Source organism: Streptomyces vastus (assembly GCF_039532825.1).
GTDB lineage: Bacteria > Actinomycetota > Actinomycetes > Streptomycetales > Streptomycetaceae > Streptomyces > Streptomyces vastus.
Genome location: NZ_BAAASJ010000004.1, coordinates 57,672 through 109,649, shown reverse-complemented (window position 1 = coordinate 109,649; position 51,978 = coordinate 57,672). Strand labels below are relative to the sequence as shown.

Sequence of the window (51,978 nt, the reverse complement as noted above, 5' to 3'; positions counted from 1 at the left end):
GCGCGCAATCCCGAGGGGGGCCAGGGGGCGACCAGCGCCGCCCGAGTCGGGGGCTTTGCCCCTCATCGGGGTCCAGGGGCAGAGCCCCTGGCGGGGGTTCGGGCCGGCCCGGGGATGGGATGGGTAGGGGCGGCGGGGGCGAAAGCCCACAACCCGAACCACCATTTTGCGCAGATGTAACGCTTTTGCGGGACTGCGCTCCGGCCTCCGCAGTGTTTACGTGGTGTTGGACTTTCGGGATCCATCGTCACGGAGGTGTGCGCCATGCAGGACGCCGCACTGCGGCTCAAGACTCTCCTCGAACAGCTGCTGGGGGTCCCGCTCCCGGTGCGTCTGCGCGCCTGGGACGGTTCGGAAGCGGGTCCGCCGGGTGCCCCCGCCCTCGTCGTACGCAATCGCCGTGCAATCCGCCGACTGCTGTGGAAGCCGGGGGAACTGGGGCTGGCCCGGGCCTGGGTCGCCGGTGATCTGACCGTGGACGGTGACCTCTACACCGCCCTCGACCTGATGTCGGGGCTCGTCTGGGAGCGCGGAGAGGACGCCAGAAGCCTGGGCGAGACTCTGCGCGATCCCGAGGCACGGGCCGCCGTGCGCGGGCTCATGAGGATGGCGTGGCCCCCGCTGCCGCCCGCCCCGCCCCGCGAGGAGGTGCGCCGCCGCTCCCATCTGCACACCAAGCGCACCGACAGACGCGCCATCAGCCACCACTACGACGTCGGCAACGACTTCTACGAAATCGTCCTCGGGCCGTCCATGGTCTACTCGTGCGCGTACTGGCCCGCCCCGGACGCCACCCTCGAGGACGCCCAGCGCGACAAGCTCGAACTCATCGCCCGCAAGCTGGACTTGAAGCCGGGCGGGCGGCTGCTCGACGTCGGCTGCGGCTGGGGTTCGATGGCCATCCACGCCGCCCGCGAGCACGGCGCGAGCGTCGTCGGCGTCACGTTGTCGCACGAGCAGGCCGCGTACGCCCGTAAGCGCGTCGCCGACGAAGGGCTCACCGACCGCGTCGAGATCCGCGTCCAGGACTACCGTGACGTCGCGGACGGTCCGTACGACGCGATCTCCTCCATCGGCATGGCCGAACACGTCGGCAGCGAACGGTACTTGGAGTACGCGCGAACCCTGTTCGCCCTGCTCAAGCCGGGCGGGCGGCTCCTGAACCACCAGATCGGCCGTCGTCCGCATCGCGACGAATCGGCGTACGAGGTCGACGAGTTCATCGACGCGTATGTCTTCCCGGACGGCGAGCTCGCGCCCATCGGCAGCACCGTCACGCAACTGGAGCGCGCCGGCTTCGAGGTGCGCGACGTCGAATCGATCCGCGAGCACTACGCGCTCACCCTGCGCCACTGGGTCGCCAACCTGGAGGCCGGCTGGCCGCTCGCGGTCCGCCTCACCAGCCCCGGCCGCGCCCGCGTCTGGCGCCTCTACATGGCCGCTTCCGCCGTCGCCTTCGAACGCAACCGCATCGGCGTGAACCAGGTCCTCGCCGTGCGGACCCCCGAATCCGGAGCGTCCGGGATGCCGCTCCGGGCGCGCACCTGGGGCTGAAACGCTGAGGGCCCCGTTCCCTCCCGGCCTCCCGGGAACGGGGCCCTTGTGCGCGTACGGCTATTCCGCCTTGATCGCGTTCAGCATGTTCAGCTTCGCGGCGTTGCGGGCCGGCCACAGCGCGGCCAGGACGCCCACCAGACCGGCCAGCACCAGGAAGATCCCGATCCGGTCCCAGGGCAGGACCAGCGCGTAGCCCGGGATCTCTTCCGCGATGGTCTCGCCGATCGCCCAGCCGAGGAACGAGCCGAGACCGATGCCGATGACCGCGCCGAATACCGAGATGACCACGGCCTCCAGCCGGACCATCCGCTTCACCCGGCGCCGGTCGAGACCGATCGCACGCAGCATGCCGATCTCCTGCTGCCGTTCGAAGACCGACATCGCGAGCGTGTTGACGACGCCCAGCACCGCGATGATCAGGGCCATCGCCAGCAGGCCGTACATGATGTTCAGCATCGTGTTGATGACGCCGCCGAACTCGTCGCGGATGTCCTGCTTGTCCATGACCGTGATCGCGGGGTTGTCGCCCAGCGCGTCGATGAGGACCTTCTCGTTCGCCGCGGACTGGCCGCCCTCCACCTTCACGAAGATCTGCGGGATGTACGGCTTCACCTCGTGCTGGTTCACGATCTTGGTGTCGACGAGGACGGGAGAGAGGAACTCGCTGTCCTTGTAGACCGCGCCGACCGTCAGTGTGGCCTTCTTGTCGTCGGCGAAGGTGACGGAGAGGCTGTCGCCGGGCTTCCAGCCCTTGCTCTTGGCCGTCTTCTCCGCGACCGCGACCTGGCCCTTCGCGAGCGCGTCGACGTTGCCGTCGACGACGTCGACGTTCAGGACCTGCTCGATGTCGCCCGGCGTGACCGCCGAAGCGGACACGTAGTCGTCATCGACCTGGAAGTAGGCGTCCTGCTGCGGCGATACCGCGGACACGCCCTTGGCCTTCTCCAGCGCCGTCAGCGCGGACTGGTCGAGGTCCCCGCCGTTGGCCATCGAGACCATGTAGTCGGCCTTGATGTTGTCCGTGGTCATCTTGTCGATGGCCGTGCCGACCGTGGCACCGAGCACCGACAGGCCGGTCACCAGCGTCAGTCCGATCGCCAGCGCCGAGGCGGTGGCGCCGGTACGGCGCGGATTGCGGACCGCGTTCTGGCCGGCCAGCTTGCCGGACACCCCGAAGGGGCCGACCAGCAGCGGACGGACGAGCGCGATCACAGGCCGGGACAGCAGCGGGATCAGGATGATCACACCGACCAGCGCGAAGAACGCGCCCGCCGCGATGTACATCCGGCCGTCGTCGCCGCCGGCCGAGGCACCCGCCACGATCCCGGCCGCGCCGATCGCGGTGATGGCGGCACCGATGGAGTTGCGCACCACCAGCGACTTGGTCGTGGCCACCGCGTGGAGACTGCTCATGGCCGCCACCGGCGGGATCTTCGCGGCCCGGCGGCCGGGCAGCCAGGCGGCGAACATCGTGATCAGCACACCGACGCCGATCGCTGCGATCACCGGCGTGACGGACAGGATCAGCGGGCCGTCCGGCATCTTCATGCCGAACGCGGCCATCCCGGACCGCAGACCGATCGCGAGCCCGATGCCGAGGACGAAACCGATCAGCGAGGCGACCAGGCCCACCACCGCCGCCTCGGCGAGCACCGAGCGGGTGATCTGCTTGCGCGACGCACCGACGGCCCGCATCAGGGCGATCTCCTTCGTGCGCTGGGCGACCAGCATCGTGAAGGTGTTGGAGATCAGGAAGATCCCGACGAACAGCGCGATGCCCGCGAAGCCGAGCAGGACCTGCTTGAGGCTGCCCAGTCCCTGTTCGATCTGCTTGGCCTGCTCGTCCGCGAGCGCCTGGCCGGTCTGGACCTCGGCCGTCTCGGGCAGCAGCGGCTTGACCGCGTCCAGGATCTTCGCGTCGGACGTGCCGGGGGCGGCGGTGACGGTGACGCTCTCGAAGTAGCCCGGCTTGAGGTACTGCTTCTGGGCGACCGCGGTGTCGAAGAGGACGAGGCTGCCCCCGGCGTTCACGGCGCCGTCCTCGGTGGTGAACACACCGCTGAGGGTGTACTCCTTCACCGGTCCGTTGGTCGAGACCCGCACCCGGTCGCCGACCTGGTACTCGCCCTTGGTCGCGGATTCCTTGTCCAGGGCGATCTGATCGTCCTTCACCGGGCCCGAGCCGTCGGTGAACGTGTAGGCCGTGTCCTTGCCGCCCTTGCCGGGGGCGAAGTTGGAGCCCTTGTTGGACCAGCCGACGCCGATCAGCTTCCCGTCGGGGTCGGCGACTCCGGCGAAGCCCTCGACTCGGCCGTACACGCCGGCGACGCCGTCCACGGCGGAGATCTTGTCGAGAGTCTTCCGGGAGAGGCCGGGTTCTTCCTTGGGGTCGTCCGGGTCGGCGTACGAGGTGACGGCGACCGCGACGTTGTCGTAGCTCTTCGCCGACTGGTTGCGGAAGGCATTGGAGAGGGTGTCGGCGAAGACCAGGGTGCCGGACACGAACGCCACGCCGAGCATCACGGCGAGCACGGTCATCAACAACCTGGCCTTGTGCGCGAGCACGTTGCGCAGGGCGGTACGGAACATTGTGTCTTCTCAGTCCAGGAGGGGGGAGGGGAGAACAGGCCGGTGGGCGGGTCTGGCCCGTATGCCGGTGGCCGACTGCGGGCTCCAGTGAGGCGCGCCCCCTCAGGGGCGCGTGCTGTATCGATTTGAGGCTCTGCCGCGCGGGCGACCCCTTCTAGCGCGCGCCAGGGAACGCGCGCCCCTTTGGGTGCGCGGGGCTGTGCCAATTTGCGGCTCCGCCGCGCGGGCGCGACCAGCCCCCACCGGGGCCAAGCCCGAGATACGGCCTGGGGGCTTGGGGCGCAGCCCCAGTTGCCGCACAACCACCAGCGTCAGCTGGTGCGACCCTTGGCATCGAACTGCTTCATCCGGTCCAGCACGGCATCCGCCGTCGGCCCGTACACCTCATCGACGATGCGCCCGTCGGCGAGGAACACGACGCGGTCGGCGTAGGCAGCCGCGACGGGGTCGTGGGTGACCATCACCACGGTCTGCCCCAACTCCCGTACGGAGTTGCGGAGAAAGCCGAGCACCTCGGCACCGGAACGCGAGTCGAGGTTCCCGGTCGGTTCGTCACCGAAGATGATGTCCGGCTTCGAGGCGAGCGCCCGCGCCACCGCGACGCGCTGCTGCTGGCCGCCGGAGAGCTGGGCGGGCCGGTGGGAGAGACGGTCGCCCAGACCCACCATCCCGATCACCGAGTTCAGCCACTGCTTGTCGGCCTTGCGGCCCGCGATGTCCATCGGAAGGGTGATGTTCTCCAGGGCCGTCAACGTCGGCAGCAGATTGAACGCCTGGAAGATGAACCCGATCTTGTCCCGCCGAAGCTTCGTCAGCTGCTTGTCCTTGAGGGAGCCGAGCTCGGTGTCACCGATCCGCACGGAGCCGGACGAGAACGTGTCCAGGCCCGCCACACAGTGCATCAGCGTGGACTTGCCGGACCCCGAAGGACCCATGATCGCGGTGAACTCGGCCTGCCGGAAGTCGATGGAGACCCGGTCCAGGGCGACCACCTGGGTCTCGCCCTGTCCGTAGACCTTCGACAGATCCGAGGCACGCGCGGCCACGGCGGTGGCGCGGCCGGCGATGGGAGTAGTGGTGGTCACGGGGCAGTGCTCCTGTCGGTACGACGAGTGGGGAACGTGGCTTCCATAGTCGTCGCCGATCACTGCCGTGTAGTCACCCCCTGTTCCAGTTCTGAAGGGCGACTTCGGTCGGACCGTACGGCCCTGAGTCATACCTGGGGATGACACGTACCGCTGACAGGGTCATCGGTGACGGTTCGTCGGACGACCCTCGTTCGAGCGGTGAATTCACGTCATTCCGCATGTGTCGAGACGGCTCTGTGGAAGGGCTCGTGGCAAGTGCCGATGGCCCGTACGGTGGTCTGATGCACCCTCAGGCGTCAATAAAATAAGACAACATCGAGCCGACGGTCCGCTGTTCGAGGGATGTGTCCCGTTAGGCTCGGAACCTCAAAATGCGGAGCCCATGGCCTGCCCGGATGGTGGAATGCAGACACGGCGAGCTTAAACCTCGCTGCCCCAACGCGGGCGTGCCGGTTCAAGTCCGGTTCCGGGCACCACGCGAGAGACGGCGTCTGACCTGCCGAAATGGCGGGTAGACGCCATTCTTCTTTTGTGTGACGGGAACACGACGGGAACACCGGCGTACTCTGCCCGCCATGGCGAGCGTGCACGAGCGGAAGAACAAGGCTGGACAGGTCGTCAGCTATCAAGTGAAGTGGCGGCTCGGGGGATCCCGGTCGGCACCGTGGCAGACGGAGCGGTTCGACGACTCCGACTCGGCGGGTGTTCTGCAAAGCCGTCAATGACAACGGCCAGCAGTGGCCGCCCGGCTGGGTAAAAGGCCAGGGGTACATCGACCCGTCGGCGGGGGCTGAGGAACGGTACATCTTCAAGCATTTCGCCGCCGAGTGCATCAAGAACCGCACCGGGATCGAGGAGCGGTACCGGCAGGACTGCGTTCGAGAGTTGGAGACATACCTCAACCCGACGTTCGGCAACTGCGACATCCGCAGCACCGAGCATTTCAGCAAGGCGACCGTCGGGGCGTGGGTCAACGCCATGGCGAAGACGCACGTGTTCCGCGGCTCCAAGCGGAAGCTGATGAGCCCCAAGACACTCAAGAACCTTCACGGCCTGCTGTCGTCCATCCTCAACGAGGCCGTCGTCGCCGAGCCCCCGCTCCGCGACCGCAACCCCTGCCACCTCACCCGGCTCCCTCGCACCGATGAGGCCGGCATCGAGGACGACGAGGCGTCGGACGAGATGGAGTTCCTGACCCCGGAAGAGGTCGCCGGTCTCGTCGAGTGCCTGAAGCGCCCGGAGGACAAGGTGTTCGTCCGGGTCGCGTACGGCACGGGCATGCGGTGGGGCGAGATAACGGCGCTCGCCAAGCGGCACGCGACCAACCCGGCCCCGGGCGAGTTCCTGCTCAAGGTGACCCGGGCGTGGAAGCGGAAGCCGGAGGAGGGGTTCGTCCTCGGCAAGCCGAAGTCGAAGCAGTCGCGGCGCGCGGTCGACATCAGCGCCGGTCTGTGGCGCGAACTGCTGGACTACGGGCTCGCGGGCATGGCCAGCAATCACCTGATCTTCCACAACGGCAAGGGCGAGCGGCTGGTCTACTCGACGTTCTACGACCGGTGGATTGCGGCCGTCGCCGAGGCCAAGGAACGCGGGCTCCTGCCCGACTACAAGTTCCCGACGTTCCACGACTTGCGGCACTCGCACGCCGCGGCGGTGCTGTCGGACCGGCACAGCCTGACGTACCTTCAGCGGCGTCTGGGCCACGAGTCCATCAAGACGACGTCGGACCGGTACGGGCACCTGCTCAAGACCGCGCACGAGGGCGCCCTCGTCACGATCGACCGGGCGCTGGGCATCACGAGCACGGACCCGGCCGTCGCGGAGGAGGACATCGCCGAGAACGTCCCCGTGAGGGATCCGGGGCAGTCGCTGTACGTCGCGCATGTCGGCTCCAAGGTGCTGGGCTTCTGGAACGTCGACCACGCCGAGGAGACCGCGGCGCGGTGGGCGAGGGAGCACCGCGGCGCGGTGCGCGTCGAGAAGTGGTCGTGTGACTGGTGGATCCGCATGACGGGCGGCCACGTCGGTAGCGACTGCGGGCTCAGGAACGTCCGCGACGAGGTGCCGCACCGTGCGTGGATCTGGACCATGGGGCCGGCTGTGTACGCGGCTGACGGCACAGACGTCACCTTCACCTGGCCGGCCGGAGCCTTCACCGCGCCGCCGGTCGTCACCCTCGCCGTCCAGGCCGGGGACGGGTTCCGCTCAGCCCGGATCTCCGCGGATAGCGCGACGTCGACCACCGTCAACGTGCTGGCCGCCGCGGGGGTGACGCTTCTCGGGATCGGCGTCCCGGCCGCCGGAGCACCGGCGGCCGGGGGTCACCGTCCACGCCCACGCCATCGCCGCCTAGGTGTGCGCTCTGGGTCAGTTCGCGAGCGCCACCGAGTACCCGGCCGACAGGGTGCGGCGCTGGCCGACGCGGAGGAAGAAGTCACCATCCATGAGCTCTCTGCAATACGGGTCTCCGAAGAGGAAGCCGACGCTGTCCGTCCTGTTGTAGAAGGTGACGTCCCCCTTCGTGGGGTCGCTGGCGTGACAAGTCCTCGCGGGCGGGTTGATGTGCGCCGACACCTGGCCGAGCTGCACGACGAACAGCGCGCCCGTGGCCGCGTGCGCGGGCGTGGTCAACCCGATGGTGAGCAGGCAGGCGGCGGCCATCGCACCGGCCGTCGTGAGGATCTTGCGCATATGGGTTCTCCTCGATCGTGGGCGTCCCGTGAGTCAGCGCCTCGGATTGACGGTGTCATCTGCCGTCTGCCGCGGCATGTTGAGCGGCGGCGGCTTGCTGCATCCAGGTCACGGCACTGGCGCACCGTGCACGCTCACGTCGTCGCCACGTAGCGACACCCGTTCACGCCTAGACTCGATACGACGCGGCTGGTTGTGGGCCGGGCGACTCCACCTCTTCACGAGACATAGCCCCCTCATGGCCAACTGCTGCGGCGCTGCGCGCTGCACCTGCCGCGTCACCGCCGGCCCCGGCATCACCGTCGAGGGCAACGGCTCGGCCGGCGCCCCGTACGTCATCAGCGGCGGGGGAGGCACCACCGCACTCCAGGCAGCCGACACCCCCACCGTCGATGCCACCGTGACCGGCACCGGCGCGGCTGGCGATCCGTACGAGGTGAGCGCGGCCGTCATCCTCGACCCCGCCCCGCCCGGCGGCGGAACCAACCTGCTGGAGGCCGGTCCTGACGGCCTGTACGTCGAGTGTGCGGACGTGCGGACGTGCTTCTCAGCCGGGGACGGCGCGACCTACGACCAGACCACCGGCGAGATCAGCGCGCGGCTGTCGGCCGCAAGCGCGGGCGCTTCCAGTTCAGCATGCGCCAGTTGCGGGCCGACGTCGCGGAGCGCCTGGCGCACCCGGCGAGCTGGAGCCCGGAGCAGGCGAGCACCCCCCAGGAGGTCACCGTGGAGGGACCCGCGTACGTCAACCTCGGCCTGGAGCACAGCTACCAGTTTGCGCCCGGCCTGTGGGACGAGGTCGGTTTCACTGAGGAGTGGAACGACGAGCTCGGCCAACACCCGGCCGCCGGAGAGGTGTTCGTGGTCGGCCCGGGCCCGCTTCACCGGATCTCTGTCACTGCGGTGCGAGCACCTGCTGGCGGGCGACGTCGTCCAGGTCCGTATGAGCGAGTGGGAGGGCGCCAACCTCAAGAGGGTGCACCCGATCCACGAGGTGATGGGCACTGCGGGCGGCACCTACGCCGTGGTGCCCCTGGTCAAGCGGCTCGGTCCGGGCCGCTCCATGCGCGTCCGGCTGCTCAACCAGAGCGCCGGCGGGATCGAGGTAGCCAGCGCCGTCCTGAAGGCCCTGGTGTGGAAGGAGTCCTGACCTCATGAGCCTCAACGGTTTCCAACTCCCGGACGGCGGCGCGATCCTGCGCACCGCCGAGACCTACGCGCGCGACCTGTTCGAGCGGGTCATCACCAGCGCCGCCTACGGGTTCGTGGCCGCGTTCGTCCCGGCCCAGGCCGCCGACGCCTCCATGTGGTACGCCGCCGGTGGCGCCGCGGTCGGCGCGGTGGGCGCCCTCATCAAGGGCATGGTGGCCCGTGCGTTCGGTGACCCCAACTCCGCAAGCCTGTCCCGGAAGGTGTAGCAGGCATGACGACACCGGAGGCGGCAACGGAGCTGGAGGCCCTGAAGGCGAGACGCTGGCCGCTGGGCGTGCTCGGCGTCGTCGCTGGCGTGATCGGCACCCTCACGGCGGTGGTGTCCCTGTTCGTGCGCTGACCGCCTCCGGCGGCCCGAGACGGACGCCCGTCCCTGCTCGTCCAGCAGGGGCGGGCGCCTTTGCGTCGACTCTTGACCGATTTCCCTCGTGTGTAGGAGGTGCCGGTAAGAGAGGGTGTTACACAAGGGCATGATGGGTGGTGAACTGCGGCCCGCACAAAGGAGTGTGACCCTCAGTCATGTGCCCAGGAGGCCGCTGGCCCGGGTGGCGCAACTGGCAGACGCAACCGCCTTAAACGCGGAAAAGTGTGGGTTCGACTCCCACCCCGGGCACCAACCTGCCTCGGCCCGCCTCTTGGAAGGCGGGCCGCCCTGTTTATGGCATTCTGTGCGCTCCTTGTTCCCGGAGGGCGTTGTGGCTGCCGGCACCGATCTTGACGCCCTGCTCTCCAGGCTGCCGCAGCCGTCGCCGAGGCCGTGGGCGTACGACTGGTCAACCGGGCGACTGCCGTTCCCCTCCGCGAGTGACACGCCATCCGGCCACCTTGACCAATGGCCGAAAAGTAGTCCTCCTGCAAGAACGGCGAGCATATGACAGATAAACGATCTGTTCCGGACATTCAAACTAATAGCACTTTTTAGTGGACTTAAGCGGAAGGATCCAGCCGGGCAGCTCTTCAGGGACCCGATCCCGCAGAAAGGACGTGCCCGGCATGTGTTCCTGCGCCACGCCACCACACTGATTCTGTGCGACTCCACCCCGCTCGACCTCGCACCGAGACTGACGCTCACCGACACCGACCCCGAGCCGTACTTCCAGCCCAACCCGCCCGACGCCAACGTCAAGCACCGTGCCCTGGTGAGCGGGCAGCCGTTCTGGAACGGCGAAAGCGTCGCCATCGCTCCGCCGCCCGACGGCGAGAACAGCACCGCCGGCCGGGGCGTGCACCGCTACATCGCCGCACGCATCACCGCCGACGTTGCCGACCCCCTGCCCTGCGGAGCCGCCGGCGACGTCAGACTCACCGTCACCGGACGGGCGTGCAACCAGGGCCCCGCCTCCGGTGTGTACACCAGTGGCCGGTGGCGCATCGTGGACGGCAGCACCTCACCGGCGGCCGAGATCGTCGAACCCCAGGTCCTGCTCAGCGTCGGCGCCTCCGGCGCCTTCCCCGTCTGCCGCGACCTCTCCCTCACCGCCACCGTCCCCTATGACATGCTCGTCTCCGGGGACCTCGCCGTCGTGCTGGACCTGGAGACCCGCGACGAGAACGGCGGCAAAAAGACCTGGACCGCCGAGGACTTCACTCTCAACGCCACCCTCCCCAGGAGGGCCGGATACGGCAACCAGTTCCTGCGCACCTACCTGCGCGACTCCAACACGGGCGAAGTGATCCGCTGCATCGACAACGATCTGTACGGCAGTCCCTACTACCCATCGGGCGGCGTCGCCCAGTGCCAGTCGTGCACGTCATGACCGCCGCCCCCACCCGCCCGTAGACACATAGGACCTCCCTCAGCCTCCGGCCGCGGGCCCGGGTGGTCGTGGCTGGTGCCGTAGACCGGGCGGTGCAGCAGTGCGCGCGGGGCGCGATGGCGGTTCTGCGCAGGGGCAGTTGCACGGCCGGAGGCCATGGTGCTGCTACTCGTGTGCGAGGCCCCGCCCGGCCAGTCAGGTTGGGCGGGGTCTCGTCATGCTGCCGGTTCGACGTCGTCTCGAGTCGCCTCCGTCCACAGTGCGAGGAGGCGTTCGTACTCGGCGGTCCGCTTCCGTCCGGCGGGCTCGTCCATGAGCTGGCGGATGCTGTTGTTGATCTCGTTGGGGGCAGGAGTCATCCGGCCGTGAGGCCCGGAGGAGTTGGACATACCTCCAGCGTATGGGGCGGCACCGACATCCCCGCAGGCCGCTCTGTTCTATTCTGTTCGAGGCGGCTTCTCGCCTGAGCGGAATGGACACGCACCGTGGCCACGCCTACAGAGATCCCGTTGAAGGACTATCCGATGGGGGCGTGGGACTCCTCGGAGGAGGGCCAGTGCGCTAAGTGTCACGCCAAGTGCAAGCGCTACGGGACCGGGGACAATCCGCTGTGCCGTGACTGCTTCGCGAAGACCGCCGTGACGTGGGGGGCGGCAGTCCGGGAGAAGGGCTACAACGCCTGAGCGTGCCGTGGCTAGGCTCTCCGCATGACTGAGTATGTGCAGGTCTCGACCGCCACGCCCGCCCGTCAGGATGCCGTCGAACTGGCGAAGGGGGCAGTCCAAGGGCGGCTCGCGGCCGGGTCGCAGATCATCGGCCCCGTGGGTTCCGTGTTCTGGCACCTCGGAGAGTTCGGCGAGGGCGAGGAGTGGCGACTCCTGCTGACGACCACCGCGGAGCGATACCCAGAGTTGGAGAAGCACCTCCTGGAGAACCACCCGTGGGACAACCCGGAGGTGATCGCGACGCCGATCGTGAGCGGGGCGGCACGCGGCCTTCAGTGGATCGAGGACTCTGTGGCCCCGAAGCCCTAGGGGGCGTATCGAGTCGTGATCAATCTGCGGGATTCGCCCTCGGAGCGGGGCCTGGACCGGTAGACGTTCTTGCGTGACGCGAGTGCAACTGACGGACGAGGAATGGGAGTTCATCGAGCCGTACCTGCCGATCGGCGAGTACGGCCCGTATCCCGAGCGACTGCGGCAGCAGTTCGAGGGGGTGGTCTGGCGGTTCAAGACCGGCGGACAGTGGCGGGAGATGCCACAGGAGTTCGGCGCCTGGTCAACCGTCCACAACCGCTTCCGGCAGTGGCGCGACGGCGGCATCTTCGAGGCCCTGCTGGAGGGCCTGATCGCGGAAGCCGCGAAGCGGGGTGCGGTGGATCTGTCCCTGGTCAGCATCGACTCCACGACCGCGCGCGCTCACCACGACGCAGCCGGGATGCACCTGGCCCAGGACGTCCTCACCGTCCTGGAGAAGGCTGCCGCCGAGGCGGAAAAGGCCAAGTCAAAAGGGGCAGCCTCGAAGAACAAGACGGACAGGACACCGACACCGACCCTGAGCGCGAAGAGCGGCGACGCATCCGGCGTCGACGAAAACTCCGGCTGAAGGCCGCTCTCCTGGGACGTTCCAGAGGCGGGCAGACCAGCAAGGTCCACCTCGCCGCCGACCGCAAGTGCCGCCCGCTGGCGTTCGTGTTGACCGCGGGCCAGGCCGCGGACAGCCCGCAGTTCATCCCCGTCCTCAAGAAGTTACGGGTCCGCGGCCCCGTCGGGCGCCCCCGCACCCGGCCGGACGCGGTCGCCGCCGACAAGGCCTACTCCTCCCGCGACAACCGGACCCACCTGCGCAGACGCGGCATCAAGGCAGTGATCCCGGAGAAGAAGGACCAGGCCGCCAACCGGAGGAAGAAGGGCTCCGGAGGCGGTCGACCCGTCAGCCACGACGCCGACCTCTACAAGGAGAGGAACACCGTCGAGCGCCTGATCAACAAGCTCAAGGCCTGGCGAGGCATCGCCACCCGATATGACAAGACCCCAGACAGCTACCTCGCCGGCCTCCACCTGCGCGCCTCGATGATCTGGATCAAAGACCTCACCCGGACCACCCACTGATCACGACTCAATACGCGCCCTAGGACGCTGCCTTCTCCAAGACGCCACGAACGGCGGCCACGCTGCGGTGCTGGCCGAGCTGTGCCAGCACCGGGGCGAGTCGCTGCCGAGGACGCACGGAGGCGACACCGGCGGACAGATCCAGCGCCCGGCCGGTCACGGCGGCTGCTACCTCGATTTCGCCGGCGGAAATGTAGGCGTCGGCCAGCCACGACAGATACAGGGCTTTGTCCCGGGCGTGCGCGTCGTCGAAGCGGGACAGGGCGGACTCCAGCACGGGGACGGCCCGCAGGGGGCGGCGCAGCTCGGCCCAGCAGCGGCCGGTCATGGAAATCCACCCTGTGCAGACGAAAGTGCCCCGGGTCGGGATTTGGGTAGCGCCGACCTCGGGGCGTCGACGACTGCCAAGGAGTCGCCCTATGTCCGAGCGTACCCATCGGGCCCTGCCCACAAGTGGGTTGCTATCCAGCTGTCTTGATCCTGAAGAGACGGACTGTGAATTCCCCGACGGGTCGGCCAACGTCAACACCCCGCCGGTGCAGCCCACCAAGCTGGTGACCCAGGAGGAGCGGGAACTCGTCTCCCACTGGCTCCTGGCCGCCACGGATGACCGAGACCTGGCACGTAAGCAGTGGGCAGAGCAGGAGATCGCGCTCCTCGCATGCGGCGGCATCTTCGCCGCCGTCCGCATCCCCGCCCTCCTGGTATGGGCCGCGGCCGGGACGGACGAGCTCCCGGAGGTGGATGACTTCCTCCGCAAGACCCTCTACGGCGGCCCTGTGTTCATGGACATCCACGCCCACCAGTACTACCTCCTTGTGCCCGCGAGCACCGCGTGGCGCTGGAACGACCGGGACTTCCCTGGGGTTGCATGCCTCGGACGGGACCACTACCTCGGGGTGCCGGCGATCCGCCACACCACCCCGCGCGGACGCTCGTACTGGTGCGTCCCCCTGGACTCCCCCGCAGAGCTATGCACCTACCGGAACGTGGAGGTCTTGATCCGCGCGGGAATCCGGGCGCGCCGGATTGAGGGAATCGGCCGGTGACCCACGACGTGCTGGCGCCCGCGCCCGTGGCCGGGCTCCCGGCACCGCGCCGCGCTCCCCGCGAGGAACTGACGGCCGCCGCCGTAGGACCGGTGCCGTTCAACGTGCTGACGCCGACCGGGCGCCTGGACCAGGTCCTCACGGCGTGGGGCCGCGGGCACCTCGCGGAGGTTCCCGCCGGCCTCACCTTCGATGTCCTCCTCACCTCGGGCGCGGTGGCCGAGGAGACCATCCGGCGGATGCGTGCGGCCGGGCGCCGCGTGGGCCCTGTCGTCCTCGGCCCGTGCGGCGGGGAGTTCATCCTCGAACGAGGCTCGGCGCCGCGCTGGTCCGCGCCCCGCTCCCTCCTCCTCCGCCCAGGCACGCTGGTTCTCCTTCCGCCGCCCACCGTGTGCCAGCCGGAGACGGTGGCCTCCCGTGGCTGGCTCGTGCCTCCCTCCCACCGTGAGGCGGGCGCGCCGCTCGGCGACGGGCTGACGCCGGGCGGCACGCTCATCAGCCCGTACCTCCAGGCCGTTCAGGCTGTCCAGGCCGTGGAGGAAGCGGCGGCGCAGCTCCCATGACGCCGCCCCGGCCCGCCAAACATTCCCCAGGCGGGCCTGGGCGGTCCCGCCCTCACAGGAAGGCTCTGATCGTGTTGGCGTTGCCCCCGGCTCCGCCGGGAGTGGTCCCGTACATCGCTCGCTACAGCGAGGAAAAGCTCCTCAAACCGCGGATCGTCCAACACCCGCTGTTCCCTGGGGTGGCGTACGCGGATGAGACGCCTTACGACCGGGACTCCTTCGGCATGTTGTGGGTCCGCCCGGTGCTCCTCCCGAAGCGTCGGCGTGGGGAGCCACGGCTTCGGGAGATCCACGCGTACCGGCAGCGCCGGGCCATGGCGAACATGCTGTGCCAGGTCTGCACAAGGCCGCCCGAGGACCCGGACGAGCCGCCTCTCTTCCTCTTGAAGGACACCAGCGGCCTGGTGGTGGAGGGGGAACGCACCGCGAGCCCGCCGGTGTGCGTGCCATGTGCCGGGATCTCCATCCATCTCTGCCACGGCCTGCGCGGTGGCCACTACGTGGCGGCGAGGGCGATGTACACGCCGGCGTGGGGCGTCGCCGGTCTCGTCTACGACCCGGACACGCTCACGCCGCACCCCGGTAAGGACCTGGAGCGCGTGGAGTACGGCACGCCGCGCGCCGCCTGGACGGTGGCGGCCCGATCGGTCGTCGCGCTGTACGGCGTCACGCCCGTGGACCTGGACGAGGAGTTCGCCCGGTTCGGGATGGCCCGGCTGGAGGATGAGTTCGCCCGCGTCGCCGGACTGGTAGGCGCCGGGCTGTGATCTCCCCTTGCCACGTGTTGCCCTCCTCGGCGCGCGGCCGGGGTGAGACCGGGCTCCGGCAGCGCCGAGCCGGAGCCCTGCCACTTCTGACTCCTGCCCTGGTCGTGCTGCGTGAGTGCGTGCGGCCGGGGCGGGTCCCATCACCGTTCGATCCACGGAGGCCCCACCATGCACCGTCTGATCGCCAGCCCCTTTCTCGGGAAGCACCTCGTCCTGCGCCCCGGCAGCCCCTCGGGCGTACGCATCCATGAGAACCGGTACGAGCAACTGCGTGCGGCCACAAACGAAGACGTGTCGCCCCCGTCATGGCTGCACGAAGTAGCCGAGCAGGCATGGAACATGACCCTGCCGTCTGCCGGCCTAGGTGAGACGCTCCTCGTCCGCGAGCCGACGACGTACGGCTTCGCGCGCGCCTCGTGGGAGATCAACCTCGGCTGTGACTACGACTGCGAGTTCTGCTACCTCGGAGAGAAGAAGTTCGAGGGTCTCCCGTGGGAAGGCAAACGGCGGCTGTTGGAGATGATCCGCGACGCTGGCGTTCTGTGGCTTCAGATCACCGGCGGCGAAGCGCTGGTGGACCGCGAGTTCCCCGCGGCGTACGAGTATGCGAATCAGCTCGGCATGATGGTGCAGGTCTCTACGAACGGATCGCAGCTCCACAAGGAGCCGCTGCTCGACCTGTTCGACCGCTATCCGCCGTATCGGCTCACGCTGAGCCTGTACGGCGCGAGCGAGGAGACGTACGAGGCGGTCACCCGCAACCGCGGTAGCTTCGACCGATTCACGCGAGGGCTGGCCGCCGCCCGTGATGCGGGGCTACCGGTGAAGCTGAACGTCGTCGTCTCCGACCGCAACGCGCATGAGGTTGACGCGATGCGGGCGCTCGCCGACGAGTACGGCTTCCCGCATCAGGTCTACACGAACCTCTCTCCGACGATCAACGGCAACCCGAACCCGCTCGCCTCTCAAGCAGACGAGTACCTGAGCGCACGGAGCCCTTTCAAGGGCTGCAACGCCGGGCACACGTTCTTCCACGTCAACCCGCACGGCGTCGCGTCGATCTGCAAGGTCGGCCGCGATCCGCACGTGCAGCTCATGATCGAGGGCATCGACGCCCTGCCCCGACTCGGCGCGATCGCCGAGTCCCTCCATCTCCGCACCGGTGGCTGCTCCGGCTGCCAGCTCTCCGGCTCCTGCTGGACGTGCCGGCCGCTGGCGAAGCTTTACCAGGATGCGGATGCCGATAGGTCCCTGTACTGCCAACACGGAGGGAAGTAACCATGGCCACACCTACCGCGACGAGGACCAGGCCGAAGGCCGCGCCGGTCCCCGTCACCATCGGTCAGCGCCCGAGCGGCGGCACACTGACCGCACTGCCGCTCCCCGTCGACGTCGAGCCGATCGGCGAGGACGACATCGTGATCATCGGCGACCTCGACAAGGAGTCCGAGGCCACGATGTGCAACTGCTCGGCGAGCGACGACAACCCTTACTAGGCCGACACACCGCCTAGAGCGCTGCCCCGGCCGTACGCTGGCCGGGGCAGCACTGTCCCCCGACTTCGAGGAACCGCGCCCCGTGTCCATGCCCCGCCAGCACTTCCACCAGCTCCCCGCCGAGGTTCGTCAGGCGGTCGCCGACAAGACCGGTCCCATCCACGCCGCCCGAACCGTCGGCGGCGGGATGAATTCCGGTATCGCCGCCTACCTCGACACCGACAGCGGCCCAGTCTTCGTCAAGGGCATTCCCGCCGACCACCCCCAGGCCCCAGCGCAGCAGCGCGAGGCGGCAATCAACCCGTACCTTCCCCGCGCCTGTCCGCGCTTGTTCTGGCACCTTGAGACTGGCGGCTGGGATCTCCTCGGCTACGAGGTGCTCGCCGGGCGGCACGCCGACTACTCGCCCGGCTCACCCGATCTCCCGCTCGTCGCCGACGCGCTCGCTGAGCTCCAGGAGGTCACGGCCCCCGCCGGCGTCGCCATCAAGGCAGCCGAACAGCGGTGGGCCGCCTGCGCCCCGCCCGGCACCGCTGGCCTGTTCGCCGGGGACACGCTCCTGCACACCGACTTCGCTCCGGACAACGTCCTCATTGCCGAGCGGGCTCACCTCATCGACTGGGCATGGCCGACGCGCGGCGCGGCGTGGATCGATCCGGCAGTGCTGATCCTCCGCCTCGTGGATGGCGGCCACGCGGTCGAGGAGGCCGAGGCGTTCGCGCAGACCTTCCCCTCCTGGCGGGCAGCCGACCCGGCAGCGAAAGCGGCATTCGGGATTGCCAACCGCGCCCTATGGGCGGAAATCGCACAGGGAGAGGCGACAGAGTGGAAGCGCGGAATGGCCCAGCGTGCCGAAGAGCTGGCGGCATTCCTGCAACCAGCCTGACAGGGATTCGGTCTGGCAAGTCCCGAGTGGCATCCTTCATTTGGCTCGACGGGAGAGTTTCGGCCGTACCTGTGCGCGGAATTGACCGGGCCTCGACCGGGAAGTAGTCCATGTCGTTCTTGGCTCTCCTTGCCGAGGGATATCGCAGGTAGGAGCCATAGGCCCGCCTTGATCGACCGACTTGAGAAGGGGTGGCGGCCTGGCTGGGTGAAAGGCCAGGGGTACATCGACCCGTCGGCGGGGGTCGAGGAGCGGTGCATCTTCAAGCATTTCGCCGCCGAGTGCATCAAGAACCGCACCGGGATCGAGGAGCGGTACCGGCAGGACTGCGTTCGAGAGTTGGAGACATGCCTCAACCCGAGGTTCGGCAACTGCGACATCCGCAGCACCGAGCACCTCAGCAAGGCGACCGTCGGGGCTGAGGATCTGCTCGCTCCATCCGGGGCGGGCCGCGGTGAACGGCCGTGATGCGGTCACCTGACGGCGCGGTCACCGGGAGAGCCAGGGGCGGTAGCCGGCGGCCCGGGGCGGCAACACGTACAACATCACGAACCACAACCGGCTGTGGAGCCGCTCCTCGACCCGCACCTGAAAGTGTCCGGCCGGATGAGCCCTGGCTGTTGGCCGGGGCCTATCGGCGAACCGCACACAGGTCACAAGTAGTGCAAGCCCACCTGAAAGAACGTCGGGTCCCGCTTTACTGCCACAACCATCTGCACGCTCGGAATAGGAACGCACACGATGGACGAGCCGACCAACTTCCCGCCCCCGATGCCCAGCGTTCCACCGAAGACCCCGGGGGCACGCAAACCGTTCCTGCTCGGTCTGGCGACAGGGATTGCGGCAGCCTCCCTGGCGGCTGGGGGGCTCTTCTTGGCCCTGGGGGACGAGGAAGAGCCCCAGAGGCCGGCAGCGGCCGACTCCAAGCCCACAGCCACAGCAGCCGATGTGGAGGCCGTAGAAGAGACCACCGAAGAGCCGGAGGAGCTGTACAACGGCTCCCCCACGCCCGACGATTTCACGGTGACTCTGAAGACTGCGCGCAAGCAGTGCTTCGGCTCCGCCGGATGCAATGTCACCGTCGACCCGGAGGTCTCCTACGAGGGCCTGCTGCCGCCCGACCCCGACAAGGTCTACTCGATCACCTACGAGATTCGCGGGGATGACAGCGGGCCCGTCATCGAGACGATGGAGTTGAGCAACCAGGACGAGCTCTCCTACTCGGAGGTCTCGCTCACCACCAGGAGCAACGCCACCAAGGTTGCCGCCAAGGTGACTGACGTCCAAATCTCCGAGTAGGAAAGGAGTCTGCCAAGGGGGCCGTGCGGGGAACGTACGGGCCCCTTGGCGTCGCAAGCGTGCATGGGGTGGGTCACGGTCGCGCGCACCGGTGGTTCCCGCTCCCCGTACGGATCCCGACGCGCAGGCCCGGCAACTGGCGCCGGACAGTACGGCTGGGGCAGCATCCTCAAGGCCTGGGAGGAGAACGGCGCCGCCCGTGGGCCGAACCGCCCACGGGCGGCGCCGATCTTCACCGTGCCGGGCCGCACGGGCGGGGCTACCGGCGGTTGCTGCGCCATTTCTCCCAGAGGGGCCCGACGGCCACTGAGAGCAACCCCACGGCAGCGGCAACCAACGCCGAGCGGAGGGTGACCTCTCCCTCGAAGGCGAACTGCATGACGAGCAGGATCGCAACGACGCTGGCAAAGGTCACGGCTGCGCTACGAGCAGTGCCCACGGGTTCTCCTCGCTCTGAGCTCTCCGGCGTTAGCATGCGACCTTCTTCCACTCGGGCCAACCGATGACGACACCGATCGGGGCGTAGGGCAGCCGGATCTGGACACAGCGGTTCTGGCTCGCGGCGTCCTTGAAGGTCTTCCGCACGCTCTGGGACGACGCGCCAAGAGTCCCACGGCAGATGGTCCGCACGGGTATGTTGCGAACCCGGTTCGGGACCTTCTGACATGCCGCGACGACGGCGGATGCCGCATCGCTGTACGGGGCGATGGAGGCTGTCTCGGAACGGTTGAACTTCACGTAGATTCCGCGGCCGAACGAGACCCTCGGGTCGGCGACCACAGGAAAGGCAGTGTCCGACGTGACGTGGATCTGCTGGATGAGCGTGCTGCCTTCCAGCCGGTAGGTGGTGGGAACGTCGTTGCCGGCGGCGTCCTTGGCCCACGGAGCGTCGATGGCACCGATGGCCACGCTGGTGTCGGCGTCGATGCGCTCGACGATCTCGTAACCGCCGTCAGCGGTTGCCACCAGCTCCGAACCAGCCGGGAGGTCCAGATCGAAACGCTGGTTGGCAGGTGCCTTGCTGTCCTTGAGGGTGATCAGGCTCCGGACCGCGCCGTCGACCGTGGGCTGGACCGACAGGTCGGTAGAGGGAGCGGCGTCCGGATACACGATCGTGCCGGCGGCGCTCTCGACACCGGCAACACTCTTGGTGCTCGGAAGAGCGACGCCCATCGTCGTCCCGTCCGGCGCGATGGTCTCTACCGTTCCGTCGGACACAGCCGGAACGGCCAGAGTGATCTTTCCGTCGGCCGTGTCCGTCACTACCCTGCCCACCTCGTCCCTTGCTCCTGCCGTGGTCGGCACGAGGTCGTGGGTTCCTGTGATGCGCTCGACAATGGCCGCGGCCCGGACGGGCTCCGATGCCGCTGCGTCGGCAGCCGCGGGCGAAGTCATGTTCAACACGAGCCAGCCGCTGGCCGCAAGGGCGACGGATCCGTTGGCTATTCGCTGTCGGTAACTCATATGTGCACCCCCCGTTCAGAGTTTCGTAGACGTCGGACTGCAGCCGGTCGCATGGACTCGGGGCAGTTGACGTCCAGGCCCGTATTGCGCCCCCTTGGTCATGGAGGGCGCCAGAACCTTCTTGATCACGAGCACCGTATCCGGCCTTCGCCGCCATCACTGTGACGGCAGCCACAATTCCGCCTCAGGTCTGGCTCAACGATGTGTCACTTACACGACGGACAGCAGCAAGGGCTGCGGCCGAGAGGTCAACCTGCGCCCCAATGTCCGGCGCGCCTCGTCGAAACTCTCGCAAACGGTCCTTCGGCGTTCATGAGTTGGGGCTCCTGCTCGGACGCGCTCCGCGCCCCGTTCCAGCCTGGAAACCGGAGCGGGCCGCACGCGTGTTCAGGCGGCCTTGCCCCAGTCGTCGGGGTGGTCGTGGGCCTCGGCCCAGCTCCAGGCGCCGCTGGCACTCCTCGGTCCGGGAGGAGTCGGCGGGCCGCGACGTGAGGTGTCGGATCGCGTCGTTGACAACGTCCGCAGCAGGGCAGTGCGAACAGCCCGAAGACCGGGAGGAGGGCATACGGTCACGGTATGGGCGGGGTCCGACACCGCCCGCATGATGATCATTTGGAGATGCGGGTCGCCGCACTGCTGGAGGCCCACCCTCTCGCGAAGGTCCTGACCTCCATGCCCGAGGTCGCCGTCAGGACCGGTGCCCGCATCCTTGCCGAGGTCGGCGACGCCAGCGCGTTCCCCACCGCCGCCCACCTGGCCTGCTACGCGGGGACTGACGCCCACCATGCGTCGTTCCGGGACCTCCAGCCGGGGCGAAGGACCGCCCCGCGGCGGCAACAAGACGCTCAAGCGGGAGAGATTCGGCCATAGTCGTGCGTGGAGTTGGCCGGGCCTCGACCAGGAAGCGGTCTATGTCCTGCTCGGCCCCCCTGGTCAAGGAATATCGCAGGTAGGGGCGACAGGCCCGCCTGATCGACCGACCTGAGAAGGGAGCATGTTCCCGGCTGTGTTCCCAGAGGAACACGCCCGTGGGCTGAGGCGAGGAGATCCGGGAAGATCCGGGGAGGTACGGGCCGATTCTCACAGCTCAGGGAATCCTCGCAGGTCACCGGGGGTGTCGGTACAGGTTCAAGTCCGGCTCCGGGCACCACCGACCCTCCCGAGGGCCCGCGTCTTTCCTGCATCGTGCATTGAAGACTTCACACCGCGCACCCGTTGACAGCGGCGGTATGTCGTCGGAGACTCACGCTGGAACTTCAGTGAAGTAAATTTCACCACGCGAACAACGCTCACACTACACGACCGCACGAACAGCGCGAAGGGGCATGCCGATGCGTACCACCGTCGGGATCATCGGGGCCGGACCGGCCGGACTGCTGCTGGCGCGGCTGTTGCACAACGCGGGGATCGACTCGGTCGTCTTGGAGAGCCGCGACCGCGCGTACGTCGAGCATCGGCAGCGGGCCGGAATCCTGGAGCAGGGCACGGTCGACGTGCTGCGCGCGGCCGGCGCCGGCGGGCGCATGGACCGCGAGGGGCTGCGGCACGACGGGATCGAGCTGCGCTTCGCGAAGAGGCGCCACCGTGTCGACTTCCCCGGGCTCACCGGCGGCCGGTCGGTGATGGTGTACGCGCAGACGGAGGTCTGCAAGGATCTCATCGCGCTCCAGCTCAAGGAGGGCGGCCCGCTGCTGTTCGAGGCGGAGGCGCTGGCCGTGGAGGGGGCGGACAGTGACAGCCCGCGCGTGCGCTTCAGGCACGAAGGGCGCGAGGACGTCCTGGAGTGCGACTACGTCGTCGGCTGCGACGGCTTCTGGGGTGTGGCCCGGGGGGCGATCCCCGAGGAGCTCACGCAGGTCTTCGAGCGGACGTACCCCTTCGGCTGGCTCGGCATCCTCGCCGACGTACCGCCCTCGCACGACGAACTCGTCTACGCGCACCACGACCGCGGCTTCGCCCTGCTGAGCATGCGTTCCCCGCAGGTCTCCCGCCTCTACCTCCAGGTGCCCGAGGGCACGGACGCCGAGGAGTGGAGCGACGAGGCGATCTGGGACGAGCTGGAGCGCCGCTTCGAGACGGCCGACGACTGGAAGCTCGAGAGGGGCCCGATCACGCAGAAGTCCGTGACGCCGATGCGCTCCTACGTCCACGAGCCCATGCGCCACGGACGGCTCTTCCTTGCCGGGGACGCCGCCCATATCGTGCCGCCCACCGGAGCGAAGGGCCTGAACCTCGCCGTCGGCGACGTCGTCACCTTCGCGCGGGCGCTCGTCCATCTGAAGGAGACCGGTTCGGCCGAGCGCCTCGACGCGTACTCCGAGACCTGTCTGCGCCGCGTCTGGCAGGCCGAGCGCTTCTCGTACGCGATGACGACCCTCCTGCACCGCACGCCCGGCGCGACCCCCTTCGAGGACCGCATCCAGCTCGCTCGCCTCGACCGGATCACCGCCGCCCGCTCGGCGGAACAGGACCTCGCCGAGTGTTACACGGGCTTCCCGCTGGAGTGATCCGCCGGGAGTACCACGATCGGGGGAACCGGAAGAGCCCGTACCTGCGTTGTAACGGTGCTGGGAATGCTGGATTGAACAGTGGCGTTCCCGGTCACAACAGAGGAAAGATCCTCCCCAAGCACTAGAGGCATTCCTTTGCCTACCCATTACTCTTGAGCCCAGAGCCACGCAGGGTGGCCATGGAGGAGTGAAATGAGGAGCAGCAACCCGGTCTTCTCGCGACGGGGGTTCAGCCGCGACAACGGCTACGCGGGCTTCAACGCCCAGCCGCAGGCCGGGGGCCCCGCTGTCGGCACGCAGGGGAACCCGTACGCACAGGGCTCCCCGTACGCCCCGCAGGGCGGCAACCCGTACGCGCAGAATCCTTACGCACAGAACCCGTACGCCCCGCAGGACGTCCAGCACGGCGCCCCGCCGCAGGCCCCGCCCACCGCCGACCGCATGACGATGGACGACGTGGTCGCCCGTTCGGCCATGACGCTCGGCACGGTCGTCGTCGGCGCGGTGCTCGCCTGGGCCCTGCTGCCGGTATCGCCGAGCAGCTGGGGTCTGGCCATCGGCGCCGCGCTCATCGCGATGGTCCTGGCCCTGGTCCAGGTGTTCAAGCGCAAGGCCTCGCCCGCGCTGATCCTGTCGTACGCCGCCTTCGAGGGCGTCTTCCTCGGCGTGATCAGCGAGATGTTCAACAGCCGCTGGTCGGGCGCGCCCTTCCAGGCGGTGCTCGGCACCATGGCGATCGCCGGCGCCACCCTGCTCGTCTACCGAGCGGGCTGGATCCGTGTCACCGCCAGGTACGCGCGCATCGGCATGACCATCGCCATCGGCTTCGTGCTCATCATGGCGGTCAACCTGCTGCTGGTCGTGTTCGGCATCGCGCCGGACGGCGGGCTGCGGAGCATGGGTCCCCTTGGTGCGATCGTCGGCATCCTGGCGCTCGTCCTGGGCGCGTTCTTCCTGACGCTGGACTTCAAGCAGATCGAGGACGGCGTCGCCTACGGCGCTCCGCGCCAGGAGTCCTGGATGGCCGCGTTCGGCCTGACCATGACCCTCGTGTGGATCTACATCGAGATGCTGCGCCTGGTCGCCATCTTCAGCGGCGACGACTAGCAGGGCCGTGCCCCCCGGACCACCACCGGGCGGTAGCGCCTGAAGGGCCCGTGAACCTCCGGTTCACGGGCCCTTCCTCGTGGTTCTCCCTGGTGCGCGCTTCAAAGCAGTTTGCGCGCGGCCCTCCTCAGGTCGTACTCGTGAATGATCGCTTTGGCGTGGCCGTACGCGAGGTCGTGCTCGGCGCGGAGCCAGCTGACCTTCTCCTCGAAGCGGAAGAGGGCGGGGCCTTCGTCGACGGTGCGCAACCAGTCGGACACTTCACGACCGGTGCAATGGGGGATGCGGGCGAGCATGTTGCGGTGGGTCTCCTCGGAGAAGACTTGGGACATCGGCGCCTCCGGACGCATGGGATGTAAGCCGGTCCTTCAAGTCACGGTGCCTGAGCGTTGGCCTGTTGGCAACAGTCCGGTTAAGGCGCGTAGTCTCGCGGCGTGCTCGATGCGACCCCTCTCACCCGTGCCGTGGACCATTTCGCCGACCGGCTGCGGGCCGCTCCGCAGAGCCGGCTCCAGAGGGGCGCGGCGGCCGAAGCGCTGGGCCTGGCCAGGGAGTTGGCACGGAGAGCCCAGCGGCTCGAGGACGCTCAGGGGCCGGTGCGGGAGATGCCCGACGCGGGGATGTTCGCCGCGGCCGACCAGGTCATGGTCGCCGGACACGATCTGGCCGCCGTACTGAGAACCGAGGGGGAGCTCGCGGAGGCGATGCGGCTCGTCGAGGAGGCGCAGAAACGCGCCGGGGTGTAGTTTCCGCTCCCGGCGCGTGGTGGCTCTCGTGGGGCTCACGGGCCCTTACAGCGACGCTATGACCCGGTCCGCCAGGATGTAGACGTTCTCCTCGCCGCAGGCGAAGGTCAGGGCGTACGCGCCCGAGACGGCCGAGCCGCCGAGGAGGACCGGGGTCTCGCCCTCCTGGAGGGCGGCGGCCAGCTGCTCGGCGGTCTCGCGGTGGCCGGGGGTCATGCAGAGCGTGGTGCCGTCGGCGAAGACGTAGACGTCGAGTGTGCCCAGCGGGCCGGGGCGGACGTCGGTCAGTTCCGTACGGGACTCCGCCAGGTCCTCCAGGCAGGCGACCGTACGTTCGTGATCGTTCAGGACCGGCGACTGGACCGGTACGAAGTCGGGGTGCGAGGGGTGGCGGCGGCGGGCCGCGGCCAGTTCGGGGGAGTCCGCTGCGAGTTCCTCGGCGTCGGCGCCGGGCTCCGTCACCGATTCCAGGTGGTCCAGGCCCGCGAAGTCCGACTGCCGGGGCAGGAACAGTTCGCTGTCCGGCAGGCCGAGCAGCGTGGGCGCGTCAGAGGCGTCACGCGCCTCCTGGGCGGCCCAGAACGCCCGCGCCTCGGCAAGCTCCCGCTCCCGCTCCTCCGCGAGCGCCTCGGCGACGGCAGTGCGTATCTCGTCCGTGTCGGCGGCCGAGCGTGCCGCGGGCACCACGGCACGCGGGCCCGCCACACGGCTCGCGGTGAGTTCCGTGTGCAGGGACGCGAGCTCCCGGCGCAGCCTGAGTACGGCGCGCAGGGTGGCGACGCCCACCGCCAGGGCGGCGGCCGCGGTGAGCAGTAGGGCAAGAGGGATGGCGCTCACTGACGTACTCCCGGTTTCAAAGTCGACCCCCGACTTCCTACATCAGCTTGAAGGGCGGACTATCCACCTGTCAGTGCGTAACGTCACGAAAAGGACTGGACATTCAGCCCGGAGTTCCCCGGAGGAACGGCTCTGACCTGCGTTAATCATTTCCCAAGGGGAGATAGGTCACATCCTGGGGGAGATTGGATCACAAAACGGCCCAGAGCCCTGGGGGTTGCTGGGTTCTGGGCCGCATTGGTCACGCCGGGTTCACCTGCTGTTACCCGTACGCACTTTCAGCTGAGGCGCTCGATGACCATCGCCATGCCCTGGCCGCCGCCGACGCACATCGTCTCCAGACCGAACTGCTTGTCATGGAACTGGAGGGAATTGATGAGCGTGGCGGTGATGCGGGCGCCGGTCATGCCGAAGGGGTGGCCGACCGCGATCGCGCCGCCGTTGACGTTCAACTTGTCGAGCGGGATGTTCAGGTCGCGGTAGCTCGGGATGACCTGGGCGGCGAAGGCCTCGTTGATCTCGACCAGGTCGATGTCGTCGATGGTCAGCCCGGCACGGGCGAGCGCCTGCTTGCTGGCCTCCACCGGGCCGTACCCCATGATCTCCGGGGAGAGGCCCGTCACACCCGTGGAGACGATGCGGGCGAGCGGGGTCAGGCCCAGCTCACGGGCCTTGGTGTCGCTCATGATGACCAGGGCGGCGGCGCCGTCGTTCAGCGGGCAGCAGTTGCCGGCGGTCACGAGACCGTCCGGGCGGAAGACCGGCTTGAGTCCCTGGACGCCCTCCATCGTGACGCCCGCACGCGGACCGTCGTCCTTGCTGACGACCGTGCCGTCCGGAGTGGTGACCGGGGTGATCTCGCGCTCCCAGAAACCGTTCTTGATGGCTTCCTCGGCGAGGTTCTGCGAACGGACGCCGAACTCGTCCATGTCCTGGCGGGTGACGCCCTTCAGCCGGGCCAGGTTCTCGGCGGTCTGGCCCATGGCGATGTACGGGTCGGGGACGAGGCCGTCTTCCCGAGGGTCGTGCCAGTCGGCGCCCTCGCTCTGCGCGACTTCGGCGGTACGGGCCTCGGCGTCGGCGAACAGGGGGTTGTGCGTGTCGGGCATCCCGTCGCTCGAGCCCTTCACGCTCCGGCTGACCATCTCCACGCCCGCCGAGATGAACACGTCGCCCTCGCCCGCCTTGATGGCGTGCAGGGCCATGCGGCTGGTCTGGAGCGAGGAGGAACAGTAACGGGTGATGGTGCAGCCCGGGAGGTGGTCCATGCCCATCTGCACGGCGACGATGCGGCCCAGGTTGTGGCCCTGCTCGCCGCCGGGGAGGCCGCAGCCGAGCATCAGGTCGTCGATGTCCTTCGGGTCCAGCGCCGGCACCTTGGCCAGGGCGGCCTCGATGATCGTGGCGGTCAGGTCGTCCGGGCGCAGGTCCTTCAGCGAGCCCTTGAAGGCGCGGCCGATCGGTGAGCGGGCGGCTGAGACGATCACGGCTTCGGGCATTACGGCTCCATTGGCGTATCGCGTACGAGTGTGACTTGGCAGGGCTGTGAGGGAAGTTACCCGCACGTACCGTCAAGGTCACGGGGATTGCCGTGTGACTCCGGCCGCTTTTTACTAAGCGCTCGCTTTGGGCTCCGTCGGGTGTGGGTTCGCGGGGCTGGGGGTTCTTTCCCCTACCCCGCCCCTTCCCGAAACTGGAGGCTGTGCCCCCAGGCCCCCCGCCAGGGGTGGGGGGGTGACAGTCGTGTCGCGGCTGCGGGTGCGTCGTGGCTGGTCGCGCCCCGCGGCGGAGCCGCTGATGTCACAGCCCCACGCCCCTGAAGGGGCGCGTCCCTGGAGCCGTCAGCCACACGTATTCGCACTTGCCCACGGCGCCGCACCCACCAACCACCCAAGGGGCGCGAGGAACTGCGCGACCAGCCACCCACACATCCGCACTCGACAACGAACCAACCGCTCAACCGCCGGAGGCAACTGGGTCCGTGGCCGGGACACGGCGACGGCGGCGGCGCTTCAAGAGGGCCCAGGGGCCACGCGGACCCGTGGGCACGGCCGCCGCGACCTCCGTACCGGCCTCGGAGGCCGCTTCCGCGGCGGCGCGGGCCACCGGCAGGAAGCCCTCGCGGCGGGACGCGTCCGGGCGCTCCTCCTCCGCCGGCCACAACCCCAGCGCAGCGCACACCGTGGGGAGTACCGCCATCGCGGCCGTCGCGTAACCCTCGGCGGAGGGGTGGTAGTTGTCGGGACCGAACAACTCCCGGGGATTGGCCGCGAACTCCGGACCCAACAGGTCCCCCAGAGACACCGTCCGCCCGCCCTGCTCCACAGCGCCAATCGTCTGCGCCGCAGCCAGTTGCCGAGAGGCCCGCCGAGCCAGCCACCGCAGCGGCTGCTGCACGGGCTCGATGGTGCCGAGATCGGGACACGTACCGACCACCACCTCGGCCCCGGCCGTACGAAGACGCCGTACCGCGGCAGACAGATGCCGTACCGACTGCGTCGCAGGCATACGGTGCGTGACATCGTTCGCGCCGACCATGATCACGCATACGTCGGGGACCCGATCCGGGTCCCCGAGAGCCAGGACGACCTGGCGGTCCAGGTCGTCCGACTGGGCGCCCGGCAACGCCACGTTCCGCAACTCCACAGGCCGCTCGGCCACCGCAGCGAGCCCCGAGGCCAGCAACGCACCCGGCGTCTGGCGAGCCCGGTGCACACCCTGCCCCGCAGCCGTGGAATCACCGAGCATGGTCAGCCGCAAGGGGGCATCGGCACCGGCGTACACAAGCCCGTACAGTCCGTCCGCGCTGGGCGGATGCGGACTGTGGCCGTTCCCCACCTGCCGCTTCGCCAACTGCACCTCGGCCAGCACAAGGCCGATCGTCGCCGCGCCCAGCAGCCCGATCCCACCGCCGCCATACGCCGCGCCCGCCGCGATCCGCCGTGCCACCCTCGCCCTCGACAAGCTCGACATGCGAAGCCGCCACCTCCTTCAAACCCGTACACACACTGCTTGCCCCGCGGAGGCTGCCGGCCAATCTCAACACAGCGTGAACGCCCAGTACGGGGCTTAGGCTGACGGAACCACCCCGACCATTTCTTTTCAGCTCCGGAGACAACGGTGCAATTCCACGACTCGATGATCAGTCTCGTCGGCAACACCCCGCTGGTGAGGCTCAACAGCGTGACCGCCGGCATCCAGGCGACCGTCCTCGCGAAGGTCGAGTACTTCAACCCCGGCGGCTCCGTGAAGGACCGCATCGCCCTGCGCATGATCGAGGCCGCGGAGGAGAGCGGAGCCCTGAAGCCCGGGGGCACGATCGTCGAGCCGACCAGTGGCAACACGGGCGTCGGGCTCGCCATCGTGGCGCAGCAGAAGGGGTACAAGTGCATCTTCGTGTGCCCCGACAAGGTGTCCACCGACAAGATCAATGTGCTGCGCGCGTACGGCGCCGAGGTCGTCGTATGCCCGACCGCCGTGGATCCCGAGCACCCGGACTCGTACTACAACGTCTCCGACCGGCTGGTGCGGGAGACTCCCGGAGCCTGGAAGCCCGACCAGTACTCCAACCCGAACAACCCCCTCTCGCACTACCACTCCACCGGCCCCGAGCTGTGGGAGCAGACGGAGGGGAAGATCACGCACTTCATCGCCGGAGTCGGGACCGGGGGCACCATCTCGGGTACGGGGCGGTATCTGAAGGACGTGAGTGACGGCAAGGTCCAGGTCATCGGCGCCGACCCGGAGGGTTCCGTGTACTCCGGCGGATCCGGGCGGCCGTACCTCGTGGAGGGCGTGGGCGAGGACTTCTGGCCCACCGCCTACGACCGCACCGTCGCGGACGAGATCGTCGCCGTGTCCGACAAGGACTCCTTCCAGATGACGCGACGGCTCGCGAAGGAGGAGGGGCTGCTCGTCGGCGGATCCTGCGGGATGGCCGTCGTGGCGGCGCTGGAGGTGGCCTCGCGGCTCGGGCCCGATGATGTGGTGGTTGTGCTGCTGCCGGACAGTGGGCGCGGGTACCTCAGCAAGATCTTCAATGATGAATGGATGGCCGACTACGGCTTCCTGGAGGACAGCGGGCCGAGCGCGCGTGTCGGCGATGTGCTCAGCGACAAGGCGGGCGGTTCCATCCCCTCGCTCGTCCATATGCATCCGGAAGAGACGGTCGGGGAGGCGATCGAGGTGCTGCGCGAGTATGGCGTCTCGCAGATGCCGGTCGTCAAGCCGGGCGCCGGACACCCGGACGTGATGGCTGCCGAGGTCGTCGGCTCGGTCGTCGAACGGGAGCTGCTGGGCGCCCTGTTCAGCAAGTCGGCCTCCCTCGAGGACCCGCTGGAGAAGCACATGTCGGCGCCGCTGCCGCAGGTCGGCTCCGGTGAGCCGGTGGCCGACCTGATGTCCGTACTCGGGGCGGCGGATGCGGCCATCGTGCTGGTCGAGGGCAAGCCGACGGGGGTCGTCAGCCGTCAGGACCTGTTGTCCTTCCTGGCCAAGAGCAACCGGCAGTAGGAATTCCGGTGAACTGCGCGTGCCGGAGGGAAACTTCCGGCACGCCTGACCCGTGCGGAACTTCGCGGAAGTGGTACGAGCGCGTCACGTCCGCGCAGCACCGGCTTAACACGGGTCCGGCACTGTTGTGGATGTCGGCAAGGGCGGGAGCGGCTCCCCGCTCGGGCCGACGCCGAACGGCGCCAAGGACCTCCGGAGCGGCTCCCGGACCTCCATGGACGCCACGGACGCGTAAGCCCGGCCCTGACCCGGCCCGCGTCCCTCGCGGGGACCGCCGTCGTCCCGCCCCCCGTTCACGGGGGTGCGGCGGTCCCCGCGCATAGCCCCCCCTTGCGCCTAAACCGGCGCCGCTCTCGCGGACCTGGTTGCTCGCCGTCGGGGTATCTCAATTGATGGTTGTGGTCGCCGCCGGTTGAAAGACGGGGTCAGTCTTCCCAGTCCGAGTCCGGCTTCTTCCTGCCGCGGCCGAACAGCGGGGTGTGGCGGGCGACCTGGACCACGTTGACGCCCACGATGCCCGTCCAGGCGATGAGGAGGCCGGGCAGGTCCGCGACGCCCCCGCCGATCGCGGACAGGGGGATCGCGAGGACCAGCGAGACGATCCCGAAGCCGAAGCGCTCGCCCCAGGAATCGTTCGCCTGCGGGGAACGTGAGCCCCGGGCCACCACCATCTGCTGTTCCGCGACCTGCCGTCGTACCCGGCGCTCGATCGCGCCGTCCATGCGCTGCTCGACCTTCTCGAGGAAGGAGTCGACCAGCGCCGAGTCGTACTCGTCGCCCAGTTCCCTTCGCGCGTGCAGGGTGGCGTCGAGTTCCTTTTTGAGTTCGGCGTCGCGGGCATCCATACCGGTCATGTGCTTACCGTAAGGAGCCCTGGCCCGCTTGGCACTGGGGTTAGCCCCCCTGTCTTCGCTGGGCCGTGCCCCCGGCTGTACCCGTATCCCTGTTATTTCGTCAGGCCCTTCTTCTCGGCGTACGCGTTCGCCACGTCCTCCGGGTCCTTCTTGTCCTTGTCGACCTGACGGTTGAGCTCGGTGAGATCCGCGGTGGTGAGGACGTTGCCGAGCTCGGCGAGGGCCTTGCGGACGGTCGAGTCGGCCCTGCGGTCGGCGATCAGGGGGACGACGTGCTGGCCGGGGATCAGGTTCCTGGGGTCGGTGAGGACGACCCACTGGTTCTCCTGGATGTCGGTGTCGGTGGTGAAGAGGTTCGCCACGTCCACGTCGCCCTTCTTGAGGGCGCCCTTCACCAACGGCCCAGAGGAATCAAGGGACTTGAACTCCTTGAACTCGACGCCGTACACCTCCTGAAGGCCCACCACGCCGACCTCGCGCTTCTTCACCTCGGGCGCGGCGCCGATGACGAGCTTGCCGTTCTGCTTCTTCAGGTCGGCGAGCGAGGCGAGGCCGTACTTTTCGGCGGTCTCCCGGGTGACGGCGAACGCGTCGGAGTCCTCGGCCTTGCCGTACGGCAGCACCTGGAGCCCGGCGGGCAGGGCCATCGCGAGGGCGTTCTGCATCTCGCCCTCCTCGGTGGCCTGCGACTTGGGGTCGACGTAGTGGAGGAGCGCGCCCTGGTACTCGGGAAGCAGGTCGATGTCGCCGCCCTTGATGGCGGGGATGAGGATCTCGCGGGTGCCGAGGTTGGGGCGGACGGTCGTCTCGACGCCCGCGGCGTCGAGTACGGCTGCGTAGAGGTACCCGAGGACCTGGTTCTCGGTGAAGTTGGCGGTGCCGATGGTGATGCCGCTCTTGCTGGAGCCGCCACCGCTGCCGGCGCCGCCCTCGCCGTCGAGCGAGGTGATGCCGCTGCTGCAGGCGGCGAGCGCGGGGACGGAGGCGGCGGCGAAGAGGCCGCCGAGGAGGGTGCGTCGGTTCATCAGAAGTGTGCTCCTAGGCCTGGGCCGGGCGGTGGCGGAAGAGGGCGCGTTGGAGGGCGGAGAGGGCGAGGTCCAGGGCGACGGCGACCACGGCGACCAGCACCGCGCCGCCCAGCACCTGCACCAGGTCGCGTTGGGCGAGCCCGTCGAACACGTAGCGCCCCAGGCCGCCGAAAGACACGTATGCGGCGATGGTGGCCGTCGCCACCACCTGGATCAGTGCGAGGCGCAGGCCGGTCATGATCAAGGGGAGCGCGAGGGGCAGTTCGACCTGGAACAGGACCTGGTGCCAGCGCATGCCCTGGCCGCGCGCGGCGTCTTTCACATCGGGGTCGACGGCGTTCATGCCCGCGTACGTGTTCGTCACGATCGCGGGGACGGCGAGGGCGACCAGCGCGACGTACACCGGCCACATCGACAGACCGCTGGCGAGGAAGACCAGCACGACCAGGCCGACGGTCGGGAGCGCGCGGCCGAAGGACGCGAGGTTGATCGCGAGGAACGCGCCGCGTCCGGTGTGCCCGATGAGCAGGCCCAGCGGGAGGGCGATCGCGGCTGCCACCAGGGTGGCGAGGAGCGAGTACTGGAGGTGTTCGGCGAGGCGGTGTCCGATGCCGTCGGGGCCGGACCACTGCTCGCCGCTGACCAGCCACTCGCCGAGGTTCTTGAAGAGTTCGTACATGGGCTCAGGCCGCCCTTTGCTTCCGGTGGGTCCATGGCGTGAGTACGTACTGGAGGGCGACCAGCAGCGCGTCCGCGACCAGCGCCAGCAGCAGGGTCAGGACCACGCCGACGATCACCGGTGTGGGGAAGTTGCGCTGGAAGCCGTCGGTGAAGAGCTGGCCGAGGCCGCCGTCGCCGATGTAGGTCGCCACGGAGACGAGCGAGATCGACATGACCGTCGCAATGCGGACGCCCGCCATGATCACCGGGAGCGCCAGCGGGAGTTCGACGGTGAGGAGGGTTCGGAAGGGGCGGGTGCCCATGGCCTTCGCGGCCTCTTTGGTCTTCGCCGGTACCGAGTCGAGGCCCTCGACCGTGTTTCTGAGCAGGACGACGAGGGTGTAGATCGTCAGGCCGATGACGGTGGTGGCGCGGGTGAGCCCGCTCACCGGCAGCAGGAGGACGAAGACCGCGATCGACGGGATCGTGAACAGGACGTTGGAGAGGCCGAGGAGGAGGCCGCGCAGGGGACGGATCCGGTGGGCGATCACGGCCAGGGGGAGGGAGATCAGCACCCCGAAGAAGACGGCGGAGAGGGCGGCCTGGAGGTGGGAGAGGGTGAGGCTGGTGAGGTCGTCGGTGTGGTCGCCTATCCACGACCAGTCGATGGTCATATGGCGGCGCCCGCTGTGCTGTGGGTGCTGTGTGCCTCGCCCGCGTGCTCGTGGATCTCCTCGCGGGAGGTGACGCCGGTGAGGGCGCCGTCCGCGTCGACACGTGCCACGAAACCGGTCGGGGAGGCGATGGACTCGTTGAGCGCGGCGAGCAGCGAGTCGGTGTCCTTGAGGGGACGTACGGGGAGTTCCGCGTCCTGAGCGCGCCAGTGCTGGGGCCTGCGGGCGTCGTCGAGGACGAGCTCCCAGGTACCGCCCTCGGGAGCCGGGCCCCGAGGCACGTCCGCGAGCGTCGTCAGCGACAGGAGTTTCAGCCCTCGCTCGGCGCCCAGGAAGTCCGCGACGAACTCGTCCGCCGGGCGCGCCAGCAGTTCCGCGGGAGCCGCGCACTGGACGAGGTGGCCGCCGGTGCGGAAGATCGCTATGCGGTCGCCGAGCCGTACCGCCTCGTCGACGTCGTGCGTGACGAAGACGATCGTCTTGCTCAACTCCTTCTGGAGCCTGAGCAGTTCGTCCTGGAGCTGGGTGCGGACGACCGGGTCGACCGCGCCGAACGGCTCGTCCATCAGGAGGACGGGCGGGTCGGCGGCGAGCGCGCGGGCGACGCCGACGCGCTGCTGCTGGCCACCGGAGAGCTGGTGCGGGTAGCGCTTCCCGGCCTCGGCCGTCAGGCCGACCGTCTCCAGGAGCTCCGCGGCCCGCGCCCGCGCCTTCCTGCGGCCCCAGCCGAGGAGCAGCGGCACCGTCGCGATGTTGTCGAGCACCGTGCGGTGCGGGAAGAGGCCCGACTGCTGGATGACGTAACCGATGGCGCGGCGCAGCTCCGCGGCGTCCTGTTCCAGCACGTCACGGCCGCCGACGCGGATGGTTCCGGAGGTCGGCTCGACCATCCGGTTGATCATCCGCAGGGTGGTCGTCTTGCCGCAACCTGAAGATCCCACGAGGACGGTCACGCCGCCTTCGGGCATCTCCAGGGAGAGGTCGTGAACCGCCGTGGTGCCGTTCGGGAAGCGCTTGTGGACCGCATCGAACTGGATCATGAGGTGTCCCTTGCCCGGCGTGCATATCGTCATGCAGAGTTCTTGGTGTCTGAATAGGTTGTCAACGCCTCGGAGTAAAACGCGGGTTACAGATGACCGACAGGCAAGATCGAATGTCCGAGTTTGATAGGAGTTCGCGTGTGATGTCGTCTCGGATCGTGGACGTGCCAGGTGACGCCGCCCCGGACTCCGGGGCTCTCACGCCCGGTCTGGTCGTCCTCGACGGGTACGGCACCGGCGTCGCGGACATCGTGCGCCTCGCCGACGGAGCCGCCCGGCCCGTCCCCGGCACCGAGGCGATGAAGCGCGTCGAGGAGTCCTGGGACGCGGCGCGGCGGATCGCCGCGACCGGGCGCGTGTACGGCCGCTCCACCGGAGTCGGCGCCAACCGGAACGAAGATGTGCCGACCGAGGCGGCCGCCGACCACGGTCTGCGGCTGCTGCGCAGCCACGCAGGGGCGATCGGCGCGGAGCTGCCCGCGCGGCAGGTGCGGGCGATGCTGGCCGTACGGGCGAACCAGCTGCTCGCGGGCGGTGCGGGCCTGCGGCCCACCATCGTCACGGCACTGTGCGAGGCGCTGGAGACCGGGGCGTATCCGGTCGTGAACGAGTTCGGCTCGGTTGGCACCGGGGACATCGCGGCCCTCGCCCAGGTGGGGCTGGCGCTCGCGGGGGAGCACCCTTGGCGAGAGGCGGAACCCGGGTGGCGTACGCCGGGAGCGGGTGGGCCGGAGGCGGACGGGCAGCAGGCAGACGGGCGGGGACCGCGCGGTCCGGGGGCGGACGGTCCGGGAGCGCACGGTTCGGGGACGGACGATGCGCCCGAGGCGCAGCCCCTCGACAACAACGACGCGCTCGCCCTGATCAGCAGCAATGCCCTCACCCTCGGCCAGTCCGCGCTCGCCCTGCACGAGCTGCGCGGGCTGATCGGGGCCACGCAGGTCGTCGCCGCGCTGTCCCTGGTCGCGGTGGACGGCTCGCACGAGGCGTACGCGGCGCCCGTGCACGCCGCGCGCCGGCACCGCGCGACGGCCGAAGTGGCGCGCCGCATGCGGGAGTTGACCGGCGCCGCCGACCGCCCGACACCGCCGCTCGGGCGCCTGCAGGACCCGTACGGATTCCGCTGCCTGCCCCAGATCCACGGCCCCGCGCTCGACGCCGCCGACGCCCTCGAAGAGGTGCTGACGGTCGAGATCAACGCCGCCGCCGAGAACCCGCTGATCAGCGCCGAGGACATGGCCGCCTACCACCACGGCGGCTTCTACCAGGCCGGACTCGCCCTGGCCCTCGACCACTTCAGGCTCTCCCTCACCCAGGTCGCGCGGCTGTCGACGTCCCGCCTTTCGACCCTGAACGAACCCGCCTACACCCGGCTGCGTCCCTTCCTCGCCGACCATGAGGCCGCGTCCTCCGGCGTGATGATCCTGGAGTACGCCGCCGGTGCCGCCCTCGGTGATCTGCGCGCCTTCTCCGCGCCCGCCTCGCTCGGCCACGCTGTACTCTCCCGGGGCGTCGAGGAGCAGGCGAGCTTCGCCTCGCTCGCCGCACGTCAGACGTTGCGCGCCTGCGACGCGTACCGTCTCGTCGTCGGCTGCGAACTCGTCGCCGCGGTACGGGCCCTGCGGCAGCGTGAGCTGCGGCCGGAGCCGGAGCTGCCGGTGGGCCGGGCGCTGGAACTCGCCGAGTCGGTGCTCGACGCGGACCAGACCGACCGGCCGCTCACGGACGACGTGACGGCGGCGGCCGTACTGCTCGACCGGTTCACGGACATCTGGAGGGGGAGCACGGCATGAGCGTGGACAGGGATACGGGCACGATGACGGGCGCGGACGCAGACATGGACGGGGACGGGAACGCGGGCGTGGACAGGGAGATGACGGTGACGGACAGTTCTGCCGCGCGTCTGCAGGCCCTCTTCGAGGGGCACCGCCTGACGCCGACACAGCGGCGTATCGCGCACAGCATGGTGCGGCGGGCGGCCGACGTGCCGTTCCTGTCGAGCGTCGAACTCGCGGAACTCGCCGGTGTCAGCCAGCCCTCCGTCACCCGCTTCGCCGTCGCGCTCGGCTTCGACGGCTACCCGGCGCTGCGCAAGCACCTGCGGGAGGTCGCGCCCCCAGGGCCGGTCGCGGACACCGCCTCGTACAACGAGTACCAGCAGGCCGTCGAGGCCGAGATCGAGAACCTGCGGCATCTGGCCTCCGCACTGGCCGATCCGCGACCGGTGGAGCGGGCGGGGCGGCTGCTCGCGGCGTCGTGTCCGCTGCCGGTCCTCGGGCTGCGGGCGGCGGCCTCCCAGGCGTACGGCTTCTCGTACTTCGCGGCCAAGGTCCATCCGGACGTCCGGCTGCTGCACGAGGGCGGCACGATGGTCCACGACCGGATCGACTCGGCGGTACGGGCCGGGGCGACAGCTCTGCTGTGCTTCGCGCTGCCGCGTCATCCGCGCGAGGTCGTGGACACGCTGGCGTATGCGAAGGAGGCAGGGCTGACCGTGGTGACCGTCGCGGACTCGGCGTTCGCGCCGGTGGCGAAGGAGTCGGATCTGCTGCTGCCCGCGGCGGTCGGTACGGGGCTCGCCTTCGACACAGCCTGTGCGCCGATGCTGCTCGGGCGGGTGCTGCTGGAGGCCATGTGCGACAACCTTCCGGACGCGCAGGCGCGGCTGGAGGAATTCGACGGGCGGGCGGCTGCGCGGGGCTTGTTCGTCGAGTAGTCGGCTTGTTAAGACTCGTCTCACATTCGGTCGCTAACCTGCGCGGCCGAAGAGACTGCCGGAGAGACTTCGGGCCTTCGGACAAGGACGAGGAGGCGGGAAGGTGACGCGCGGAGGTCAGGGACTGGCCCGGGTGGCCGTCGTCGTACGGGCCGGTGCCGTGCCGCTGTGGTGGCTGGGCGTGTTCGCGGCGGGCGTCGGCGTGCTGGTGCCGGGTGTGACCGGGCGTCGGATCGGCGTGATCGCGGGGGCGGCACTGTTCCTCGTCACGGCGGCCGTGGTGGCGCTGCTGCACAGGAAGCGGTACGTCGCCCTGGCCGGCGGTGCCGCCCGTGCGGGCAAGCACGATGTCCTCCAGGACCGTGCCGTAACCGCGCGCAACTGGCGCCGGGGGCATCGCTGGTGGCTGCTCCTCGCCTTCCTGGCCGCGCTGGGCAGTGCGTTCGCGGTGCCCGCGGCTGGGGGCATGCTGCTCGCCGGGGTGGGGGCCGGGCTGCGGTTGAAGGCCGCGTGGCTGGGCCGCCTCGAGCGCGGCTCCGAGGCGTTGTTGTGGGTCCGCGTCGACTGGCTCAGCCGTGGGGCGGGTGCCCCGGCGGGTAAGCGGGTCAAGGCCTACCGGGCCACGGGTATCGCGGCGGGCGACGCCGCGCCCGGTGGGTCGCGGCGTCGGGGTGGAGTCCTGGTGTAGTGGGGCGGCTGCCGCTGGGTGGTCGCGTGCCATGAGGACGGGCCCGGCTCGGGACTTCGCCGGCCGGGGCCGCCTCCAGCCCTCTTGGGCCCTCTTAATCCTCGCCCCGTACCCGGAGCACCACCTTGTTCACCGCCCACAGGCCCACGCCGATCGCCAGCAGTACCGCCGCGCGGATGTACACGTCCGCCGGGCGGTCGGCCAGGGGGCTGGCCAGGATCAGGGCGGTGATCGCGCCCAGGATCGGAAGGAACGTCGGGGTGCGGAAGTGGGCGTGGTCCACGGGGTCGCGGCGTAGGACCAGGACCGTGATGTTGACCACGGCGAAGACGCACAGGAGGAGGAACGCCGTCGTGTCGCCCAGGCCCTCGATCTCGCCCGTGGAGACCAGGCCGATCGCGAGCACGGTGACGAAGACGATGCCGACCACGGGGGTGCGGCGGCGGCGCAGGACGCGGCCCATGCCGCGGGGCAGGATGCGTTCGTTGGCCATGCCGTAGCACAGGCGCGAGGCCATCATGATGTTGATCAGCGCGGAGTTGGTGACGGCGAACAGCGCGATGAGCGCGAAGAGTTTGTGCGGGAAGTCGACACCGCCCGCCTTCACGACCTCCAGCAGCGGGCCGCTCGACCCCTCCAGCACCTTGTAGTCGACCAGGAGTGACGATACGAGCGCCACCAGCACATAGATCGTGCCCGTCACCGCCACCCCGATGAAGATCGCCCGCGGGAAGGTCCGTACGGGATCCTTCGTCTCCTCCGCCATGTTGACCGAGTCCTCGAAGCCCACGAACGCGAAGAAGCCGAGCGCCGTGGCCCCCAGCACGCCGGTGATCAGGGCGTATCCGGTGCCACTTGCCTCGAACTCGCCGAGCCGGGACGGCTCCCCGTCACCCGTCAGTACGGCGTACGCGCCGATCGCGAGGATGATCAGCAGGCCCGTCAGCTCGACGAGGGTCAGGACCACGTTCGTCTTCACCGACTCCGAGACGCCCCGCAGGTTCAGGCCGGCGAGGAGCAGAATGAAGCAGATCGCGATGAGCGTCGGCGGGAGTGCGTCTCCTGTCAGCTCGGAGAGATAGTCGCCGCTGAATGCGCGGGCCGCCGCACTCGCGGACGACAGGCCCGAGGCCATCACCATGAAGGCGACGATGAAGGTGAGGAAGGGGACCTTGAAGGCCTTCTGTGTGTAGAGGGCCGCTCCGGCCGCCTTCGGGTACTTGCCGACGAGTTCGACGTACGACGCCGCCGTCAGGATCGCCACGACGAAGCCGATGACGAACGGCAGCCACAACGCCCCGCCGACTTTTCCCGCGACGGCGCCGGTCGTGGCGTAGATGCCCGTCCCGAGAATGTCGCCGATCACGAAGAGAACCAGCAGTTTGGGGCCGATGGCCCGCTTGAGCCCCGGTTCCTCGGCGGGCGACTGCGCGCCCGTGGTGGTTTCGGCGGTGGACAAGAGAACCTCCCCCGGTCGGTGATCCGTCCGGGGGAGTTCTGCCCGGTCGTGTGTCCGGGATGCGTGCGGGTTCGATTCTCAGAGGTTCACCTGAGGTTCCGTCAGACCTCCAGGTCCGCCTCGATCTTCTTCAACTGGTGGCGTGCCATCGCCAGGTTGGCCCGCTTGGAGTCGAGGACCAGGTAGAGGAAGAGGCCGTTGCCGCCGCGGCCGGTGAGCAGGCGGATCAGGTGGTACTGGTCGGACAGGGTGATCAGGATGTCCTCGATGTCGCCCTTCAGGCCCAGGTGTTCCATGGTGCGGAGCTTGGCGCGTACGACGTCGGTGTTGCCGGCGGCCGCGACAGTGAGGTCGAAACTCTTGCTGCCGCCCAGTGTGCCCAGCGCCATGCCGCTGGTGTAGTCGACGAGCGCGGCTCCGGTCGCGCCCTCGATGGAGGCGAGGGCTTCCTTCAACGTGGTTTCGGTGTTGGCCATGGTGTGGCGTCCTCTCAACTCTCGTTGGTGGTAGTGGTGTTGGCGATAGATCGGTTGGTGGTTCGGCTTGTGCTCCGCCCGTTGGGCTGGGCGGTCTGTGTGCTCTGGGCAGTCCGCGCGGCCTGTGTCGCCTGTGCGGTCCGTGCGGTCCTGGGCCGCGTGGGCTTTGTCGGGCGCGTCGGAAGCGCCGATTTGTCCGTGGTCGTGGAGGCGGCCTGCGACGGGCCCTTGGATCCGGAGGTGGATCCGGCGGTACGCGGAGGCGGTGCCGCGCGGGCCGTCGCTGCGTCGACCAGCTCGCCGATACGGGTCCCGGCGCGGCGTCCCTCCAGGTGCAGGCGTCCGACGTTGACCCGGTCCTGCGCCAACAGCGTCAGTACGGCCGAGGAGCCGGCCGAGTACGTCGCCACGTAGCCGTTCGTGCCGCGTACGAGCAGCTCGCGGAGGTCGCCCTGGCCGGTGTCGTCCGTCAGCCGCACGGCGACGCCCAAAGCGGCGGCGGTGAGCGCGGCCAGGCCCTCCGGTTCCACGCCGGGCGTGTCCCGGGCGATGACCAGTCCGTCGACGCTGGCCGCGAGCGCGCCGGTCAGCTGGGGTACACGGGCCCGCAACCGGTGGAGTTCGTCGAGGACTTCGGCCTCCGCCGCCATGAGCAGTCTCCTCTCGGCACGCTGTCGAAGCGCGCGGATCACAGGGCCTCCAGGGCGTCTCTCAGGCGGCGCAGCAGAGCGACGTCGGGGTCGGCCGAGGGTTGGGTGAGCAGGACTGACGCGGGGTCGAGGGCGGGCGGCGGCTGCTCGGGCGCCGCGTCCGCCCGGGGTGGCCGCGGTGGCTGGGCCGGCCGGGGCGGACGGGGTGGCCGGAGGGGCTCGGAAGCCGTCGTCACGATGCCCGCCGTGGCGAGCCTGCGCAGTTCGACCAGGGTGTGGAAACCGGGCCTGCCCAGGGCGAGCGAGATGTCGGCGGCCGTGCGAACCCCGTTGACCTGGCCCAGCACCGCTTCCTGGCGGGCCGGGACCGGCGGTTCGGCGGCACGGTCGGTCCGTACCAGCGGGGCGGTGTCCGTCGCCGGATCGGGCCAGATGCGGTGCAGCAGCTCGCGGCGGCGCAGGGTCTCGCGCTCCAGCACGGCCACCGGCACGGGGCGCACCGGCCCGAGCCAGTGCGCGGCCCCGTACCGAAAGCGCGCCGGGGCGCTGGACGGGCCCAGAACGAAGTACGCCGCGTCGAACAGCGCCGCCACGAGGCACAGCTCCAGCACACCCTCGGTGACCCGGCCGCTGTCGACCAGGAACCGCCCGACCCGCTGATCCTCCCCGGCCCGCGCGACCGCCTCCCGCCACACCCCGGAGTCCAGAACACCCCCGGTGGTGAGCAGCACGTCGAGCCCTGGGCTCTCGGGGCTCTCGGCGTATGTGACCCGGCCGTCGGCGAGATGGAGCGCACCGCGCTCGCGCAGCAGCGCACCAGTGGCGCGCTCCTCGGCGAGCCGACGCAGCATCGGGGAGACACCAGGGCCGAACGAGCGGCGCCGCAAAGGCAGTCGGGGCGGAGGCGTGCTGACCACGGTCATCCCAGCACCAGCCGTCCGGCCATCTCGCCGAGCCGTATGCGGGCCAGCGCGAGGTTGCCGTCGGAGCGGGCCAGCCACAGGTGCAGGAAGACGCTGCTGTCGAAGCTCGTCGCCACGAACCGCAGGACGTGGTACGTGTCGACGTTGCTGATGATCAGGTCCTCGACAGGCGGGTCCTGCGCTGCCTCGTCCGGCCCCGCCTCCGGCGCGAACGCCCGGTGCTCCGCCGCGAGCCGCGCCAGTTCCGCCGCCTCCGCCGCGGTCGTCTCGTGGTCACCGCCCGGCGCGTCCCCGACCGTGCCCAGCGCCAGGCCGCTGGTCCAGTCGACCACCGCGGCGCCCAGGGCACCGGGCAGCCTCATGGCCTCCAGCAGACACTCGTCGATTCCGGGCACCTGGGCTCCCCTCCCGCCTCGGGTACGGCTGAGTGACCACGAAGCTACGCACCGTGTGCGTGAGGAGTGAGGATTCCGGCATTTTCCAGCGGAACATGCGCCAGCTGACTAAGGTGGATCAACTGACCTTCTGCGGGGGTGCGTTGGCGTCCTGATGGCAGCCGGTGGCCTGACGTGGGCGGATGGCTCCGGGCCCTGGGTCCGGTCTGTGAGACCACCGCGTCAATCCGACACCATGCACCGTCGAGTTGAAGCGCGCGGCGCTCCGCGCGCCGGGGTGCGCCCCGTCAGGGGCGCGGGGCTGTGACAACATGCGGCTCCGCCGGGATGGGGGTCCCCCGGCTCATGGGCGCCCCCCGCTCGAGCGAAGCCGAATATGGGGGAGACGCCGATAGTGCGGGAGCGACCAGCCGCATACGGCGGCAGATTTCGTACCGCCTACCCGCGGAGCGAGCCGTGTCGCTACAGCTCCGACAAGCGCCCCGAATGGCCTCCGCCCGACTCCGCCACGATCTCCTCCAGCGTCTGCGGCGTCCGGACGGTCGCGAACCGCACCCCGCGCTCCGCGTCCGGCCCGAACCCATAAATCCCCGGCCGCGGAAGCGAGTTGTACGCGTAGTGGTGCGCGAAGTTGTACGCACCCGTGTCCAACGCAGCCACGTAGTCGCCCTGTTCGAACAACGGCAGTGCACGCCCCTCGGCCAGCAGGTCACCCGCGAAGCACGCGGGACCCGCCACGTCCTGCACGACCTCGGGCCCGGCCTTGGGGCGCCCCTTCGCGTCGTACGCCCCCACCCGCAGCGGCCACGTCGCCGGCGCGTACACCGTGCGGGTCGCCACCTGCACGCCTGCGTGCGTCACCGCGATCGCACGCCCGCCGGCGCTCTTCGCGTACTCGACCCGTGCCAGCACCACCCCGTGCTTGGCCAGCAGTGACCGCCCGAACTCCGTGACCAGTCCGTACCGCCCGTCGAACAGCCCCGGCACGGTCCGGACCAGCAGCCGCGCGTACTCCGCGTAGGTCGGGCTCTGGGTGTCCGACGCGTAGTTCACCGGGAGTCCGCCGCCGATGTCGAGCGTGTCGATCTGCCGCCGTCCGGCGCGCTCGTTGATCTCCTCGGCGAGCCCGTACGTCTGTGCAGCCCCGCGCGCCAGCAACTCCAGCGGCATCCCCTGCGAACCGGAGTGCGCATGCAGCCGGGTCAGCCACGGCCGGTCCAGATACGCCCGTACGACCCACTCCCGCGCCCCCTCGTCCCGCAGCGCCACCCCGAACTTCGAGGTCGCCGTCGCCGTGGACATCGCTTCGATCGAACCCACGCCGACCTGCGGATTCACCCGCAGTCCGATAGGTGACCGGGTCGACGCCGACTGGACAAGGCCGTCGATACGGTCCAGCTCCTGCGGGTTGTCCGCGTTGACCGCGATACCGAGCGCCAGCGCCTCCCGCAGCTCCGCCGGGGTCTTGGCCGGGGAGTCGAGAACGGTATGGGTCGGGGGCACCCCGGCCGCGCGGGCGAGGGCCAGTTCACCGGCGCTGGCCACCTCCGCGCCGAGGCCCTCCTCGTGCAGCAGTCGCAGCACCGGTACGAGCGGCGCCGCCTTCACCGCGAACGCGTGCAGCACCGGCGTACCCGGTGCCACCACCGCTTCGAAGGCCGCGCGCAGTGCCGCCGCCGAGCTGCGGATGCCGGTGATGTCGAGGAGTCCGATGATGGGGGCGGCGGGGCCCACGAGCCCCTGTTCCACGGCCGCGCGGACCGCGTCGTCCCGCCGCGCGACCCCGTTCGTCGCTGCATCCGCCGCGTCCTGCGCTTCGCCCGATGGGTGCGTGTCCCCTGTGTATGCCGTCATGGATTCAGCCAAACACCCGTACGGCGCGGGCGCCGACGCAGGGCACGTATTGACTAGTTCTATTCATCGAGTCAGGATGTGAATAGCTCTGCAATGAGCGCCTGCGATGGGCGCCTGCAACGACCGATTGCGGTGACTGATTGCGGGGACTGATCGCAGAGGCCGATTGCCGAGACCGACTGCAACGCCGGAGCATCCACCAGCCCGCCAGGAGGCAGCCCATGTCAGGACCCCGCCCGGTACGAGCGCCCCGCGGTACGGAACTGAGCGCCCTGGGATGGCAGCAGGAAGCCGCCCTGCGGATGCTGCAGAACAACCTCGATCCCGAGGTCGCCGAGCACCCGGACAAGCTCGTCGTCTACGGCGGCACCGGCAAGGCCGCCCGCGACTGGCGCTCCTTCGACGCCATGGTCCGTACGCTGCGCACCCTCAAGCAGGACGAGACGATGCTCGTCCAGTCCGGCCGCCCGGTCGGCGTCATGCAGACCCACGAGTGGGCGCCGCGCGTGCTCATCGCCAACTCGAACCTGGTGGGCGACTGGGCGAACTGGGAGGAGTTCCGGCGCCTGGAGCAGCTCGGACTCACCATGTACGGCCAGATGACGGCCGGTTCGTGGATCTACATCGGTACGCAGGGCATCCTGCAGGGCACCTACGAGACGTTCGCGGCGGTCGCCGCAAAGCGGTTCGGGGGTTCGCTCGCCGGGACGATCACCCTCACCGCCGGGCTCGGTGGCATGGGCGGCGCCCAGCCGCTCGCCGTGACGATGAACGACGGCGTCGCCATCTGTATCGACTGTGACCCGCGGGCGATCGAGCGCCGTATCGAGCACCGGTTCCTGGACGTACGCGCCGACTCGCTCGAGCACGCCCTCCAACTCGCCGTGGAAGCGCGCGACGCCCGGCGCCCGCTGTCGATCGGGCTGCTCGGCAACGCCGCCGAGCTGCTGCCGCGCATGCTCGCCGAGGGTGCCCCCGTCGACATCGTGACCGACCAGACCTCGGCCCACGATCCGCTGTCCTACCTGCCGATCGGCGTGGACTTCGACGACATGGCCTCGTACGCGGCCAAGGACCCGGCGGGCTTCACCACCCGGGCCCGCGAGTCCATGGCCCGGCACGTGGAAGCGATGGTCGGCTTCATGGACGCCGGTGCCGAGGTCTTCGACTACGGCAACTCCATCCGTGGCGAGGCCCAACTCGTCGGATACGAGCGGGCGTTCGCCTTCCCCGGCTTCGTGCCCGCCTACATCCGGCCGCTGTTCTGCGAGGGCAAGGGACCCTTCCGGTGGGCCGCGCTGTCCGGTGAGGCCTCGGACATCGCCAAGACGGACAAGGCGATCCTCGACCTCTTCCCCGAGAACGAATCCCTCCACCGCTGGATCAAGATGGCCGGTGAGCGGGTTCACTTCCAGGGGCTTCCGGCGCGTATCTGCTGGCTCGGGTACGGGGAGCGGGACCGAGCGGGGGAGCGGTTCAACGACATGGTCGCGAGCGGGGAGTTGCAGGCCCCGCTCGCCATCGGCCGCGACCACCTCGACTGCGGGTCCGTGGCCTCCCCGTACCGCGAGACCGAGGCGATGCTCGACGGCTCCGACGCGATTGCCGACTGGCCGCTGCTGAATGCCATGGTGAACGTGGCTTCGGGGGCGTCCTGGGTGTCCCTGCACCACGGGGGTGGTGTGGGGATGGGGCGGTCCATCCATGCCGGGCAGGTGTCCGTGGCCGACGGTACGAAGCTGGCCGGGGAGAAGATTCGCCGGGTTCTGACGAATGACCCCGGGATGGGGGTCATCCGGCATGTGGATGCGGGCTATGACATCGCGGAGTCGGTGGCGGACGAGCGCGGTGTGCGGGTGCCTATGCGGGAGGGCGAGTGAGCCTGCCGTCCGGTGGGGGGCGGGATTCTTCCCCCACCCCACCCCTTCCCGAAACTGGGGGCGCTGCCCCCGGGCCCCACTGGGGGCTCCGCCCCCAGACCCCCGATCGGCCTGAACGGCCTCGTCCTCAAACACCGGACGGGCTGGAACTGCCTGGACGGGGCTCGAAGGCTCAGCAAGCTTCACCTCTGGTCGGCAATAAGCCAGCCTCTCCCTCCTTCCATGAGATGTGGCGCGACCTCAAGCCCATCGGGCGCAACCCCGGCTCCGGTGGGTACCGGCGGTTCGCCTGGACCGGGGCCGATGCCGAATGTCGGGCCTGGTTCGAGGAGCAGGCCCGGGCACGGGGGCTGGCGTACGAGGTGGACCGGAACGGGAATCAGTGGGCCTGGCTCGGGGATCCCGCTGACGGGGACGCTGTTGTCACCGGTTCGCACCTCGACTCGGTGCCCGATGGCGGCGCCTTCGACGGTCCCCTCGGCGTCGTGTCCTCCTTCGCCGCGCTGGATGAACTGCGGAGCAGGAACGTGCAGTTCAGCAAGCCCCTGGCCATCGTGAACTTCGGTGACGAGGAAGGGGCCCGCTTCGGGCTGGCCTGTGTGGGGTCGCGGCTCGCGGCCGGACAGCTCACAGTCGAGCAGGCGCATCGGCTCAGGGATGCGGACGGTGTCAGCCTGCCGGAGGCGATGGAGGCCGCGGGATTCGACCCGGACGTCATCGGGGCGGACCCGGAGCGGCTGGCCCGTATCGGCGCGTTCGTCGAGCTGCATGTCGAACAAGGGCGTGCCCTCGACCTGTCCGGCGACCGCGTCGGCCTCGCCAGCGCCATCTGGCCGCACGGGCGGTGGCGGTTCGACTTCCGGGGTGAGGCCAACCACGCGGGGACCACTCGGCTCGTGGACCGCCGCGACCCCATGCTGTCGTACGCGGAGACCGTGCTCACGGCCCGGCGGGAAGCCCAACTCGCCAGTGCCGTCGCCACCTTCGGCAAGATCTCCGTCGAGCCGAACGGCGTGAACGCGATCCCCTCCCTCGTCCGCGGCTGGCTCGACTCCCGCGCCGCCGACCAGGCGAGCCTCGACACCGTCGTCAGCGGCATCGAGCAGGCGGCCCGCGAGCACGCCGACGCCCACGGCGTCGAACTCGACGTCGTCCGCGAGTCGTTCACCCCCGTCGTCGAGTTCGACCACGCTCTGCGCGATGAACTCGCCCGCATCCTGGGAACCGACACGGACCTCAAGGTCCCCGTCCTCGGCACGGGCGCCGGACACGACGCCGGAATCCTCTCCGGGACCATCCCCACCGCCATGCTGTTCGTGCGCAACCCCACGGGCGTTTCGCACTCCCCGGCCGAGTACGCCACCGAGGACGACTGCGTGGCCGGGGTACTCGCACTGGCCGACGTACTGGAAGGGCTGGCACGCAGGTGACCCACCCCCACACGCAGACGTACTGGCTGGAGCACGCCTGGCTCGACTCGTTCGTCGAGCCCGGCGTGGCCGTCGAGGTCGCCGACGGCCGGATCGCGGCCGTCCGCACGGGCATCGACAGCCCGCCGCCCGGCTCCGAGATTCTGCGCGGACTGACCCTGCCCGGCCTGGCCAACGCCCACTCGCATGCCTTCCACCGAGCCCTGCGCGGCACCGTCCAGGTCGGTTCCGGGACCTTCTGGACCTGGCGCGAGGTCATGTACGCCACCGCCGACCGGCTGACCCCGGAGACCTACCACGCCCTCGCCCGCGCGGTGTACGCCGAGATGGCGCTCGCGGGCATCACCTGCGTCGGCGAGTTCCACTACGTCCACCACGCCCCCGGCGGCACCCGCTACGCCGACCCCAACACGATGGGTGAGGCGCTCATCGACGCTGCCGCCGAAGCCGGTATCCGCATCACCCTCCTCGACACCGCCTACCTTTCTTCCGGTTTCGGACAGCCACCCGACACCCACCAGCTCCGCTTCTCCGACGGGAACGCCGACGCCTGGGCGGAACGCTGTTCAGTTCTCAAGGAACGGGATCACCTGCGGATCGGTGCGGCCATCCACTCCGTACGGGCCGTGCCCGCGCGGGAGTTGGCCACGGTGGCGCGATGGGCCGAGGAGCGGCGGGCCCCGCTCCATGTGCACCTGTCCGAGCAGGCGGCGGAGAACGACGCCTGCCGGGCCGCGCACGGCTGCACACCCACCCGGCTGCTCGCCGACCACGGCGTGCTCGGCCCGCGCACGACGGGCGTCCACAACACCCACCTCACCGACGAGGACATCGCGCTGCTCGGCGACTCCACGACCGGCACATGCATGTGCCCGACCACCGAACGCGACCTGGCCGACGGCATCGGACCCGCCGCCGCCCTGCAGAAGGCCGGCTCGCCGCTCTCCCTCGGCTCCGACAGCCACGCCGTCATCGACCTGCTCGAAGAGGCGCGCGCGATGGAGCTGAACGAGCGCCTGCGCACCCGTACACGCGGTCACTGGACGGCGGCTGCCCTCCTGAGGGCGGCCTCGGCCGACGGCCACGCGGCCCTCGGCTGGGACGACACGGGCACCATCGAGACCGGCGCGCTCGCGGACCTCACGACGATCGCGCTCGACTCGGTCAGGACAGCGGGGCCGTTGCCCAGGCTCGGCGCCGAGACGGCCGTATTCGCCGCGACAGCGGCGGACGTACGGCACACGATCGTGGGCGGCCGTCACGTCGTACGAGACGGGGCGCACACACTCGTACCGGATGTCCCGCAAGCCCTCGCGCAGGCAGTCGAAGCCCTGCGCGCCTGACGACGACCGCCGAACCGCGCACCCGCGAGGACGACATGAGCAGCCCGACGAAGACGAGCAGCCCGACCACCGTCATCACGAACATCGCCAGCCTGGTCACCAACGACCCCTCCCTGGGCGACAGATCCCCCCTCGGTCTGATCCAGGACGCAGCCGTCGTCATCGACGGCGACCGCATCGCATGGACCGGTGAATCAAGCAAAGCACCCGCCACTGACAATCGGGTCGACGCGGGCGGCCGGGCGGTGATCCCGGGCTTCGTCGACTCCCACTCGCACTTGGTCTTCGCGGGCGACCGCACGCAGGAGTTCAACGCCCGCATGTCGGGCCGGCCCTACAGCGCGGGCGGCATCCGTACGACGGTCGCCGCGACGCGTGCGGCGAGCGACGCGGAACTGGAGGGCAACCTCACCCGTTACCTCGCCGAGGCCCTCCGCCAGGGCACCACCACCTTCGAGACCAAGTCCGGCTACGGCCTCACCGTCGAGGACGAGTCCCGAGCCCTGCGCATCGCGTCCCGGCATACGGACGAGGTCACGTACATGGGCGCGCACATCGTGTCCCCCGACTACGCCGACGACCCGGCGGCGTACGTAGCCCTCGTCACCGGCGACATGCTCAACGCCTGTGCCCCGCACGCCCGTTGGATCGACGTCTTCTGCGAGAAGGGCGCCTTCGACGGTGACCAGGCCCGCGCGATCCTCACGGCGGGCAGGGCGGCCGGCCTGCACCCGCGCATCCACGCCAACCAGCTGTCCTACGGCCCCGGCGTGCAGCTCGCGGTCGAGTTGGATGCCGCCAGCGCCGACCACTGCACGCATCTGACGGACGCGGACGTCGACGCGCTGGCGAACAGCCGGACGGTCGCCACGCTCCTCCCCGGCGCCGAGTTCTCCACCCGTGCCGAGTGGCCGAACGTCCGCCGCCTCCTCGACGCCGGCGTCACGGTCGCCCTCTCCACGGACTGCAACCCGGGCTCGTCCTTCACCTCCTCCGTCCCGTTCTGCATCGCGCTGGCGGTACGGGACATGGGGATGACGCCGGACGAGGCGGTCTGGTCGGCCACGGCGGGTGGAGCGAGGGCGCTGCGACGGGAGGACATCGGCCGTCTCACACCGGGGGCGTACGCCGACCTTGCGCTCCTCGACGCCCCGAGCCATGTGCATCTGGCGTACCGGCCGGGGGTGCCGCTGGTCAGCGGGGTGTGGCGGCATGGAAGGCGGCTGACTTCAAGCCGCGTATGAGGTGAGCCCAACGAGCCGGCTCCAGGCTTCCACGTAACCAAACAACCCGGCCCTCCCCAGGCCGGGTTGCTCAGTCACCGTCATTGTTCAGGCCACCGTCGGCGGCAGCCCGCGTCACTCCTCGACCGTCAGGCCCCTCCGCAGGCGCACCAGCGTTCGCGACAGCAGTCGCGACACGTGCATCTGCGAGATGCCCAGCTCGTCGCCTATCTCGGACTGGGTCATGTTGGCGACGAAGCGGAGGGAGAGGATCTTCCGGTCGCGGGAAGGAAGTTCGGCGATCAGGGGCTTCAGGGACTCGACGTACTCGATGCCTTCCAGGCCGTGGTCCTCGTAGCCGATGCGGTCGGCCAGGGCGCCCTCGGAGTCGTCCTCTTCGGGCTGGGCGTCGAGTGAAGATGCGGTGTAGGCGTTGGACGCGGCCATGCCCTCGACGACCTCGTCGTTCGACAGGCCCAGGCGATCCGCCAGCTCTCCCACTGTAGGAGCGCGGTCCAGTTGCTGGGCCAGCTCGTCGCCGGCCTTGGCCAGGTCCAGGCGGAGTTCCTGGAGTCGGCGGGGTACGCGCACCGACCAGCTGGTGTCGCGGAAGAAGCGCTTGATCTCGCCGACGATGGTCGGCATCGCGAAGGTCGGGAACTCCACGCCGCGGCTGAGTTCGAAGCGGTCGATCGCCTTGATCAGGCCGATCGTGCCGACCTGGATGATGTCCTCCATCGGCTCGCTGCGGGAGCGGAACCGGGAGGCGGCGAACTTCACCAGAGCGAGGTTCAGTTCGACCAGGGTGTTGCGTACATAGGAATACTCGTGCGTGCCCTCTTCCAGGGATTCCAGCCGTTCGAAGAGGGTCTTGGACAGGGCCCGTGCGTCCACCGGCCCCACCTCGTCGTACGGCGGGATCTCCGGAAGGCCGGCGAGTCCGTCGAGGTCCTCCTCGACGAGATCCGCCTGTTCTGGAGAGGGTGTCGACGTCGCTTGGGGGGTCTGCGATGCGTCGAGCCGGGGTGACATGATGTCCTCCATCGTTCTCGGCATATGGCCGCCGATGCCAATACGTGCACTGCGGTGTGCGGCGCCTCCAAAGCCGGCCGTGTTGATTCGTGTCCCTACTAGCCCTACCCGCTTTCGTCAGTCCACCGCAAGTGCGCTTGCTAGAGAAATGTCCAGGTCTGGGCGGGTATTCGGGTGTGGCAAGGTCGTAGAGAGGTCGTAGGGAAGGAACCGCACAGCAGGAGTCGTGGTCGTAGAGAAGGCGTAGTGTTCAGGAGCGTCAATCAACAGCCACGACGGTCGGAAGAGAGAGACGGCATGGACCGCGGGACGGTCGGCAGCGCACAATCGGGCCGGCTTCTGGTCGAGGTGCAGGAAGAGGGCCCCAGCGCCGTCGTGACCCCGGCGGGTGAGTTGGATCACCACACCGCCGATCTGCTGCGAGTACCGCTCGAGGACTGCCTCGAGCGCGGGTTCGCACGCCTCGTCGTGGACTGTTCGCGGCTCGAGTTCTGCGACTCCACCGGACTGAACGTGCTGCTTGGTGCCCGGCTCAAAGCCGAGGACGCGGGCGGTGGGGTGCATCTGGCCGGGATGCTTCCGGTGGTGGCCCGGGTGTTCGAGATCACCGGTGCGGCGGCTGTCTTCACTGTGCATGACACGCTCGACGCGGCCCTGCGCGAGTGATCGCACAGCGATGCATGACACGCTCGATGGGCTCCGCGTGAGTAACCGCACTCGGCAGGACATGCTGGATCGGCACCCCGGTGAGTAACCGCCCGGCCGCTGCGTGCAAAGTTATGGCTCAGTTGTCTCTGTGTGATCGGCGCGTTACCAGCGTCACAGTGCTCGGGCCGAATCAGTGGGTGTTCTGACGGATCGGCCGGGCAGGAGACATCCTGAATATGTCAACAAGGCCAACGGCAAGCGGGCGGCAGACCCGGATCCTGAGTGTCCTGAGCTTTCTGAAATGTCTTGAGTCTTGAATCGTGACTGGTGAATCGGTGAGGTGAAGCGCTGATGAGCACCACCCGGCCTTACCCGCCGGGCGACCGCGGCCCGGAAGCGGGCGTCTGCGGCGCTTCGGGGGAGGCCAGAGACGACGGGTCCGCGCGCCCGGCCGCCCGTCAGGCCCGTCGGCTCAACCTCGACGGCGCGAGCGGGGTCGTCCCCCTCGCCCGCGACTTCGCGCGCCAGGCGCTGTACGCGTGGGGCTGGCTGCCCGCCGCGACCGCCGACCGGCGGGCCGCCGCCGAGGATGTACTGCTGGTCGTCTCCGAGCTCGTCACCAACGCCTGCCTGCACGCCGACGGCCCGGACGAGCTGTGGATCGCCTGCGACAACAAAGTGCTGCGCGTCGAGGTCTCCGACCGCGGCACCGGCCAGCCCGCCCCGCGCACCCCGCACCGCGCCGGGCGCCCCGGCGGTCACGG

The 51,978-nt window shown here is 69.4% G+C and carries 51 protein-coding genes, 2 tRNA genes and 2 pseudogenes (1 of these 55 cut by a window edge); 33 read left to right on the top strand and 22 right to left on the bottom strand.

Going from position 1 to position 51,978, the window contains the following annotated elements; all coding sequences use genetic code 11:
• The first annotated feature begins 264 nt into the window (after positions 1-264).
• Positions 265-1,554 carry a class I SAM-dependent methyltransferase gene (locus ABD357_RS02565; protein WP_344387168.1) on the top strand — a complete coding sequence of 430 codons (1,290 nt, stop codon included), beginning with the start codon at positions 265-267 and terminating at the stop codon, positions 1,552-1,554.
• Between the two features lie 60 nt (positions 1,555-1,614).
• Here ABD357_RS02565 and ABD357_RS02560 read toward each other — a convergent pair whose 3' ends face one another.
• Complete coding sequence (locus ABD357_RS02560) at positions 1,615-4,146, bottom strand: ABC transporter permease (RefSeq protein ID WP_344387167.1); 2,532 nt, start codon at positions 4,144-4,146, stop codon at positions 1,615-1,617.
• A 311-nt stretch (positions 4,147-4,457) separates the two neighbouring features.
• Positions 4,458-5,231, bottom strand: coding sequence for an ABC transporter ATP-binding protein (locus ABD357_RS02555; RefSeq protein ID WP_344387166.1), 774 nt, complete (start codon positions 5,229-5,231; stop codon positions 4,458-4,460).
• A gap of 392 nt (positions 5,232-5,623) precedes the next feature.
• Here ABD357_RS02555 and ABD357_RS02550 point away from each other — a divergent pair.
• The 7 genes from ABD357_RS02550 to ABD357_RS02520 all read left to right on the top strand — a co-directional run bounded on the left by ABD357_RS02550 (position 5,624) and on the right by ABD357_RS02520 (position 10,894).
• Positions 5,624-5,710 (top strand) — tRNA-Leu (locus tag ABD357_RS02550).
• 226 nt (positions 5,711-5,936) lie between these two features.
• Positions 5,937-8,078, top strand: a complete 2,142-nt coding sequence (locus ABD357_RS02545; protein WP_344387164.1) for a tyrosine-type recombinase/integrase — start codon at positions 5,937-5,939, stop codon at positions 8,076-8,078.
• A gap of 85 nt (positions 8,079-8,163) precedes the next feature.
• Positions 8,164-9,075: a hypothetical protein gene (locus ABD357_RS02540; protein ID WP_344387162.1), complete on the top strand. Its 912-nt coding sequence runs from the start codon at positions 8,164-8,166 to the stop codon at positions 9,073-9,075.
• Between the two features lie 4 nt (positions 9,076-9,079).
• Positions 9,080-9,343, top strand: a complete 264-nt coding sequence (locus ABD357_RS02535) for a hypothetical protein (protein WP_344387160.1) — start codon at positions 9,080-9,082, stop codon at positions 9,341-9,343.
• Between the two features lie 5 nt (positions 9,344-9,348).
• Positions 9,349-9,477: a hypothetical protein gene (locus tag ABD357_RS02530; protein WP_344387159.1), complete on the top strand. Its 129-nt coding sequence runs from the start codon at positions 9,349-9,351 to the stop codon at positions 9,475-9,477.
• A 199-nt stretch (positions 9,478-9,676) separates the two neighbouring features.
• Positions 9,677-9,753, top strand: a tRNA-Leu gene (locus ABD357_RS02525).
• A gap of 379 nt (positions 9,754-10,132) precedes the next feature.
• Positions 10,133-10,894, top strand: coding sequence for a hypothetical protein (locus ABD357_RS02520; protein ID WP_344387158.1), 762 nt, complete (start codon positions 10,133-10,135; stop codon positions 10,892-10,894).
• 215 nt (positions 10,895-11,109) lie between these two features.
• Here the strand turns inward: ABD357_RS02520 and ABD357_RS02515 are convergent, their stop codons facing one another.
• Positions 11,110-11,283 carry a hypothetical protein gene (locus ABD357_RS02515; protein WP_344387157.1) on the bottom strand — a complete coding sequence of 58 codons (174 nt, stop codon included), beginning with the start codon at positions 11,281-11,283 and terminating at the stop codon, positions 11,110-11,112.
• Between the two features lie 96 nt (positions 11,284-11,379).
• Here ABD357_RS02515 and ABD357_RS02510 point away from each other — a divergent pair, with 96 nt between their 5' ends.
• The 3 genes and pseudogenes from ABD357_RS02510 (at position 11,380) to ABD357_RS02500 (ending at position 13,005) form a co-directional block, all read left to right on the top strand.
• Complete coding sequence (locus ABD357_RS02510; RefSeq protein WP_344387155.1) at positions 11,380-11,577, top strand: hypothetical protein; 198 nt, start codon at positions 11,380-11,382, stop codon at positions 11,575-11,577.
• A gap of 24 nt (positions 11,578-11,601) precedes the next feature.
• A complete protein-coding gene (gene cutA / locus ABD357_RS02505) occupies positions 11,602-11,928 on the top strand; it encodes a divalent-cation tolerance protein CutA (protein WP_344387154.1) in 327 nt (108 codons plus the stop codon).
• A 73-nt stretch (positions 11,929-12,001) separates the two neighbouring features.
• A pseudogene (locus ABD357_RS02500) lies at positions 12,002-13,005 on the top strand (IS5 family transposase).
• A 19-nt stretch (positions 13,006-13,024) separates the two neighbouring features.
• Here the strand turns inward: ABD357_RS02500 and ABD357_RS02495 are convergent.
• Positions 13,025-13,333, bottom strand: a complete 309-nt coding sequence (locus ABD357_RS02495) for an NsdA family TPR-like regulatory protein (protein WP_344387152.1) — start codon at positions 13,331-13,333, stop codon at positions 13,025-13,027.
• A 91-nt stretch (positions 13,334-13,424) separates the two neighbouring features.
• On the opposite strand from ABD357_RS02495, the gene ABD357_RS02490 reads away from it, so the two are divergent.
• The 8 genes from ABD357_RS02490 (at position 13,425) to ABD357_RS02455 (ending at position 19,065) form a co-directional block, all read left to right on the top strand.
• Positions 13,425-14,054 carry a bifunctional DNA primase/polymerase gene (locus tag ABD357_RS02490; RefSeq protein WP_344387151.1) on the top strand — a complete coding sequence of 210 codons (630 nt, stop codon included), beginning with the start codon at positions 13,425-13,427 and terminating at the stop codon, positions 14,052-14,054.
• Positions 14,051-14,617, top strand: coding sequence for a hypothetical protein (locus tag ABD357_RS02485; RefSeq protein WP_344387149.1), 567 nt, complete (start codon positions 14,051-14,053; stop codon positions 14,615-14,617). Before ABD357_RS02490 ends, ABD357_RS02485 begins: the two co-directional genes overlap by 4 nt.
• Positions 14,618-14,688: 71 nt before the next feature.
• Positions 14,689-15,384 carry a hypothetical protein gene (locus ABD357_RS02480; protein ID WP_344387148.1) on the top strand — a complete coding sequence of 232 codons (696 nt, stop codon included), beginning with the start codon at positions 14,689-14,691 and terminating at the stop codon, positions 15,382-15,384.
• A gap of 168 nt (positions 15,385-15,552) precedes the next feature.
• Positions 15,553-16,662: a radical SAM protein gene (locus ABD357_RS02475; RefSeq protein WP_344387147.1), complete on the top strand. Its 1,110-nt coding sequence runs from the start codon at positions 15,553-15,555 to the stop codon at positions 16,660-16,662.
• A 2-nt stretch (positions 16,663-16,664) separates the two neighbouring features.
• Entirely contained in the window at positions 16,665-16,880 is a 216-nt protein-coding gene (locus ABD357_RS02470; RefSeq protein WP_344387146.1) for a hypothetical protein, read from the top strand.
• A gap of 88 nt (positions 16,881-16,968) precedes the next feature.
• Positions 16,969-17,766 (top strand): phosphotransferase family protein, encoded by a 798-nt coding sequence (locus ABD357_RS02465; protein ID WP_344387182.1) that lies wholly within the window; start codon positions 16,969-16,971, stop codon positions 17,764-17,766.
• A gap of 168 nt (positions 17,767-17,934) precedes the next feature.
• Positions 17,935-18,234 carry a hypothetical protein gene (locus tag ABD357_RS02460; RefSeq protein ID WP_344387145.1) on the top strand — a complete coding sequence of 100 codons (300 nt, stop codon included), beginning with the start codon at positions 17,935-17,937 and terminating at the stop codon, positions 18,232-18,234.
• Positions 18,235-18,507: 273 nt separating this feature from the next.
• Positions 18,508-19,065, top strand: coding sequence for a hypothetical protein (locus ABD357_RS02455; protein ID WP_344387144.1), 558 nt, complete (start codon positions 18,508-18,510; stop codon positions 19,063-19,065).
• A gap of 259 nt (positions 19,066-19,324) precedes the next feature.
• On the opposite strand, the gene ABD357_RS02450 is transcribed toward ABD357_RS02455, so the two are convergent.
• Together ABD357_RS02450 and ABD357_RS02445 are read right to left on the bottom strand one after the other, a co-directional pair.
• Entirely contained in the window at positions 19,325-19,504 is a 180-nt protein-coding gene (locus ABD357_RS02450; RefSeq protein ID WP_344387143.1) for a hypothetical protein, read from the bottom strand.
• Positions 19,505-19,533: 29 nt separating this feature from the next.
• On the bottom strand, positions 19,534-20,328 hold the full coding sequence (locus ABD357_RS02445; RefSeq protein WP_344387141.1) for a hypothetical protein: 795 nt from the start codon (positions 20,326-20,328) through the stop codon (positions 19,534-19,536).
• A gap of 831 nt (positions 20,329-21,159) precedes the next feature.
• On the opposite strand from ABD357_RS02445, the pseudogene ABD357_RS02440 reads away from it, so the two are divergent.
• The 3 genes and pseudogenes from ABD357_RS02440 to ABD357_RS02430 form a co-directional block, all read left to right on the top strand.
• A pseudogene (locus ABD357_RS02440) lies at positions 21,160-21,391 on the top strand (IS110 family transposase); the annotation flags it as partial.
• A gap of 469 nt (positions 21,392-21,860) precedes the next feature.
• The gene (locus ABD357_RS02435) at positions 21,861-23,036 is read left to right on the top strand and encodes a 4-hydroxybenzoate 3-monooxygenase (protein WP_344387140.1); all 1,176 of its coding nucleotides are present in this window, start codon (positions 21,861-21,863) and stop codon (positions 23,034-23,036) included.
• A 195-nt stretch (positions 23,037-23,231) separates the two neighbouring features.
• Positions 23,232-24,146 carry a Bax inhibitor-1/YccA family protein gene (locus ABD357_RS02430; protein ID WP_344387138.1) on the top strand — a complete coding sequence of 305 codons (915 nt, stop codon included), beginning with the start codon at positions 23,232-23,234 and terminating at the stop codon, positions 24,144-24,146.
• Between the two features lie 101 nt (positions 24,147-24,247).
• On the opposite strand, the gene ABD357_RS02425 is transcribed toward ABD357_RS02430, so the two are convergent.
• Positions 24,248-24,478 carry a DUF4287 domain-containing protein gene (locus ABD357_RS02425; protein WP_165342835.1) on the bottom strand — a complete coding sequence of 77 codons (231 nt, stop codon included), beginning with the start codon at positions 24,476-24,478 and terminating at the stop codon, positions 24,248-24,250.
• A gap of 102 nt (positions 24,479-24,580) precedes the next feature.
• Here ABD357_RS02425 and ABD357_RS02420 point away from each other — a divergent pair, with 102 nt between their 5' ends.
• Positions 24,581-24,892 (top strand): hypothetical protein, encoded by a 312-nt coding sequence (locus tag ABD357_RS02420; RefSeq protein WP_344387136.1) that lies wholly within the window; start codon positions 24,581-24,583, stop codon positions 24,890-24,892.
• A 45-nt stretch (positions 24,893-24,937) separates the two neighbouring features.
• Here ABD357_RS02420 and ABD357_RS02415 read toward each other — a convergent pair whose 3' ends face one another.
• The 3 genes from ABD357_RS02415 to ABD357_RS02405 all read right to left on the bottom strand — a co-directional run bounded on the left by ABD357_RS02415 (position 24,938) and on the right by ABD357_RS02405 (position 28,702).
• Positions 24,938-25,720 (bottom strand): hypothetical protein, encoded by a 783-nt coding sequence (locus ABD357_RS02415; protein WP_344387181.1) that lies wholly within the window; start codon positions 25,718-25,720, stop codon positions 24,938-24,940.
• Between the two features lie 287 nt (positions 25,721-26,007).
• Positions 26,008-27,228 (bottom strand): acetyl-CoA C-acetyltransferase, encoded by a 1,221-nt coding sequence (locus ABD357_RS02410; protein ID WP_344387134.1) that lies wholly within the window; start codon positions 27,226-27,228, stop codon positions 26,008-26,010.
• Positions 27,229-27,685: 457 nt separating this feature from the next.
• Positions 27,686-28,702, bottom strand: a complete 1,017-nt coding sequence (locus ABD357_RS02405) for an SGNH/GDSL hydrolase family protein (RefSeq protein WP_344387133.1) — start codon at positions 28,700-28,702, stop codon at positions 27,686-27,688.
• A 147-nt stretch (positions 28,703-28,849) separates the two neighbouring features.
• Between ABD357_RS02405 and ABD357_RS02400 the strand changes: the two genes are divergently transcribed.
• On the top strand, positions 28,850-30,241 hold the full coding sequence (locus ABD357_RS02400; protein ID WP_344387131.1) for a cystathionine beta-synthase: 1,392 nt from the start codon (positions 28,850-28,852) through the stop codon (positions 30,239-30,241).
• A gap of 425 nt (positions 30,242-30,666) precedes the next feature.
• On the opposite strand, the gene ABD357_RS02395 is transcribed toward ABD357_RS02400, so the two are convergent.
• The 5 genes from ABD357_RS02395 to ABD357_RS02375 all read right to left on the bottom strand — a co-directional run bounded on the left by ABD357_RS02395 (position 30,667) and on the right by ABD357_RS02375 (position 34,497).
• A complete protein-coding gene (locus ABD357_RS02395; RefSeq protein ID WP_344387129.1) occupies positions 30,667-31,095 on the bottom strand; it encodes a hypothetical protein in 429 nt (142 codons plus the stop codon).
• 92 nt (positions 31,096-31,187) lie between these two features.
• Complete coding sequence (locus tag ABD357_RS02390; protein WP_344387128.1) at positions 31,188-32,120, bottom strand: ABC transporter substrate-binding protein; 933 nt, start codon at positions 32,118-32,120, stop codon at positions 31,188-31,190.
• Between the two features lie 13 nt (positions 32,121-32,133).
• Positions 32,134-32,802 carry an ABC transporter permease gene (locus ABD357_RS02385; protein ID WP_344387126.1) on the bottom strand — a complete coding sequence of 223 codons (669 nt, stop codon included), beginning with the start codon at positions 32,800-32,802 and terminating at the stop codon, positions 32,134-32,136.
• 4 nt (positions 32,803-32,806) lie between these two features.
• Positions 32,807-33,457, bottom strand: a complete 651-nt coding sequence (locus tag ABD357_RS02380; protein WP_344387125.1) for an ABC transporter permease — start codon at positions 33,455-33,457, stop codon at positions 32,807-32,809.
• Positions 33,454-34,497: an ABC transporter ATP-binding protein gene (locus ABD357_RS02375; protein WP_344387124.1), complete on the bottom strand. Its 1,044-nt coding sequence runs from the start codon at positions 34,495-34,497 to the stop codon at positions 33,454-33,456. The genes ABD357_RS02380 and ABD357_RS02375 overlap by 4 nt, the downstream gene beginning before the upstream one ends.
• Positions 34,498-34,640: 143 nt before the next feature.
• On the opposite strand from ABD357_RS02375, the gene ABD357_RS02370 reads away from it, so the two are divergent.
• The 3 genes from ABD357_RS02370 to ABD357_RS02360 all read left to right on the top strand — a co-directional run bounded on the left by ABD357_RS02370 (position 34,641) and on the right by ABD357_RS02360 (position 37,901).
• Complete coding sequence (locus tag ABD357_RS02370) at positions 34,641-36,290, top strand: aromatic amino acid ammonia-lyase (RefSeq protein ID WP_344387122.1); 1,650 nt, start codon at positions 34,641-34,643, stop codon at positions 36,288-36,290.
• Positions 36,291-36,334: 44 nt separating this feature from the next.
• Positions 36,335-37,213, top strand: a complete 879-nt coding sequence (locus ABD357_RS02365; RefSeq protein ID WP_425584723.1) for a MurR/RpiR family transcriptional regulator — start codon at positions 36,335-36,337, stop codon at positions 37,211-37,213.
• A gap of 103 nt (positions 37,214-37,316) precedes the next feature.
• Complete coding sequence (locus ABD357_RS02360) at positions 37,317-37,901, top strand: hypothetical protein (RefSeq protein WP_344387120.1); 585 nt, start codon at positions 37,317-37,319, stop codon at positions 37,899-37,901.
• A gap of 94 nt (positions 37,902-37,995) precedes the next feature.
• Here ABD357_RS02360 and ABD357_RS02355 read toward each other — a convergent pair whose 3' ends face one another.
• The 6 genes from ABD357_RS02355 to ABD357_RS02330 form a co-directional block, all read right to left on the bottom strand.
• Positions 37,996-39,360, bottom strand: a complete 1,365-nt coding sequence (locus ABD357_RS02355; RefSeq protein WP_344387118.1) for an APC family permease — start codon at positions 39,358-39,360, stop codon at positions 37,996-37,998.
• Positions 39,361-39,461: 101 nt separating this feature from the next.
• Positions 39,462-39,836: a roadblock/LC7 domain-containing protein gene (locus tag ABD357_RS02350; RefSeq protein WP_344387117.1), complete on the bottom strand. Its 375-nt coding sequence runs from the start codon at positions 39,834-39,836 to the stop codon at positions 39,462-39,464.
• 14 nt (positions 39,837-39,850) lie between these two features.
• Positions 39,851-40,486 carry a roadblock/LC7 domain-containing protein gene (locus tag ABD357_RS02345; RefSeq protein ID WP_344387116.1) on the bottom strand — a complete coding sequence of 212 codons (636 nt, stop codon included), beginning with the start codon at positions 40,484-40,486 and terminating at the stop codon, positions 39,851-39,853.
• Between the two features lie 38 nt (positions 40,487-40,524).
• Entirely contained in the window at positions 40,525-41,409 is an 885-nt protein-coding gene (locus tag ABD357_RS02340; RefSeq protein WP_344387115.1) for a hypothetical protein, read from the bottom strand.
• Positions 41,406-41,804, bottom strand: coding sequence for a hypothetical protein (locus tag ABD357_RS02335; RefSeq protein WP_344387114.1), 399 nt, complete (start codon positions 41,802-41,804; stop codon positions 41,406-41,408). The genes ABD357_RS02340 and ABD357_RS02335 overlap by 4 nt, the downstream gene beginning before the upstream one ends.
• Before the next feature lie 462 nt (positions 41,805-42,266).
• Positions 42,267-43,658 (bottom strand): type III PLP-dependent enzyme domain-containing protein, encoded by a 1,392-nt coding sequence (locus ABD357_RS02330; protein WP_344387113.1) that lies wholly within the window; start codon positions 43,656-43,658, stop codon positions 42,267-42,269.
• Positions 43,659-43,879: 221 nt separating this feature from the next.
• On the opposite strand from ABD357_RS02330, the gene hutU reads away from it, so the two are divergent.
• The 4 genes from hutU (at position 43,880) to hutI (ending at position 49,555) form a co-directional block, all read left to right on the top strand.
• The gene (gene hutU, locus ABD357_RS02325; protein ID WP_344387111.1) at positions 43,880-45,538 is read left to right on the top strand and encodes a urocanate hydratase; all 1,659 of its coding nucleotides are present in this window, start codon (positions 43,880-43,882) and stop codon (positions 45,536-45,538) included.
• 227 nt (positions 45,539-45,765) lie between these two features.
• Positions 45,766-46,968, top strand: a complete 1,203-nt coding sequence (locus ABD357_RS02320; protein ID WP_344387110.1) for an allantoate amidohydrolase — start codon at positions 45,766-45,768, stop codon at positions 46,966-46,968.
• The gene (locus ABD357_RS02315; RefSeq protein ID WP_344387108.1) at positions 46,965-48,311 is read left to right on the top strand and encodes a formimidoylglutamate deiminase; all 1,347 of its coding nucleotides are present in this window, start codon (positions 46,965-46,967) and stop codon (positions 48,309-48,311) included. Before ABD357_RS02320 ends, ABD357_RS02315 begins: the two co-directional genes overlap by 4 nt.
• A gap of 35 nt (positions 48,312-48,346) precedes the next feature.
• On the top strand, positions 48,347-49,555 hold the full coding sequence (gene hutI / locus ABD357_RS02310; protein WP_344387107.1) for an imidazolonepropionase: 1,209 nt from the start codon (positions 48,347-48,349) through the stop codon (positions 49,553-49,555).
• 114 nt (positions 49,556-49,669) lie between these two features.
• On the opposite strand, the gene ABD357_RS02305 is transcribed toward hutI, so the two are convergent.
• A complete protein-coding gene (locus tag ABD357_RS02305; RefSeq protein ID WP_344387105.1) occupies positions 49,670-50,566 on the bottom strand; it encodes an RNA polymerase sigma factor SigF in 897 nt (298 codons plus the stop codon).
• Between the two features lie 297 nt (positions 50,567-50,863).
• Between ABD357_RS02305 and ABD357_RS02300 the strand changes: the two genes are divergently transcribed.
• Both ABD357_RS02300 and ABD357_RS02295 read left to right on the top strand, forming a co-directional pair.
• Positions 50,864-51,232, top strand: coding sequence for an STAS domain-containing protein (locus ABD357_RS02300; RefSeq protein WP_344387102.1), 369 nt, complete (start codon positions 50,864-50,866; stop codon positions 51,230-51,232).
• A 333-nt stretch (positions 51,233-51,565) separates the two neighbouring features.
• On the top strand, positions 51,566-51,978 hold the 5' portion of the coding sequence (locus ABD357_RS02295; protein WP_344387100.1) for an ATP-binding protein. 100 nt of this gene lie beyond the right edge of the window; 413 of the gene's 513 nt are visible here — the first part of the coding sequence; it begins with the start codon at positions 51,566-51,568; the stop codon falls past the right edge of the window.

Bases quoted from the DNA above. Each gene is read 5' to 3' on its own strand.
- ABD357_RS02370 (WP_344387122.1), top strand. From the start codon at position 34,641: ATGTCGTCTCGGATCGTGGACGTGCCAGGTGACGCCGCCCCGGACTCC.
- ABD357_RS02380 (WP_344387125.1), bottom strand. From the start codon at position 33,457: ATGACCATCGACTGGTCGTGGATAGGCGACCACACCGACGACCTCACC.
- ABD357_RS02455 (WP_344387144.1), top strand. From the start codon at position 18,508: ATGGACGAGCCGACCAACTTCCCGCCCCCGATGCCCAGCGTTCCACCG.
- ABD357_RS02530 (WP_344387159.1), top strand. From the start codon at position 9,349: ATGACGACACCGGAGGCGGCAACGGAGCTGGAGGCCCTGAAGGCGAGA.
- hutI (WP_344387107.1), top strand. From the start codon at position 48,347: ATGAGCAGCCCGACGAAGACGAGCAGCCCGACCACCGTCATCACGAAC.
- ABD357_RS02435 (WP_344387140.1), top strand. From the start codon at position 21,861: ATGCGTACCACCGTCGGGATCATCGGGGCCGGACCGGCCGGACTGCTG.
- ABD357_RS02330 (WP_344387113.1), bottom strand. From the start codon at position 43,658: ATGACGGCATACACAGGGGACACGCACCCATCGGGCGAAGCGCAGGAC.
- ABD357_RS02540 (WP_344387162.1), top strand. From the start codon at position 8,164: ATGGCCAACTGCTGCGGCGCTGCGCGCTGCACCTGCCGCGTCACCGCC.
- ABD357_RS02410 (WP_344387134.1), bottom strand. From the start codon at position 27,228: ATGCCCGAAGCCGTGATCGTCTCAGCCGCCCGCTCACCGATCGGCCGC.
- ABD357_RS02465 (WP_344387182.1), top strand. From the start codon at position 16,969: ATGCCCCGCCAGCACTTCCACCAGCTCCCCGCCGAGGTTCGTCAGGCG.
- ABD357_RS02470 (WP_344387146.1), top strand. From the start codon at position 16,665: ATGGCCACACCTACCGCGACGAGGACCAGGCCGAAGGCCGCGCCGGTC.
- ABD357_RS02300 (WP_344387102.1), top strand. From the start codon at position 50,864: ATGGACCGCGGGACGGTCGGCAGCGCACAATCGGGCCGGCTTCTGGTC.
- ABD357_RS02365 (WP_425584723.1), top strand. From the start codon at position 36,335: ATGGACGGGGACGGGAACGCGGGCGTGGACAGGGAGATGACGGTGACG.
- ABD357_RS02320 (WP_344387110.1), top strand. From the start codon at position 45,766: ATGTGGCGCGACCTCAAGCCCATCGGGCGCAACCCCGGCTCCGGTGGG.
- ABD357_RS02560 (WP_344387167.1), bottom strand. From the start codon at position 4,146: ATGTTCCGTACCGCCCTGCGCAACGTGCTCGCGCACAAGGCCAGGTTG.
- ABD357_RS02565 (WP_344387168.1), top strand. From the start codon at position 265: ATGCAGGACGCCGCACTGCGGCTCAAGACTCTCCTCGAACAGCTGCTG.
- ABD357_RS02350 (WP_344387117.1), bottom strand. From the start codon at position 39,836: ATGGCCAACACCGAAACCACGTTGAAGGAAGCCCTCGCCTCCATCGAG.
- ABD357_RS02390 (WP_344387128.1), bottom strand. From the start codon at position 32,120: ATGAACCGACGCACCCTCCTCGGCGGCCTCTTCGCCGCCGCCTCCGTC.
- ABD357_RS02490 (WP_344387151.1), top strand. From the start codon at position 13,425: ATGTCCGAGCGTACCCATCGGGCCCTGCCCACAAGTGGGTTGCTATCC.
- ABD357_RS02385 (WP_344387126.1), bottom strand. From the start codon at position 32,802: ATGTACGAACTCTTCAAGAACCTCGGCGAGTGGCTGGTCAGCGGCGAG.
- ABD357_RS02305 (WP_344387105.1), bottom strand. From the start codon at position 50,566: ATGTCACCCCGGCTCGACGCATCGCAGACCCCCCAAGCGACGTCGACA.
- ABD357_RS02405 (WP_344387133.1), bottom strand. From the start codon at position 28,702: ATGTCGAGCTTGTCGAGGGCGAGGGTGGCACGGCGGATCGCGGCGGGC.
- ABD357_RS02345 (WP_344387116.1), bottom strand. From the start codon at position 40,486: ATGGCGGCGGAGGCCGAAGTCCTCGACGAACTCCACCGGTTGCGGGCC.
- ABD357_RS02515 (WP_344387157.1), bottom strand. From the start codon at position 11,283: ATGTCCAACTCCTCCGGGCCTCACGGCCGGATGACTCCTGCCCCCAAC.
- cutA (WP_344387154.1), top strand. From the start codon at position 11,602: ATGACTGAGTATGTGCAGGTCTCGACCGCCACGCCCGCCCGTCAGGAT.
- ABD357_RS02425 (WP_165342835.1), bottom strand. From the start codon at position 24,478: ATGTCCCAAGTCTTCTCCGAGGAGACCCACCGCAACATGCTCGCCCGC.
- hutU (WP_344387111.1), top strand. From the start codon at position 43,880: ATGTCAGGACCCCGCCCGGTACGAGCGCCCCGCGGTACGGAACTGAGC.
- ABD357_RS02375 (WP_344387124.1), bottom strand. From the start codon at position 34,497: ATGATCCAGTTCGATGCGGTCCACAAGCGCTTCCCGAACGGCACCACG.
- ABD357_RS02340 (WP_344387115.1), bottom strand. From the start codon at position 41,409: ATGACCGTGGTCAGCACGCCTCCGCCCCGACTGCCTTTGCGGCGCCGC.
- ABD357_RS02475 (WP_344387147.1), top strand. From the start codon at position 15,553: ATGCACCGTCTGATCGCCAGCCCCTTTCTCGGGAAGCACCTCGTCCTG.
- ABD357_RS02430 (WP_344387138.1), top strand. From the start codon at position 23,232: ATGAGGAGCAGCAACCCGGTCTTCTCGCGACGGGGGTTCAGCCGCGAC.
- ABD357_RS02535 (WP_344387160.1), top strand. From the start codon at position 9,080: ATGAGCCTCAACGGTTTCCAACTCCCGGACGGCGGCGCGATCCTGCGC.
- ABD357_RS02495 (WP_344387152.1), bottom strand. From the start codon at position 13,333: ATGACCGGCCGCTGCTGGGCCGAGCTGCGCCGCCCCCTGCGGGCCGTC.
- ABD357_RS02395 (WP_344387129.1), bottom strand. From the start codon at position 31,095: ATGACCGGTATGGATGCCCGCGACGCCGAACTCAAAAAGGAACTCGAC.